Annotated in this window: 39 protein-coding genes and 2 pseudogenes (2 of these 41 running past the window's edge); 29 read left to right on the top strand and 12 right to left on the bottom strand. The window is 66.4% G+C overall.

The genetic code is table 11. The annotated features are described in order from the left end of the window. The 5 genes and pseudogenes from AB0H00_RS22150 to paaZ form a co-directional block, all read left to right on the top strand. Positions 1-716, top strand: the end of a protein-coding gene (locus AB0H00_RS22150; protein ID WP_357269039.1) for a benzoate-CoA ligase family protein. The gene continues 886 nt to the left of window position 1, outside the view; the window shows 716 of its 1,602 coding nt (coding positions 887-1,602); its start codon lies off the left edge, out of view; the stop codon is at positions 714-716. 4 nt (positions 717-720) lie between these two features. Next, positions 721-1,782, top strand: coding sequence for an NAD(P)/FAD-dependent oxidoreductase (locus AB0H00_RS22145; RefSeq protein ID WP_357269036.1), 1,062 nt, complete (start codon positions 721-723; stop codon positions 1,780-1,782). Between the two features lie 14 nt (positions 1,783-1,796). Continuing rightward, positions 1,797-2,138 carry a ferredoxin gene (fdxA, locus tag AB0H00_RS22140; protein ID WP_357269033.1) on the top strand — a complete coding sequence of 114 codons (342 nt, stop codon included), beginning with the start codon at positions 1,797-1,799 and terminating at the stop codon, positions 2,136-2,138. Then, on the top strand, positions 2,122-2,979 hold the full coding sequence (locus AB0H00_RS22135) for a 3-hydroxyacyl-CoA dehydrogenase family protein (protein ID WP_357269031.1): 858 nt from the start codon (positions 2,122-2,124) through the stop codon (positions 2,977-2,979). Before fdxA ends, AB0H00_RS22135 begins: the two co-directional genes overlap by 17 nt. 194 nt (positions 2,980-3,173) lie before the next feature. Beyond that, positions 3,174-4,724 (top strand): annotated as a pseudogene (gene paaZ / locus AB0H00_RS22130) (phenylacetic acid degradation bifunctional protein PaaZ); the annotation flags it as partial. 269 nt (positions 4,725-4,993) lie between these two features. Here the strand turns inward: paaZ and AB0H00_RS22125 are convergent. The 7 genes from AB0H00_RS22125 to AB0H00_RS22095 all read right to left on the bottom strand — a co-directional run bounded on the left by AB0H00_RS22125 (position 4,994) and on the right by AB0H00_RS22095 (position 16,162). Then, positions 4,994-6,460: an aldehyde dehydrogenase gene (locus AB0H00_RS22125; protein ID WP_357269028.1), complete on the bottom strand. Its 1,467-nt coding sequence runs from the start codon at positions 6,458-6,460 to the stop codon at positions 4,994-4,996. Between the two features lie 28 nt (positions 6,461-6,488). Next, a complete protein-coding gene (locus AB0H00_RS22120; RefSeq protein WP_357269026.1) occupies positions 6,489-7,589 on the bottom strand; it encodes an NAD(P)-dependent alcohol dehydrogenase in 1,101 nt (366 codons plus the stop codon). An 86-nt stretch (positions 7,590-7,675) separates the two neighbouring features. Then, a complete protein-coding gene (locus AB0H00_RS22115; protein WP_357269023.1) occupies positions 7,676-9,313 on the bottom strand; it encodes a helix-turn-helix domain-containing protein in 1,638 nt (545 codons plus the stop codon). A 317-nt stretch (positions 9,314-9,630) separates the two neighbouring features. Continuing rightward, entirely contained in the window at positions 9,631-11,340 is a 1,710-nt protein-coding gene (locus tag AB0H00_RS22110; protein ID WP_357269021.1) for an AMP-binding protein, read from the bottom strand. Continuing rightward, the gene (locus AB0H00_RS22105) at positions 11,337-13,544 is read right to left on the bottom strand and encodes an acetate--CoA ligase family protein (protein ID WP_357269018.1); all 2,208 of its coding nucleotides are present in this window, start codon (positions 13,542-13,544) and stop codon (positions 11,337-11,339) included. The genes AB0H00_RS22110 and AB0H00_RS22105 overlap by 4 nt, the downstream gene beginning before the upstream one ends. After that, the gene (locus AB0H00_RS22100) at positions 13,541-15,247 is read right to left on the bottom strand and encodes an FAD-dependent monooxygenase (protein ID WP_357269015.1); all 1,707 of its coding nucleotides are present in this window, start codon (positions 15,245-15,247) and stop codon (positions 13,541-13,543) included. Before AB0H00_RS22100 ends, AB0H00_RS22105 begins: the two co-directional genes overlap by 4 nt. A 99-nt stretch (positions 15,248-15,346) precedes the next feature. Beyond that, entirely contained in the window at positions 15,347-16,162 is an 816-nt protein-coding gene (locus tag AB0H00_RS22095) for a PaaX family transcriptional regulator C-terminal domain-containing protein (protein WP_357269013.1), read from the bottom strand. A 233-nt stretch (positions 16,163-16,395) separates the two neighbouring features. Between AB0H00_RS22095 and AB0H00_RS22090 the strand changes: the two genes are divergently transcribed. The 4 genes from AB0H00_RS22090 (at position 16,396) to AB0H00_RS22075 (ending at position 21,332) form a co-directional block, all read left to right on the top strand. After that, entirely contained in the window at positions 16,396-17,127 is a 732-nt protein-coding gene (locus tag AB0H00_RS22090) for an alpha/beta hydrolase (RefSeq protein WP_357269010.1), read from the top strand. 118 nt (positions 17,128-17,245) lie between these two features. Then, a complete protein-coding gene (locus AB0H00_RS22085) occupies positions 17,246-17,854 on the top strand; it encodes a TetR/AcrR family transcriptional regulator (RefSeq protein WP_357269007.1) in 609 nt (202 codons plus the stop codon). A gap of 66 nt (positions 17,855-17,920) precedes the next feature. Beyond that, positions 17,921-18,811, top strand: coding sequence for an alpha/beta fold hydrolase (locus tag AB0H00_RS22080; protein ID WP_357269004.1), 891 nt, complete (start codon positions 17,921-17,923; stop codon positions 18,809-18,811). A gap of 355 nt (positions 18,812-19,166) precedes the next feature. Beyond that, on the top strand, positions 19,167-21,332 hold the full coding sequence (locus AB0H00_RS22075) for an acyltransferase family protein (protein WP_357269001.1): 2,166 nt from the start codon (positions 19,167-19,169) through the stop codon (positions 21,330-21,332). A 157-nt stretch (positions 21,333-21,489) separates the two neighbouring features. On the opposite strand, the gene AB0H00_RS22070 is transcribed toward AB0H00_RS22075, so the two are convergent. Further along, the gene (locus AB0H00_RS22070) at positions 21,490-21,708 is read right to left on the bottom strand and encodes a hypothetical protein (RefSeq protein WP_357268998.1); all 219 of its coding nucleotides are present in this window, start codon (positions 21,706-21,708) and stop codon (positions 21,490-21,492) included. A 120-nt stretch (positions 21,709-21,828) separates the two neighbouring features. Here AB0H00_RS22070 and AB0H00_RS22065 point away from each other — a divergent pair, with 120 nt between their 5' ends. From AB0H00_RS22065 to AB0H00_RS22030, 8 genes are all read left to right on the top strand, one after another. Continuing rightward, positions 21,829-23,256 carry an amino acid permease gene (locus AB0H00_RS22065; protein ID WP_357269135.1) on the top strand — a complete coding sequence of 476 codons (1,428 nt, stop codon included), beginning with the start codon at positions 21,829-21,831 and terminating at the stop codon, positions 23,254-23,256. Positions 23,257-23,817: 561 nt separating this feature from the next. Then, entirely contained in the window at positions 23,818-30,387 is a 6,570-nt protein-coding gene (locus AB0H00_RS22060) for an acyltransferase domain-containing protein (RefSeq protein WP_357268996.1), read from the top strand. Continuing rightward, on the top strand, positions 30,380-35,677 hold the full coding sequence (locus AB0H00_RS22055) for a type I polyketide synthase (protein WP_357268993.1): 5,298 nt from the start codon (positions 30,380-30,382) through the stop codon (positions 35,675-35,677). Before AB0H00_RS22060 ends, AB0H00_RS22055 begins: the two co-directional genes overlap by 8 nt. After that, a complete protein-coding gene (locus AB0H00_RS22050) occupies positions 35,674-38,661 on the top strand; it encodes a beta-ketoacyl synthase N-terminal-like domain-containing protein (RefSeq protein WP_357268990.1) in 2,988 nt (995 codons plus the stop codon). Before AB0H00_RS22055 ends, AB0H00_RS22050 begins: the two co-directional genes overlap by 4 nt. Beyond that, a complete protein-coding gene (locus AB0H00_RS22045) occupies positions 38,658-39,323 on the top strand; it encodes a glutathione S-transferase N-terminal domain-containing protein (RefSeq protein ID WP_357268987.1) in 666 nt (221 codons plus the stop codon). Before AB0H00_RS22050 ends, AB0H00_RS22045 begins: the two co-directional genes overlap by 4 nt. Next, positions 39,320-40,528, top strand: coding sequence for a cytochrome P450 (locus AB0H00_RS22040; protein WP_357268984.1), 1,209 nt, complete (start codon positions 39,320-39,322; stop codon positions 40,526-40,528). The genes AB0H00_RS22045 and AB0H00_RS22040 overlap by 4 nt, the downstream gene beginning before the upstream one ends. A 138-nt stretch (positions 40,529-40,666) precedes the next feature. After that, entirely contained in the window at positions 40,667-41,308 is a 642-nt protein-coding gene (locus AB0H00_RS22035) for a hypothetical protein (protein ID WP_357268981.1), read from the top strand. Between the two features lie 355 nt (positions 41,309-41,663). Then, entirely contained in the window at positions 41,664-42,551 is an 888-nt protein-coding gene (locus tag AB0H00_RS22030) for a class I SAM-dependent methyltransferase (protein ID WP_357268978.1), read from the top strand. Positions 42,552-42,586: 35 nt separating this feature from the next. Here the strand turns inward: AB0H00_RS22030 and AB0H00_RS22025 are convergent, their stop codons facing one another. Both AB0H00_RS22025 and AB0H00_RS22020 read right to left on the bottom strand, forming a co-directional pair. Further along, positions 42,587-44,215 (bottom strand): MDR family MFS transporter, encoded by a 1,629-nt coding sequence (locus AB0H00_RS22025; protein ID WP_357268975.1) that lies wholly within the window; start codon positions 44,213-44,215, stop codon positions 42,587-42,589. Continuing rightward, positions 44,212-44,850, bottom strand: coding sequence for a helix-turn-helix domain-containing protein (locus AB0H00_RS22020; RefSeq protein WP_357268972.1), 639 nt, complete (start codon positions 44,848-44,850; stop codon positions 44,212-44,214). The genes AB0H00_RS22025 and AB0H00_RS22020 overlap by 4 nt, the downstream gene beginning before the upstream one ends. Before the next feature lie 182 nt (positions 44,851-45,032). Between AB0H00_RS22020 and AB0H00_RS22015 the strand changes: the two genes are divergently transcribed. From AB0H00_RS22015 to AB0H00_RS22005, 3 genes are all read left to right on the top strand, one after another. Beyond that, positions 45,033-46,469 carry a cytosine permease gene (locus AB0H00_RS22015; protein ID WP_357268969.1) on the top strand — a complete coding sequence of 479 codons (1,437 nt, stop codon included), beginning with the start codon at positions 45,033-45,035 and terminating at the stop codon, positions 46,467-46,469. Between the two features lie 719 nt (positions 46,470-47,188). After that, positions 47,189-48,136 carry an SGNH/GDSL hydrolase family protein gene (locus tag AB0H00_RS22010; RefSeq protein WP_357268966.1) on the top strand — a complete coding sequence of 316 codons (948 nt, stop codon included), beginning with the start codon at positions 47,189-47,191 and terminating at the stop codon, positions 48,134-48,136. Next, positions 48,133-49,422 carry an acyltransferase gene (locus tag AB0H00_RS22005; RefSeq protein ID WP_357268963.1) on the top strand — a complete coding sequence of 430 codons (1,290 nt, stop codon included), beginning with the start codon at positions 48,133-48,135 and terminating at the stop codon, positions 49,420-49,422. Before AB0H00_RS22010 ends, AB0H00_RS22005 begins: the two co-directional genes overlap by 4 nt. Positions 49,423-49,485: 63 nt before the next feature. Here AB0H00_RS22005 and AB0H00_RS22000 read toward each other — a convergent pair whose 3' ends face one another. Further along, a complete protein-coding gene (locus tag AB0H00_RS22000; RefSeq protein ID WP_357268960.1) occupies positions 49,486-49,803 on the bottom strand; it encodes a hypothetical protein in 318 nt (105 codons plus the stop codon). Between the two features lie 282 nt (positions 49,804-50,085). Here AB0H00_RS22000 and AB0H00_RS21995 point away from each other — a divergent pair, with 282 nt between their 5' ends. From AB0H00_RS21995 to AB0H00_RS21960, 8 genes and pseudogenes are all read left to right on the top strand, one after another. Then, positions 50,086-51,435 (top strand): Rieske 2Fe-2S domain-containing protein, encoded by a 1,350-nt coding sequence (locus AB0H00_RS21995; RefSeq protein WP_357268957.1) that lies wholly within the window; start codon positions 50,086-50,088, stop codon positions 51,433-51,435. After that, positions 51,425-52,957, top strand: coding sequence for a class I adenylate-forming enzyme family protein (locus AB0H00_RS21990; RefSeq protein WP_357268954.1), 1,533 nt, complete (start codon positions 51,425-51,427; stop codon positions 52,955-52,957). The genes AB0H00_RS21995 and AB0H00_RS21990 overlap by 11 nt, the downstream gene beginning before the upstream one ends. Further along, on the top strand, positions 52,957-53,481 hold the full coding sequence (locus AB0H00_RS21985; protein WP_357268952.1) for an aconitase family protein: 525 nt from the start codon (positions 52,957-52,959) through the stop codon (positions 53,479-53,481). Before AB0H00_RS21990 ends, AB0H00_RS21985 begins: the two co-directional genes overlap by 1 nt. Continuing rightward, positions 53,363-54,019 carry an aconitase family protein gene (locus tag AB0H00_RS21980; RefSeq protein ID WP_357269131.1) on the top strand — a complete coding sequence of 219 codons (657 nt, stop codon included), beginning with the start codon at positions 53,363-53,365 and terminating at the stop codon, positions 54,017-54,019. The genes AB0H00_RS21985 and AB0H00_RS21980 overlap by 119 nt, the downstream gene beginning before the upstream one ends. Further along, positions 54,019-54,621 carry a 3-isopropylmalate dehydratase small subunit gene (gene leuD, locus AB0H00_RS21975; protein WP_357268949.1) on the top strand — a complete coding sequence of 201 codons (603 nt, stop codon included), beginning with the start codon at positions 54,019-54,021 and terminating at the stop codon, positions 54,619-54,621. Before AB0H00_RS21980 ends, leuD begins: the two co-directional genes overlap by 1 nt. 22 nt (positions 54,622-54,643) lie before the next feature. Beyond that, positions 54,644-55,756, top strand: coding sequence for a hypothetical protein (locus AB0H00_RS21970; protein WP_357268946.1), 1,113 nt, complete (start codon positions 54,644-54,646; stop codon positions 55,754-55,756). After that, positions 55,753-55,938: pseudogene (locus AB0H00_RS21965) on the top strand (DUF3179 domain-containing (seleno)protein); the annotation flags it as partial. The gene AB0H00_RS21970 and the pseudogene AB0H00_RS21965, both read left to right, overlap by 4 nt. Positions 55,939-56,063: 125 nt before the next feature. After that, a complete protein-coding gene (locus AB0H00_RS21960; protein ID WP_357269128.1) occupies positions 56,064-56,819 on the top strand; it encodes a DUF3179 domain-containing (seleno)protein in 756 nt (251 codons plus the stop codon). 43 nt (positions 56,820-56,862) lie between these two features. Here AB0H00_RS21960 and aztA read toward each other — a convergent pair whose 3' ends face one another. After that, entirely contained in the window at positions 56,863-57,549 is a 687-nt protein-coding gene (gene aztA, locus AB0H00_RS21955) for a zinc ABC transporter ATP-binding protein AztA (RefSeq protein WP_357268943.1), read from the bottom strand. A gap of 48 nt (positions 57,550-57,597) precedes the next feature. Between aztA and aztB the strand changes: the two genes are divergently transcribed. Further along, a protein-coding gene (gene aztB / locus AB0H00_RS21950; protein ID WP_357269125.1) for a zinc ABC transporter permease AztB crosses the window boundary here: on the top strand, positions 57,598-57,671 show its 5' portion. Its footprint extends 1,918 nt past the window's final position; 74 of the gene's 1,992 nt are visible here — the first part of the coding sequence; its start codon is at positions 57,598-57,600; the stop codon falls past the right edge of the window.

Here is a 57,671-nt window from a genome sequence, read left to right as displayed (position 1 = left end):
GGCAAGGTGTTTCGGCAGGTGAAGCGCTACCTTCGGCACTGTTCGAACGGTTCCGCGACCGGTTCGGGGTGGAGGTGCTCGATGGCATCGGGTCGACCGAGGCGCTGCACATCTTCCTGTCCAACCGGCCGCGGCAGGTGCACCCCGGTTCGTCCGGGGTGCCGGTGCCCGGTTACCAGGTGCAGTTGCGTGACGATAACGGCGTCGTCCTCGATGCGGTGGGGGACTCGGGGACTCTTTTTCTCAAGGGCTCGTCCGTCGCGTCGGGCTATTGGTGCCGGGCCGAGACGACCCGGCAGGTATTCCAAGGCGAGTGGCTGTGCACCGGCGATGCCTACCTGCGCAACGACGACGGTACCTACAGCTGTCTTGGCCGTTCCGGGGACATGCTCAAGGCCGGCGGCATCTGGGTGTCGCCTGCCGAGGTCGAGGAGCGCTTGCTGCAGCATCCAGACATCGCAGAGGCGGTGGTGGTCGCCGCACCGGACAAGTCGGGCTTGGACAAGCCCGTGGCCTGCGTGGTAGCGCACGCCGGCCGCAGCGTGGACGCGGAGGAGCTGATCGCGTGGTGCCGGGACGGATTGGCGGCGTTCAAACGGCCGCGCGCGATGGTGGCGATGGTGGAACTGCCCAAGACCGCGACCGGCAAGATCCGCCGCAACGTGCTGCGCGAGCGGGTGGCCGGCGTGCTGACCGGATCTACTGAAGTGACTTAATACCATGGTGGGCAATGACTTTCGAGCAGGAGTGAAGAGAATGTCGGCAACCGCAGGGAATGCGACGGCCGTCGACGTGCTGATCGTCGGTGCCGGACCGGCCGGGCTGTTCGCCGCGTATTACGCGGGCTTCCGAGGACTGTCGGTGGCGGTGATCGATTCGCTGCCGGAACCAGGCGGCCAGATCAGCGCGATGTATCCGGAGAAGCAGATCTTCGACATCGCCGGATTCCCCGCGGTGCGCGGGCGGGAATTGGTGGAGCGCCTGCTCGAACAGGCGGCGTCGTTCGACCCCGTGTATCTGCTGGGGCAGCGCGCCGACCGCTTGGAACGCATTCCGGGCAAAAACGAGCGTGATTCTTTTGTCGTAACCACTTCAGAAGATATCGTGATCCAGGCGAAGTCGGTGATCATCACCGGCGGCATCGGAAATTTCACACCGCGGCCGCTGCCTACCGCCGCTGCCTTCCACGGTGCCGGGCTGGCCTATTTCGTGCGGCGGCTCGACGAATACGCCGACAGGGATGTCGTGATCGTCGGCGGCGGCGACAGCGCCTTCGACTGGGCCCGGGCGCTGGATCCGATCGCCAGGTCGGTCACGGTGGTGCATCGCCGCGACATATTCCGTGCCCACTCCGGCACGGTGGCTGCCGTCCAAGCGTCGGCGGTCGAGGTGATCACCAACGCACAGATCCAGCGTGTGGTCGGTGACGCCAATATCCATGCTGTCGAGATCGTCACCGACGACGGCGCTGTTCGGTCGGTGCCCTGCCAGCGGATCATTGCCGCGCTCGGTTTCACCGCAAACCTGGGGCCGTTGCTGCAGTGGGGTATCGAGATTCGCGACCGCCGCCACATCGTCGTCGACTCGACGATGCAGACGACGATGCCGGGTATCTTCGCCGCCGGCGATATCAACGATTACCCGGGCAAAGTCCGGCTGATCGCGGTCGGATTCGGTGAGGCCGCGACCGCGGTCAACAATGCCGCTCACTACATCGATCCCGAACAGCCGGTATTCCCAGGGCATTCCACCGACGTCGCGCCGGTCGCGGTCCCGGTCTGAGTAAGGAAACAGTCATGCCATACGTGATCGCCGAAGCGTGCATCGATGTGATGGACCGCTCCTGCATGGAGGAATGCCCGGTCGACTGCATCTACGAGGGCGAGCGCAAGCTCTACATCAACCCACTGGAGTGCATCGATTGCGGCAACTGTGAACCGGTGTGCCCGGTGCAGGCCATCAGTCAGGACCGGCGAGTGCCCGACGGCCAGCACCAGTTCGTTGCCGACGCCGAACGGTTCTTCACCGAGCCGCTGCCCGGGCGCGACGGTAGCCTGGGCGCCCCGGGCGGAGCGGTGAACATCGGGCCGATCGGCACCGACACCGAGTTCGTGGCCGGCTATGTCAAGCACGGCTGAGCGAATGCTGACGGTGGGCGTAGTGGGCGCCGGCACGATGGGGGTCGGCATCGCCTACGTTTTCGCGGCAACGGGCTCGGAGGTGACGGTTGTCGAGCCTGACCGGGAAAGAATTCGTCTCGCGCGGAAGACGATCCAGGAACAGGCTGCGATTGCCTATCAGCGTGGGAAACTCGATGGCGCCGCGGTGGCGTCGATCGCCGAGCGCGTGCGATGGGTGTCGGCGACCGACGACCTGCCCGCCGGACTCGAACTTGCGGTGGAGGCGGTGCCTGAGCGCGCCGATCTGAAGCGCGACGTGCTGGCTCGGATGGAAAGCCGGGAACCGATTGTGCTTGCCACCAACACCAGCGGTATCGGCATCGGTGAACTGGCGGCCGGGCTGCGCCGGCCAGAGGCGTTCGTGGGTCTGCACTTCTTCAATCCGGTCTGGTCGATGCCACTGGTGGAGATCGTGCGCGGGCGACAGACCGGCGATGTGGCCCTATCCCGAGCTCGGATCGCGGTCGCGCAGATCGGCAAAGAAAAGATCGTCGTCGCCGACACACCCGGCTTCGCGACCAGCCGCCTCGGTGTCGTGATCGGCTTGGAAGCCATGCGCATGCTCGAGGACGGTGTCGCCAGCGCTGAAGATATCGACCGCGCAATGGAACTCGGCTACCGACATCCGATGGGGCCGCTGCGGCTGAGCGACCTGGTCGGACTGGATGTCCGCCTCGACATCGCCACCCACCTGGTGAAGACCTACGGGTCCCGTTTCGAGCCGCCCGCGATCCTCGTCGACAAGGTGGCCGCCGGTGACCTGGGCCGCAAGACCGGCCGTGGTTTCTACACCTGGTGAGCGGGTCGGGTCACGGCGATCCGTGCGATCGGCGACGACGGCGTGGTCGCGGCGCCGGTCCGGCTGTGGTCGCTCGGCATGGACACGTCGTGGATCGACTACGCAGAGCGCACCTATCCCCAACTGTCCGGGCAATCGCCCACAACCGCAGCGGCTCGGCTGACGGCCACGGTTCGCAGGAAAGAGAAGCACTGATGACATCGTTACTGCAGAGCTACCTGCTGGGGAACTGGCAGGTCCCCACTGATGCCGGGCGTCCGCTCCACGACGCGGCGACCGGCACCGAGGTGGCTCGAATCTCGACCGAGACACCGGATTACGGCGCGGTGCTGGGCTACGCCCGTACAGTGGGTGGCCCCGCGCTGCGCACGCTGAACTTCGCCGAGCGTGCTCGGATCCTGAAGGACCTGGGAAAGCAGCTCAGCGAGCACACTGCGGAATTCTCTGCGTTGTCCACGCAAAGTGGTGCGACAAAACGTGATTCGCGTGTCGATGTAGACGGCGGCCTCGGGGTGCTGTTCGTCTACGGCAGCAAGGGTGCCCGGGAATTGCCGGAGTCGGGCCCGCTGCTGGATGGTGGCACCGAATGGATCGGGAAGACGCGATCCTTCGGTGTGCAACATTTCTACTCGCCGCTGACTGGAGCTGCGGTGCAGATCAACGCCTTCAACTTCCCGGTCTGGGGCATGCTGGAGAAATTCGCCCCCGCCTTCCTGGCCGGGGTGCCTAGCATCGTGAAACCAGCAAGCCAGACCGCCTATCTCACCGAGCTGGTGGTGCGCCGGATACTCGACTCCGGACTGCTGCCCGAAGGCGCGTTGCAACTGGTCTGCGCGCCCCCCGGTGACTTGGCCGACCATCTCACCGGCCAGGACCTGCTGTCGGTCACCGGTTCGGCGGCCACCGCCGCAGCCCTGCGCGCGCATCCGGCGATCACCCGTCACGCCGTCCGGTTCAACGCCGAGGCCGATTCGCTGAACTGCTCGGTCCTCGGACCCGACGCCACCCTCGGCACTGACGAATTCGACCTGTTCATTGAGCAACTCGTTACCGAAATGACGGTAAAAGCCGGGCAGAAGTGCACGGCGATCCGACGAGCGCTGGTGCCACGCGTGCTACTCGACGACGTCACCGAGGCCGTTGGCGCGCGATTGGCCGCTGTCCGGGTCGGCAACCCGGCGCGCGACGATGTTGACATGGGTGCCCTGGCCAGCCTCGCGCAACGCGAGGAAGTTCGCCATGCGCTGGCCGCTCTGACTAGAGAATGCAAACTGGTGCATGGCAATCCGGAGACATTCGACCTGACGGACGCCGATGCGGAACGCGGTGCATTCCTTCCGCCGATGCTGCTGCGCTGCACCGACCCGAACGCCCGCGCGCCACATGAGGTCGAGGCATTCGGCCCGATCAGTACCCTCGTTCCCTACGATTCCACCACGCACGCGATCGAATTGGCGGTACGCGGTGCGGGTAGCCTGGTCGGATCGGTGGTCAGCCACGACGGCGCGTTCGTCCGGGACATCGTGCGCGGCCTCGCGCCCTGGCACGGCAGACTGCTGGTACTCGACCGCGACGACGCCGCCGAATCCACCGGCCACGGCTCACCACTGCCGCACGCCGTGCACGGCGGGCCTGGCCGCGCCGGCGGCGGCGAAGAGCTCGGTGGCGTCCGGGCCGTACTGCATCACATGCAGCGAACCGCGATTCAGGGTTCGCCCGCTGTGCTGGATGGACTCACCGAGAAGGTGAAGCAATGAGTGAGCCACATTCCACCGGTGGCGATCTGGGTGTTCGCCGGTTTATCGGGGTGGTCGGAGTTCAGCGGTCTCGGCACCACCGCCGCTGACCGCATGCACAGCCGGTGGCCATCACACTGGTCGGGCGTCCGGGCAGGTTTCCGTGGGTGTCAAGGCTTCCGGTGGCAACGACACATGCAGCGAGGTTCGGGGCAAGTCGGGCTCCGTTGTACAAGCGGTTGGTCGCGGCATCGAACGCCGCGACCAACCGCTCGCGGCTACCTGTAGACGGTCTGAATCTGCAAGTAGCCGGCCAGTCCTTCCGGGCCGAGCTCGCGGCCGAGGCCGCTGGCCTTGACGCCGCCGAACGGCGCGGCCGGGTCGGGGATATAGCGGTTGACGCCGATGGTGCCGGTGCGGATCCGCTGGGCGACGGCGGCGCCGCGCTCGGGATCCGCGGTCCAGACCGTGCCGCCGAGGCCGAAGTCGGAGTCGTTGGCGATCCGGACTGCGTCATCGATGCCGTCGTAGGGGATGAGCGACAGCACAGGGCCGAAGATCTCCTCGCGAGCGATGGTGGCGCCGTTGTCGACATCGGCGAAGACAGTGGGTTCGACGAACCACCCCTGGTCCAGGTCCTTGGGGCGGGCGCCGCCGACGGTCAGGCGGGCGCCCTCGGAGCGTCCCTTCGCGATGTACGACTCGACGCGTTCTCGTTGTCGCGCGGTCGCCATGGGTCCGATCTGTGTGGTGGGATCCGAGGCGATGCCGACGGTCAGCGACCCCGCGAGCGCTGTGAATGCCTCGACTACCTCGTTATAGCGATTGCGTGGTGCCAGCACCCGGGTGCCGAGGAAACACGTCTGGCCGTTGTTCAACAGAGTCGAACCGAATAGCCCCGCACCAATTTTCGCCAGATTCAGTTCGGCGTCGTCGAGCACGATTGCCGCCGACTTGCCGCCGAGCTCCAACGTGACCGGACGCAACAGCCGACCGCACATCTCGGCGATCGAGCGGCCCGCCGCGGTCGATCCCGTGAAGGCGACCTTGTCCACGCCGGGGTGCGCGACCAAGTACGCTCCGACTTCGCGCCCGGCCGGCACGATATTGATCACCCCGTGCGGCACCTGCGCCTCATCGATCGCCTCGGCGAGCAGGTACGCATCCAGCACGGTCTCCGGTGAGGGTTTGATGACGAGCGTGCAGCCGGTGGCCATCGCGGGTGCGATCTTGAACATCGACAGCGCCTGCGGGAAATTCCACGGCACTATGGCGGCGACCACACCGACCGGATACCTGCGGACATCGATGGGGCCGCCGAACAGGCCCTCTCGGGTCTCGATGGTCGACAGCTCGCGCGCAAGCCCGGCGTAGTAGCGCAGAACAGCAGTGGGATAACCGATTTCGAGCTGCTGGGCTACCGCCACCGGCATACCGTTTTGAGCGCTGACCCGCTGCACGAACTGATCGGCGCGCTTATCGATCGCCTCCGCCAACCGCTCCATGGCCTCGGCGCGGCGGCGCGGCTCCCACTGCGCCCAGCCCGACGGGTCGTCGAAGGCTGCTCGAGCGGCGGCGACGGCACGGTCGATATCGGCCTCGGCACCCTCGGGCACGCGACCCAGCGGTTGCTCGGTGCTGGCATCGATCGGGGTGATCGTGTGGTCGGTGCTGGGCTGCACCCATTCGCCACCGATGTAGAAGGTGTCGTAGGTGGTGAAGGTGTTCTCGTTGACGACGGTCATGACTGTCTCCTGGAATCGTCGAAGAGGCTCAGGCGAACGTGAGGACCGGCTTGAGGGTGATCCCCTTTTCCGAGTCCTCGACGGCCTGGTTGATGTCGTCGAACGCATAGGTCTTGATCAGCTTGTCGATGGGGAACCGCCCCTGCTGGTAGAGCCGCACGAGTTTGGGGATGAAGATGCGCGGCACGCTGTCGCCTTCGACGATGCCGCGGATGCTGCGGCCGAACAGAAGACTGGACATGTCGATCGACGCCTCGGTGCCGAGCGCGGCCGCGCCGATCAGTCCGCAGGTTCCGCCCTGGTTCAGCGCATCCACCGCCCGCCGCAGCACGGCCGGAACCGCGGTGGTCTCGATGGAGTAGTCCACGCCCAGCCCGTCCGTGAGCTCTTGGATGGCCGCCACCGTGTCGTCGGCGGCGCCGTCGATGGTGTGGGTGGCCCCGAGGTCCTTGGCCAGCTCCAAGCGCTCGTGGTTGAGGTCGATGGCAATGATCGTGGTGCAGCCGGAGACGGCGGCGGCCATCACCGCACTGAGCCCGACCGAGCCGGCGCCGAAGATTGCCAGACTGCTGCCCGTCGGCGGCCGCAATGTGTTGAGTACGGCGCCGGCGCCGGTCTGGATGCCGCAGCCCAGCGGACCGAGCAGCTCCAGCGGCGCAGCCTGGTCGACCTTGACCACATTGCGTTCGGTGGCGACGGCGTAGGTGGCGAAGGCCGACTGCCCGAAGAACACGCCGTGCACATCGCCGCTCTCGCGATGCAAGGGAGTGCTGGAGTCGGCGCGGGTACCGGCGAAGTTGTAGGCGAAGAACTGGTCACAGTAGGCGGGCCGGCCGGCGACGCACATTCGGCAATCGCCACAGGAATTGAAGGTGAGCACGACATGGTCGCCGGGCGCGACATAGCTGACTCCGTCACCAACGGCAGCCACCACGCCGGAGCCCTCGTGGCCGAGCACGGCCGGCAACGGGACGGGGTACCACTGATCGCGGACGATGAGGTCGGTATGGCAGACGCCGGACCCGACCATTCGGACCAGGACTTCACCGGGTCGTGGATCATCGAGTTCCAGTGGTGTGAGCGTAAAAGGCGCGCCTTGGGTTTCGGTGAGGGCGGCGGTGATCTGCACGATCCGGCTCCTTTGCCGTGCGGGTGTGACGACTGTCACGTTAGGAGTTCGCGGTCGTGCTGGAGTGTTCAAATTCTGGACGCTTTTCAGGCGGTGAGATGTAGTGCGCGCAGCCGGTTGTACAGGGTGGTCCGGCTGATGCCGAGTCGTTCAGCGGCCCGCTGTTTGTTGCCGTTGCACGCGCGGAGGGCGGCAAGGATCGCGTCGTGTTCGGCGCGCTCGAGAGGAGTCATGGCGCGCAGTCGCGGGCTGACCTGATATCGGTGTGGCAGATCGAACGGGGTTATGTCCCCGGCCGAACGACGGCTGGCAACGCTGCGCACGACCGCCGACAGTTCCCAGAGGTTGCCCGGCCACTGGTGGCCGGCCAACGCCGCCAAGGTCGCCGGCGTAAAGCGCAGCCGGTCGCCGACGCCGAGCTGGTCGAGCATTACCCGGATGAGCCGCGGCAGCTGCTCGGTTCGCTCGGCGAGCACGGCCAGGTCACGATGTGTCGTGCACGCCGCGGCCAGTAGTGCTCCCTGTCCGGCGAGCTCGGCGAGCGGGGCGCCGGTGAGGACGACGCGCAGCCGGGGCTGATCCACCACTCGGCGCAACCGCACAGCGCAGATCTCCGGCAGCAGATGAATGTTCTCGACGAGCAGGGTCGGGCTGTGGCACGCGGCTCGTTCGAGACTGTCCAGCCACGTCGTCTCCTGGTGTGCGGCGTCGACTGCGTCGAGCACGACGACCTCGGTGCCGCCGAGCATCAACAGCGCCAAGGTGGTCCGGCCCGTGCCGGGAGCACCTCCGATGTAGACGGGCCGACCCGGCAGGCCCTCCGAACTGATGGTATCGGCCGTCGGTGTGGCCGGATGCCGGTCGGCGCTGCCGAATTCGAACAGTGTGCCGTCGAGTCCGGGTTCGATCTCACGCACCCGCACGGTCACGCACTGCCCCGACACCAGCTGGACAACATGGGATTCGGCGTGGCGACCGCCGGCCGCGGCAAGGTCCCGCAGGCGGAGGTGATCGAGCGGGTCGAGCAGTTCGGTGGCAGCGCGGTTGGCCAGGGTTACCTCGGTGCCGAGTACCAGCACCGGCCGGTGATGACCGCCGCAGGCCACCTGAAATGCGGCCAGCAGCCGCTGCTCGCCGCGGCGGCTCGCGGCCAGCAGGCGGTCCTCGATGTCGCGCGCGGTGCGGGTGATGAGCGGACCCAGCAGCGGTGAATCGTGTACCTCCAGGCAGGTGATGTCGATGACCCCTTCCAGCCGCCGGGTCACCGGGTGGCTAATCGGGTGTCCGTAGCAGCTGAAGGCCTTGAATGGCTCCAGGTAGTGTTCGTCACCGTGGACGGCGACACCGCGGTGCAGTTCGTGTGCGGTGGCGATGGAATTCGTGCCGGTGGTTTCCTCGAGGAAGACCCCACCCGTGACGACGCCGAGCCGGTCGAGCCGGTCACGGAGCGTGCGCGACCCTGTCGGCATGCCGACGATGCGCGATTCCCGGTCGGCGAACAGTACGCAGAAAGGTGTGTCGGCGAGTTGTTCGGCGAGTTTGGTCAGCACCGGTGCCGCGGCGGCGACCAGACGGCTCCGACGATCCACCGCATCGGAATCCACCCGCAGGTTGGGGGTGGCGGGGCTGAGTCCACTGAGCCGGGAGCGTTGCCAGGACAGAGCTATCTCGGGACGTAGCGGGTCGCGGCCCGAGTTCAGCGACATGGTGTCGTCGGGTTTCACGGAGATCCGAGGCGATGGCGAGCGCCCGCTGTTGTGACTGTGATCACGTACTTCAACCACCCAACTATTGCTACATAAAAATATCGTAACGTCCAGAATTTGTCACAAAATAAGGGTGAACCGCACGAAAGACGTGGATGAACATCCATGCAAAGCGTGCGGCCGGACCTGCCGGACGGCCCACAGCCAGCCCGGCGGCCCATCGAGGTAATCTTCGATGCGCACGGAGGCCTCGCCGCGGTCGGCAGCCCACCAGGCGGCCGCGGCGAGCGGTCCGGCGCCCCTCGCCGTGAGAGTCGAATTTTCGTGTATCGCCGCTATTGGTGTGGCTTCCTCGGTCGAGTCCCCGGTTCCGCGTGGTCCCAGGCGACGCGCTGGCGGATGTCGTCGCGGAGCGCTTTCTTGTCGATCTTGCCGACCTTCGTTGTGGGCATCGTTGCGATGACCTCGAGCCGTTCCGGAATCTTGAACCTGGCCACCCCGGCAGCGTCCATCACGGCGACGACATCGGCAAGATCTACCGAATGTCCTTGCGCTACAGTAAGATACAGGCACAGTCGCTCACCGAGGACGGGGTCGGGCATGGCGACGGCGGCCGCCATCTCGACGCCGTCGAGTTGGTATGCGAAGTTCTCGACTTCTTCGGCGGAGATCTTCTCCCCGCCGCGGTTGATCATGTCCTTGTCCCGGCCCTCGACGACCAGGTTGCCGTCCGGGCGGCGTCGGACGACATCCCCGCTGAGGTACCAGCCGTCGGTAGTGAATGCGCGCGCATTGTGCTCGGGCGCGCGGAAATAGCCGCGAGGAGTATAGGGGCCGCGGGTGAGCAGCGCGCCCGGAATGCCGTTGGGCGCCGGATTGCCGCTTTCGTCGACGATCCGGATCTCGTCGGCGTCGCTGACCGGCCGACCCTGGGTGGTCAGAATGATCTCCAGGTCGTCGTCGAGCCGGGTCATGTTGATCAACCCCTCGGCCATGCCGAACACCTGCTGCAGCCGTGCGCCGAGTACGGGTTCGACCCGGGCGGCAAGCTCGTCGGGCATACGTGAGCCGCCTACCTGCAACACGCGAAAGCTATTTCTGCGCAATATCTTTCGCTCACGCTGATACTCAATCCATCGCTGTGCGATCGCCGGCACGACGGCCGTGACGGTAACGCCCTCGGCGTCGATGGCGCGCAGCGCGCGCTCGGGGGACGGCGAAGGCAACATCACTGCGCGGCCACCGGCGACCAGTGTGCCCAGCACGCCGGGACAGGCCAGCGGGAAATTGTGGCTGCAGGGCAGTGCGCCGAGATAGACCGTGCTCGAATTCAATTCGGAAACCGCATTGCACCGCAGAATGTTGTAGGCGTAGTCGTCATTGGCGCGGACGATCAGCTTGGGCAATCCGGTGGTGCCGCCGGAGAGCAGCATGCAGGCGACATCGGCGCCCATGGGCTCGTAATCGGTAGCGGCGAACCGCACGGTCGTGTCGAAAGTAGCCCCAAGGCTCTTCTCGGAAGCATATTCGGTTGTGCCAGAGGACAATTCACCATGCACCAAGACGGAGCGGAGGCTGGGCACCTGGACCGCGACCTGCTGGGCGACCTGCCGCAGATCCGTGTCACGGTCGATGTCGGCCACCACGATCGCGACGGCGCCGGCCACCGCAGCCAGATGCGTGAGCTCGTGTTGCCGGTGCGCAGGCAGTGCCATCACCGGCACCACACCGATGCGCAGGCAGCCGAGTGTCAGCGCGACGAACTCCCAGCAGTTCGGCAGCTGCAACACGATCCGGTCACCCGGTGCGATGTGCAGATCGAGCAGCGCCTGCGCGCAGGATGCGGCCCGATCCCACAGCTGTCGGTAAGTCATCCGGGTCGGGCCATCCACGAGGGCCTCATCGTCCGGGCGGCGGGCGACCTGCTCCGCGATGTGGGAGGCCAGCGATCTGTCCTGCCAGTACCCTGCCCTTCGGTATCTCGCTGCGACGTCGTCGGGCCAGGGCACGACGCCGTCGATCGACACGGGAACTCGGGTGCTCACGGCAGCTCTCCTTCGAGCCGGTCCTGCGTGGCCACGACGACCGAGTCGAGCGCGATCAGGCCGGTCGCGGTCAGCCGCAGGGGATTGATTTCGATATCACCGATTTCCGGGTGGTCGGTCAGGTAGCGCGCGAGAGTGACCGCCATGCGGGCGAATTCACCCCGATCGAGGACCGGGCCGCCGCGCCAGCCGTCCAGCAGGGGCGCGCACTGCAGGTCGTCGAGCATGGCGGCCGCGCCCGCGAGGGTGACGCGGTGGCTGCGGATGGCGACATCCCCGATCGCCTCGGCCGCTGTGCCGCCCGAACCGGCAACCACGATGGGGCCGAACACCGGGTCGCGGCGGATGCCGAGGAACAGGTCGACACCGGGCTCGGCCATACTCTCCACCAAATAGGCGGGTGCGCTGATCGCGTGGAGAGCGTCGAGGGCCGCATCGAGCTCCGTGGTGGTGCGAATGTTCAGGTGTACCCCGCCGATCTCGGTCTTGTGCAGTACCGCGGGGTCGAGAATCTTCACCACCACCGGAAGCGGAAGGTCGGTCAGCGCGCGGTGGGCCGCGGCCCGGTCGGTACACACGCGCCGAGGTGGGGTGGCAATGTCCAGTGCGTCGAGCAGATCCTTGGCCGTCGCCTCGTCGGCGGGCAACGCGATAGCCGGGGCCGGCTTGTCTGTGTCCGCCGAGCCGGGCGGCCGATCCGGAGTCCCGGCCGGTTCCCGGCTGGTGGATTCGTCAATCGGGAGAACGACGGCCGGAGCGCGTTGCGGAACTGGCGTCTCACTGTTTCCGGAGTGCAGATACCGAGCCCGCGCATCTGCCACGAGTGCCCGGATCCCGATGGCGAGCGCGGACGGACTCGCCAGTACGGGAACGGCGAATGCCGCGGCCGCCGAGGCAGTTTCGGCGACAGCGGAGGCAGGGCCACCGATGCCGAGCACAACCGGAAGCCGCTCGTGGACCCCCGAGCGGAGCACCGCGTCGGCGAGATCGACAGCATCGGGCTCGGCGAGGGCATAGACCGCCAGGGCATCGATCCCGGGATCGGCAGCGGTGGCCGAGAGCACGGCATCGAATGTCGGTCCCGGTCGGCCGGTATCCACCGGATTCGACTGGTAGGTCATCGAGGGCAATAACCGCGCGAGGTGCTGCTGGGTGTGTGCAGCGAGCGTAGGTACGCGAACTGCGTCTGCTAGGAGCTGATCCAGTACCACCAAGCCGGGGCCCGCCTGCGCGGTGACCACGCCGATGCCCGGCTCGGCGGAGGCGGGCAGCCTGGTGCGGCTCAGCACCGCCAACGCGTCGACCAGCTGTTGCTCCGAATCCACCACAACGGCACCGGCTTCCGCGAGCAGGGCACGCGTCGTACGCCACGAGGTGGCGAGCGCGCCGGTGTGGGATTCGGAGAAGGCCGACACGTCGCTGCGTCCGACCACCATTGCCACCACCGGCTTGTCCGTAGTGACCATGTGCAGCGCGGACAGCAGCGCGCCGCCGTCGTCGACCGACTCGATATGCAGCGCGACAGCGGTGATCGACGGATCGGTGTGCAGATATTCGAGCACGTCGACATGAGTAACGTCTACGCAATTACCCAGTCCCACACCGAATCCCACGCCTACGCCGTGCTCGGACAGCAGGAACGACAACGCATGATTCATCCCGCCGCTGGTCGCGACGACGGCGACCGATCCTGGGGCGATGTGCCGCACGGTCGGCACGAAGCTGACCGTCGCCTCGCCGGGCCGGAAGAATCCCGAGGTGTTCGGTCCCAGTAGCCGAATACCTGTCGCGGCAATGATCGTCGCCAACTCTTCCTGCAAGCCGACGCCCTCGCCGCCGACCTCGCCGAATCCGCCCGAGCAGATCACGGCAGCGCCGACACCACAATCCGCTGCCTGGCGCAATGCGTCGGGAGTGGCCGCGGCGGGAACGCACAGCACAGCCAAATCCAGTGGACCGCTATGAAATTCGGTGGCCGCCCGCAGGGAGGGATGCATGCCCTCACCCTCGATTCTCGGGTTGATCCCATAGGCGGCTCGGATGCCGGTACCGCCCGATGCGACGGCTTCGAGCATCACCGACCCGAGTTTGCCTGGCACCGCTGAGGCACCGATCACTGCGACCGAGGCCGGACGGAAGAGTCGGTCGAGCCGCGGCCGTGCCACGGACGAGCCATCGGTGGGGAAGGTCCGTGTGCTGGTCATCGTGCCGCCTCGACATCGGCCAGAACCCGGGGGACAGGCTGCGGATCCGGTTCGAACGCCACCGCATCGGCGCGCCCGGACAGAATCAGCGTGGCCGCACAATCCTGCTCGTCGACGGCCCGGCGCGTACGGACGGCGGCGGGCGCATCGACGACGATCGCCGGGATGTGCCGGTTCAAGCGCACATGCTCCGAGCACAGGACTCGTGACAGCGGGGTGCCGCCGCGCACGACAACCGCGTCGGGCCGTGACGCGCACAGCCGGTCCAACTCGGCGCGAACGTCGGCAGGCAGCGAGCTGGCTTCGATGTCCGGCGCGATGACGAGGGGCACCGTGCTGTCACCGCCTGCCGCCCCACGCACCGCGGACAGTGCTGTGTTGCCGTCTCCGAGTCGTATTCGGTCGTCTCCGCACTCGGTCAACCGAAGCATCCGGGAGCCGAACATGGTCGACCCCAGCCGCAGGGGCGTGTCGAGCGGGGCCGCGCCGAATTCGGCGTACCACGCCTGCTCGGTGGCGGCGATGAACTCGCCGTCGCGCACCCGGATCTTCTCCGCCGAGATGGACCGGCTGAAGAAGTGGAATCCGAACTGCCACGGCTCGAAGGCGCGGTAGTACTCGCCGAAGTGGTCCCACCACGACAGGCTCGGCATCGACGAGTCCTGGATCTTTCCCACCTGCGGACTGCGGATCTCCTGGAATCGCGTGAGCGCGGCTTCCAGATCGGCGGGCTGCTCAGCCACGGTACCGGCCAGCACGGCGGCATCCTCCATGGCCATCTTGGTGCCCGAACCGACCGAGAAGTGCGCGGTGTGTACGGCGTCACCGAGCAGTACCACCGGGGTGCCGTAGGTGCCGCGGGTATGCCAGCGGTCGGTCCGGCGGGTGCGGAAGTTGGCCCAGCGCGAGTTGTTGGCCACCAGTGCCTGTCCGTCGATCTGGTCGGCGAACAGCCGCTCGAGGTAGCGCTGGGTCACCTCATCCGAAACTCCTGGCGGGGCGGACATGTCGAATCTTTCGAGACCCGCACGTCGCCAGGTGGTTTCGTCGGTCTCGACGATGAAGGTGCTCAGACCCGAGCCGATCGGGTATCCGTGCACGGCGAAATTGCCGTGCTCGGACTGTTCGTGCAGAAAGGTCAGCCCTCGGAACTGGTAAGTAGTACCGAACCAGATGAACTTGACGGCCGCCTGCTCGACCGAATGTCCGAGTTCATTCAGGAATCTTTGCCGCACAGCGGAGTTGGTGCCATCGGCCGCCACTATCAGGTGGTATGCACCCCGGGCGTCGAGCTCATCGACATCCGCCTCGGTCGAGAAGTGCAGCCGCGCGCCCAGCTCTGTCGCCCGCTGTCGCAGAGCACCGAGCAGTACGCGACGGTGTATGGCCGACATCCCGTTGCCGCCGGCCGCGACCGTGGCGTCCTTCAGGTGGACCTCGATGCTGTCCCAGTGCCGCCCGTGGGTGGCCAACGCATCCCGCAGCACCGTGTCGACCGCGTCGACGTTATCCAGTGTCGCGTCGGAGAACACGACCCCGAAACCGAACACATCGGATTCGCTGTTCCGTTCGAACACGTCGATGACGGAGCCCGGCACGGCGCGCGCGAGCGCGATGGCGGCGAATAGACCACCGGGGCCACCGCCTATACACGCGACGCGCAGGGGCGGCGGGGGAGCGGGGCGCTGCTCTGGGAGTGACATCGGGGTCGCCTTCTCTGACTGTGGCGCGGATCGCACATGCGAAGCTAGCGTGCATTATGTAACATAATTAAACTATTAGTCAAAATTTATGTTACATATCTAGGTGACGTCGGTCGGCGAGGTGGCGGCGGCTATCGACGCGACGAACGACTCGGCTTCGACGTGCAGGACGTCGTGGCACTCGGTGAACACCTCGTGTGCGGCCCGCCCGCGCCAGCCGGTGGGCAGCAGCATCTCCGGCAGATCTGGATCGCGGAACGGGTAGCGCCGGTAGTGCTGCACCAGCATCATGTGCTCGATCAGCGCGGTGCTGCCGGTCAGGCCGCGCCGGTAGCGGGCCAGGCGTGGGCGGAACTCTTCGATGAACGTTTGATAGTCGGCGCCGAGCTCGCCGAGATCCCAGCAGCGCTGGGCGATCAGGCGGTCGCTCGGCAAGCCTGCGGTCCTACTGCGCAGGAACTGAATCCGCACGTCGTCCTCGCCGTCCAGCGCCTCGCGCAACTGTTTTTCCCGGTCGTGCGGCGAGAACCAGACCGTGCCGCCGTAGGTGCCGAAGCCCCACCAGCTCAGCGACTTCTCGATCCGCTTGCGCTGCTCGCGCACCAGGCCGGACTCGTCGACCAACGCTTGAGTCCAGGTGCGGTCCCACTCGTCGCAGTTTCGCTGGAAGATGCGGCTGCGGCCGTCGTCGAGTAGCTGCCAGCTCTTGTCGTTGAGCAGGTAGGACACCTCACGACCAGACTTCGTGGAATCGAACCAGCCTTCCTTGCGCAGGCGGGTCATGACCACCCGCACCGTCGCCGATTCGACGCCGAAAACGCCCATCAGCTCGGTGAGGGCGCCGAGCTTGGCGGCGCCTCCTGTGTAACGGAAGAACTCGCCGTATAGGTCGAACACCAGTGCGCGTGGTCGCATCGCACTCCCTTCGGGCCGCGATCAATCGCCGGAATGTGTTTCACTTGAATTGACATTTCATAGATGTATGTTACATAGTGACAGGGCTCACAGATCGCCGATTCCGAAAACGTCGCCCTCCGGGTGTCCGTCGTCCGCGCGAGATCGAGAGAACCGAGTCGTAGGAAAGTCTGCCCGCACTTGCGGCGGCGTCTCGCTTTCCCGACTGTCGCCACTTGTAGAAGGAGACAACGATGTCGCGTACGTTCGTCCTCGTCCACGGCGCCTGCCATGCCGGATGGAGCTGGCGGCCGGTGGCCGAGCACCTACGGGCGCACGGCCACGTCGTGTACACGCCGACACTGCCGGGCCTCAACGCCGGCGACCAGCGCGCGGATGTGCACCTCGCCGACGCCGTCGATTACCTCGTCGACTACGTCGAGCGCGCCGAGCTGCGCAATGCGGTCCTGGTCGGGCACAGTTGGGGCGGATTCCCGGTGTCCGGGGCGGCAGCGCGGCTTGCCACCCGCATCTCCCGCCTCGTGTACTGGAGCGCATTCGTTCCGCACAGCGGCGAGACACTGATCGACCTGTGCCCGCCCGCCTACGGCGAGATGTTCCGCGCGTCGGCCGCAGGGTCGCCGGACAACTCGGTGATGTTCCCGTTCGAGGTCTTCTGTGCGGCATTCATGCAGGACGCCTCGCCCGAGACTCAGAACGTGGTGTACCCACTACTCGAGCGCCAGCCGTTCCACACCATGAACGAAGCGCTCGACCTCGACGAATGGGAACGGCTACGACTGCCGTCCTCGTATGTACTCTCCAAGGACGACCTCGCCCTGCCGCCTGGCGAGTTCGCTTGGGCGCCAAGATTTCCCGAGCGCCTTCCAGGAGCTCCGGTGATCTACACCCCGGGCAGCCACGAGTCGCAGCTGACTCGACCCGAATCGCTCGCGGAGGCGCTGATCCAGGCTTCGGACGGCTAGCGGCACGGGCACGTCATGGCAATGACCGTGCGCAGCGGCGAACGATAGTCGAGACGGTCGCCACGCCATCGGGCTCGTGCTCGTTCGCCGGTGTTATCGGCCGTCGTACGGTGGTCGGATGCCTGAGGGTCACGACTTGCCGAGTGTGGGGCGGCCGCGGAACCGCACGGTGGACAGGGCGCTGCTCGACGCCGCCGCGCGGCTGATCGCACAGTGTGGTTACGGTGCGCTCACCCTGCAGGCGGTGGCGGATGAGGCGGCTACCAGCCGACCGGCGCTGTACCGGCGTTACGCGGACCGGGCCGAGCTGGTGGTCGCGGTGTTGATCGACCGCTACGGGCTGCATCCCGGCTCGGCGGATCTGGGCGGTATCGAGGCCGAATTATTCGCGATCCAGCGCCACCAGATGGAATTGTTCACCGACGAGGTCCTGGGCAACGCATTGCCCGGCCTGCTCGACGACCTGTCGCGCAACGAGGCGCTTGCCGCCAGTTTCTCCGAGCGATTCCTGCGGCCCCGCCGCAGGTCCACCGCCTCCATCCTGGATCGGGCGGTGGCAAGGGGCGAGATAGCGCCGGGAACGGATCCGGAATGGATCTGCGATCTCATCACGGGACCGATGCTGATGCGTGCGCTGTTTCCCGCCGTCGGACCGATCGATGAGTGTTTGGTGCGGCTGACGGTGCGATCCGCGCTGGACGCTGTTGGGTTCTCGGGACGTGATTGACGCCACTCGGGTATGTCATTACCCTTCGAATAATTACGTTCCATATCGTAACGAAAGGGGCCGGTCTTGCGCGCCGACGTGGAGTTTGTCAGCCAGGGTGTGACATTGCGGGGATGGCTGTACCGCCCGACCGATACCGCGGCCGACGCGCCGCTGGTTGTGATGACCCACGGTTTCGCGGGGGTGAAGGAGTGGGTCGCCCCCTTTGCCGAGGTGCTGGCCGATGCCGGTCTGGCGTGCTTGGTCTACGACCATCCCGGATTCGGAACCTCCGACGGCGAGCCCCGTTTCGAGGTGGATCCGGTGGCGCAGATCGACGGCTATCGCGATGCGATCACCTTCGCGCAGCAGCTCGACGGCGTGGATGCGGAACGGATCGGGGTGTGGGGGACAAGCTACGCGGGCGCCCATGTGCTCGTGGTGGCGGCCACCGACCGCCGGGTGCGCGCGGTGGTGTCGCAGGTGCCCCTGACCCAGGGCTGGGCGACTTTCACCCGGTTGGTTCCGTCGGTGCAATTGCCTCACGTGCGCGAGGCGATCGCCGAGGATCGGAAACAGCGCTTCGCCGGTGCGCCGCATGCCACGATCAAGGCGGCGTCCGACGATCCGCTGGAAATGGTCGCCATGCCCGGTGCCGAGGTCTACCGGTGGCTCATGGACAACGGGCCTCGAGTTCCCACCTGGCGTAACGAGGTGACTGTCTCCAGTATCGATAAGTTCCAGTCCTATGCTCCCGAGGCCTTCATCCACCGGGTTTCACCCACCCCGCTGCTGATGATCGTTGCCGATAACGACACGCTCACACCGGCCGATCTGGCGTTGCAAAGCTACGCCGAGGCATTGGAACCCAAGCAGCTCGAGCTCCTCGAGGGTGGGCATTTCTCGGTATACGAGGAACGGTTCGGCCAGGCATCGACCGCCGCGCGCGATTTCCTCGTCCGCCACCTGCGTAAGTGACCCCAGCCGACCTGAGATGATCGGCCGCTGCGCCGGGCCACCGATACTTGGGAGTATCGAAAGGCCGCGCGGACCAGGCTGACACCGAGTCACTGTGTCGTTGTTAAATTAATCTTGTGGCTTGTGATACATCTTGAAATGGCGAGTTCTCTTGCAGGAAACCGGAATGTATGGAAATAGACGTTTGTGAGGAGTTACCTCGTCTGGCCGCTGGCTGATCAACATTCGTGGGTGACTCGATGACCCGCGGACAAACGATCCGATCATGCCGGGCTGCATGAAACATCGAGGCCAGCAGCCCGGCGAGCGGCGAGTCGTCGCGACATAGCCGACGAGACCGATAACAATGCTGCCCATGACGGCCACGGTCGGAAGCGGATTGCGAAATCGGCGGGCAGATCGGGTTCACCACGCGTCGCCACAGCCGGGATTCAGGCCCGATATCGAGGGATTTCGAGCGGTGGCCGTACTGGCTGTCGTGCTTTTCCATGCCGGGGTGCCGGGAATCACGGGCGGATTCGTCGGTGTGGACATCTTTTTTGTCATTTCCGGCTTTCTCATCACCGGAATACTCTGCCGCGAAGCAGCGAGCACCGGCACTGTCGGGCTGGCCCGGTTCTACGGCGCCCGCGCCCGTCGGCTGCTGCCCGCGGCAGGCATCGTGCTGGCCGCCACCGCGATCGCCTCGGCGATGCTGCTGTCGCCGCTGGAAGCCCGCCGAGTTCTCGGCGACGGGATCGCCAGCGCACTGTATGCCGGGAACTGTCGACTCGCCCTGCGCGGCACCGACTACCTTGCCGCCGACACGCCTCCCTCGCCATTTCAGCACTTCTGGTCGCTCGGCGTGGAGGAGCAGTTCTATCTGGTGTGGCCCGCGCTCATCATCGCCACGGCCTGGCTCATGCGGCGGAGCCGAACCGGTTCGGCCTCCCCGCTCCCGTACCTGTTCATCCTCGCGGTCGTCGCCGCGCTCTCTTTCGCGACCTCGCTGATCTGGACCGGCGCGCTGCAGCCCTGGGCATTCTTCTCACTGCCCGCACGGGCTTGGGAGCTGGCAGCGGGCGGCGTGGTGGCGCTCTCGGCCGTCGTGTGGTCCCGGCTGCCGACATCGGTGGCTGCCGCCGCCGGGTGGGTCGGGTTGAGCTTGATCGGCGTGGCCTGCGCTCACCTGAGCGGGACAACTCGGTATCCCGGCGCGGCGGCGCTGGTGCCCGTCCTGGGAGCCGCCCTGGTGATCGTATCCGGTTGTGCTGAACCACGATTCGGCGTCGGTCGCGTCCTGGCTGTGCCCGAGATGCGGGCGATCGGCACCGTGTCCTATTCCTGGTACCTCTGGCACTGGCCGGTGTTGGTGTTGGCACCGCAGGTGCTCGGCCGCCCGCTTGGTCTGGTCGGCTCGCTGGGCGCGGTCGCCATGGCCGGCGGACTCGCCATGCTCACCCACTGGTTGGTCGAGAATCCGGTCCGCTTCGCCCCCCGATTGCGACGTTCGGCCACCCTCAGCCTCGCTTGTGGCGGCGCGAGTACCGCAGTCTCCATCGGTGTGGCGCTGGCGCTGCTCGTGCTCGTGCCCGCCCCGGTCGGCCGTGGCATGGCGGCGCCGACCCTAACGCTCACAGCACCCGAGACACCGGCCGTTCCCGCCACCGCCCCGCACGACGAGGCGGTCGGGCAGCTGGTCGCACAAGCGCAGTCCGTGATCGCTGCCTCGGCGGAAATCCAGGCTGTCCCCTCGAATCTCACCCCTTCGCTCGCCAACGCGGCCGGCGACAAGGCGGAGGTATTCGTCAACGGCTGCGTACGGTCCTGGCATGAGGTGGGCAGCGGCGAGTGCGCCTCCGGCGATACGGGATCCGCTACCACAGTGGCCTTGGTCGGCGACTCACATGCCGCGATGTGGACTCCGGCGTTCGAGCAGATCGCCGTGCCGCGGCACTGGCGGCTGGAAACCATGGCAAAGGTCACCTGCCCACTGCTCGACCTGCCCATCACCAGTCCCTATCTGGGCCGGGAGTACACCGAATGCGATCAATGGCGTGGCCAGATCCTGGCCAGGCTCCGGGACGAACGCCCGCGGCTGATCGTGGTGAGCATGTCCCGGCGCTATGGTGGCGACTTCGGCTTCGTCTCCTATGACCAGGCATGGATCGATGGCCTGAACCGCATGGTTGCCCAGATGAGGGACTTCGGCTCGGCCGTCCTTGTTCTCGGGGGGATCCCCGATCCACACTCCACCGTGCCGGTGTGCCTGTCGGAACATATCGACGAGGCCGCCGCATGCACCCCCGCGCGGCCGGTCGCTGTGAACGACGCTGGTATCGCGGCCGAGCAGGCGGCGGCCACCGCCAGCGGCGGGCAGTACGCAGACCTGACCCCGCTCTTCTGCACCACCGCGCGCTGCCCCCCGATCGTCGGCAACAACCTGGTGTACCGCGATGACAATCACCTCACAGTCAGCTACGCCCGAACCCTCGGACCGGTCATCGGCGCGTTTGTCGACCGCGCGCTTGCCCATAGCTGAGCTGCGCCGACCGGCCCCCGGGGCCGGTCGACCACTCAGGCGCTGCGTGGTGCATAGATGATGACGGCGACGCCGATCAGGCAGATGATGACGGCGACGCAGCCGCACCCTCAGCCCGTGCATGCGGTCGCCGAGTCGGTGCCGGTGCATCGGTGCGTTAGGCGCGGGTGCGCGACCAGATCAGTCCGGCGAGCAATTCCAACCACGACAGGCTCGGCAGCGTGATCCCGCGGCCGAGGATGCCGGCTGCGATCAGCAGGGGGCCAGGCAGCACCTGACGCAGATAAGCGCGTCCAGCCGAGGCCGAGGGCTTTTCGGTGACTCGAGTGGCGAATCCCCCGGCGTTTTCCCTGTCCGACTGCCCACAGATCGGCAATCTTTACAGTATTGATCGAGCCATTAAATGGCGGTACATTGTCTGGCGATATAGTTCATCGCTCGAGAGGTCTCGGCCGTGGCAATCGATCGACCTCTTTCGGATGCTTCCGCGGACGCGATGTACGCCGAGGACGCCGGTTATCACAAGTCGCTGCGCCCGCGTCAGCTGCAGATGATCGCGATCGGTGGCGCCATCGGCACCGGGCTGTTCCTGGGCGCGGGTGGGCGTTTGGCCAGTGCGGGCCCAGGATTGTTCATCGTGTACGCCATCTGTGGCGTGTTCGTATTCTTCATCCTGCGGGCGCTCGGCGAGCTGGTGTTGCATCGCCCCTCCTCGGGATCGTTCGTCTCCTACGCCCGTGAGTTCTACGGCGAGAAGCTGGCATTCGTGGTCGGGTGGATGTACTTCTTCCACTGGTGCATGAGCGGGATCGTGGACATCACCGCCATCGCCACCTATGTCCATTACTGGGGAGCTTTCGAGGTGATTCCGCAGTGGCTGATCGCCCTGGTAGCCCTCGCGCTGGTGGTGAGCGTCAACCTCATCTCCGTGAAGTGGTTCGGCGAGCTCGAGTTCTGGGCCGCGCTGATCAAAGTGGTCGCGCTGGTCACCTTCCTGATCGTCGGCACGGTCTTCCTGGCCGGTCGGTCCACACTGCAGGGTATGCCGACCGGTGTCGGTGTGCTCGTCGAGCACGGCGGCCTCTTCCCGGTCGGTCTGCTACCGCTGGTGACAGTGACGACAGGTGTCGTCTTCGCCTATTCCGCAGTGGAATTGGTCGGCACGGCCGCCGGTGAGGCGGAGAATCCGGAGAAGATCATGCCGCGCGCGATCAACTCCGTGATCGCCCGGATCGCGCTGTTCTACGTCGGATCGCTGGTGCTGCTCGGTCTGCTGCTGCCGTACACGGCGTTCAAGGCGGGGGAGAGTCCCTTCGTCACGTTCTTCTCGAAACTCGGGATCGGTGGGGCCGATTCGATCATGAATATGGTCGTATTGACCGCAGCCTTCTCGAGCCTGAACGCCGGACTGTACTCGACCGGTCGCATTCTGCGCTCGATGTCGATGAACGGCAGCGCACCAGCGGCGGCGTCGCGAATGTCGAAGGGCGGTGTACCGTATGTCGGCATTCTCGCCACCGGGACGATCGCGCTGATCGGCGTCGGATTGAACGCGGTGGTGCCGGAGAAGGCATACGAGATCGTGCTGAACATGTCGGCGCTCGGCACCATTGCGTCGTGGATGGCAATCGTGATGTGCCAGTTGCAGTTGTGGCATCGGTCGCGCCTCGGGCTTGTCGAGCGCCCGTCTTTCCGGTTGGTCGGCGCGCCTTATACAAGCGTGGCGACATTGCTGTTTCTCGTCGGCGTTGTCGTATTGATGGCATTCAGCGACGATGACGTGCAGCGCGGCGCCGTGATCGCGGCCGTGGTCATCATGATTCCAACGCTCGTCGTCGGCTGGCTCCTGGCGCGCAAGAACGTAGCGAGCATCGCTCGGCGTCGTGCGGGTATCACGGTCGGTTCCCCTGACCTGACCGCCTAGGTCTGGTCCTACCTGCTCGAACTCTTCGCCCACTCCGACCGGGGCCTGGTCACCCTCACGCGCGAGGCCTGAAATCCCACGCATCCAAAGCATCTCGCCAGTCAACGCACCGTCGATGCCAGGTGGCAGTGCACCGTCCTGCGCTGGTTGGAGACTCCGGGGCTCCACCGGATCCCGGACGGTCCAAAGCAACCGATCTTGCGGTAACGGAGCACTTGCCCGAATCCTACGCAGGTGAGGGTAATCGCTCACACCGCAACCGAGGCGATGACCTGCAGGCGGCGTGGTTCGCGGCACTGCTCGAGCTGGGGGCTGCTGCCGCTCACGCCGATGAGAACACCTCAATGATCATGAACTACCAAGGTTTTGACTGCTGGCAGCGATTGCAGGGTCACAGATCGAGTCGGCGCAGGCACCGCAGGCGACAGGCCTGAACCCAAACCGACCAGACGGATTGCCCCCTTTACATGGCGAATTCGGCGGGGATACTATTCGGTCCGATTCGGGCGAGCCGCCGGCGACGCGCCAAGATCTAGTTGGTTGCTGGAGGTAACCCTATCCATGCTGGCATGGTCTATGGAGGCTGTGCGGGACTGGCTCATCGCCAGAATCGCCGCACTGAGCGGGCTGGATCCCGCTGCGATCGACGGCCGCGAGCCGTTCACCCGCTATGGGCTCGATTCACTGACGTTGACGGTGCTCGCCGAGGAATTGAGTGAGGCAGGCGACCATCCGGTGCCGCCGATCCTGTTATGGGCGCATCCGACGCCGACCGCATTGGCAGGCCGACTCACCGGAGCCGGATCCACACCCTCGGCGCAGCACGAATCGCCGGATCCGGAGCAGCCCATCGCGATCGTCGGTCTGTCCTGCCGGTTCCCCGGCGCTCCCGACGCGGCGGCATTCTGGCGATTACTCAGCTCGGGCGCGGACGCGCTCACCGAACCGCCGGACGGCCGATGGGCTGGAGAGGGTCCTCCGCGCGGCGGATTCCTCGACCGGATCGACGAGTTCGACCCGGAGTTCTTCGGTATCTCTCCCCGGGAGGCTCCGCACGTCGACCCGCAGCAACGGCTCATGCTCGAACTGATGCAGGAAGCCCTCGAGGACGCGGGCATCCCGCCGCACAGTCTCGGAGGCAGCCGGACCGGCGCGTTCGTCGGTGCGATGTGGAGTGAGTACGGTGCAGGAATTCGGGCGGACCCGGACCTGGTCACCCAGCACACGTTGGCCGGAGGCGACCCGAGCATTATTCCCGCCCGGCTGTCCTACACATTGGGTGCGCGCGGGCCGAGTCTTCAGGTGAACACCGCTTGCTCATCGTCCCTGGTCGCGGTACACCTTGCGGCGCAGAGCCTGCGCGGCGGCGAGTGCGATCTCGCGCTCGCCGGTGGCGTCAGCCTGATGCTGGCGCCGGACACGGTGCATGCGCTGGTCCGGCTCGGTGCGCTGGCACCGGACGGGCGGTCCAAAGCATTCGACGCGCGTGCCGATGGATACGGCCGCGGCGAAGGCGCCGGGATGGTCGTGCTGAAGCCGCTCGACCGGGCACTCGCCGACGGTGATCCGATTCATGGCGTGCTCAAGGGCAGCGCGGTGAACCACGACGGGTTCAGTAATGGCCTGACCGCGCCGAGCCCGCTGGCCCAAGAGTCCTTGCTGCGCACCGCCTATCGCCGAGCGGGGGTTGCGCCGGCCGACGTCGGGTACGTCGAGGCACACGGGACGGGAACGGCGCTCGGTGATCCGATCGAGGCAAGCGCGCTGGGTACTGTGCTCGGCGCGGGCCGGGCTGGTGACCAGTTGCTGCCGATCGGTTCGGTCAAGAGCGCGATCGGGCATCTCGAAGCGGCGGCCGGGATCGCCGGACTGATCAAGGTGCTGCTGGCGATGCGGCATCGCACCGTGCCACCATGCGGCCAGTTCGAGGAAGCCAACCCACATATCCCGTTCGACGAATGGGGTCTACGGGTGCCGTCGCGGTCGGAGGAGTGGCGAGGTGACGCGGGAGGTCGCCTCATCGCCGGGGTGAGCGCGTTCGGGTTCGGCGGCACGAACTGCCATGTGGTCCTCGAGAGCGGCGAGGACGCTCCGGTCCACCTGCTGCCTCTTGCCGCGGACACCGAAGACGGCCTCCGTGCCACGGTGCGGGAGCTGGCGACCACTCTGGACCGGCCCCCGATCGCCCGCTTGTGCGCCGCCGCATCGGCGAAGGCGGACGGCTCGCACCGGCTCGCATTGTCCATTCGCGACCACGACGAACTCGCCGCGGGCGCGGCGAGATTCCTCAGCGGCCACGCAGGCGCCGGGATCAGCACCGGAAAGGTCGACGGCGCCCGGCCGACAATCACGTTTCTGTTCGGCGGTCAGGGCGCGCAGTGGGCCGGGATGGGTGCGCGGTTGCTGCGCGAGCCGGCGTTTCGGTCGGTAATCATGCGGTGTGAGACCGCGCTGCGCCAGCACGTCGACTGGTCCCTTACCCGGCTGCTGACCTCCCCCGACGAGAGCTGGATCGAGCGCACCGAGCTGGCCCAGCCTGCGATCTTCGCGATGCAGGTCGCTTTGACCGGCCTGTGGCGATCATGGGGGGTCGAGCCGGATGCCGTCGCCGGGATGAGCATGGGTGAAGTCGCCGCCGCGCACGTCGCGGGGGCGATCAGCCTCGACGACGCCACATTGATCATGTGCAGGCGTAGCGCGATCGCCGCCGGACTCTCCGGCCACGGCGGCATGGCCGTTCTCGACCTGTCCACCGAAGCCACGAATGAGCTGCTGTCCCGGCACGGCGGCGACGTATGGGTCGCGGGCAGTGCGAGCCCCGGAAGCACGGTGATCTCCGGCGATCGAGCAACTATCCAGGTGATACGGGACCAACTCGCCGCGCGATCGGTCGCGTCGGCGCGGATCAGGGTCGACTACGCCTCGCACAGTCCCTATGTCGACCCGGTGCTGCCCGATTTGCGGGCCGCGCTCGCCGATTTGCGGCCCGGCGAGACCCGAATACCGTTCTACTCCTCGGTCACCGGGGCGCGGATGGACGGCGCGCTGCTCGATGCCGAGCACTGGGTGCGCACCGAACGAGAACCATGGCGATTCGACACCGCGATGGGACACCTGCTCGCCGGGGGCTGCCAGATTTTCGTCGACGCCGACCCCCATCCGATTCTCACGTCGGTGGTCGAACAGCACGGCGGCACGGCGCTGCCGACATTGCGCCGGGGTGACCGTGACCGCTCCACCTTGATCGACTCATTGGGCACGCTGTACACCCTGGGTGCCGCCGAGCCGCCGACACCGGTCCAGGGCCGGACGGAGTTGCTGGTGCTTTCCGCCCGCTCACGCGATTCCCTGCTGGCATCGGCGACCACAATGGCGCGCGAGTTCAGCAGCGGCAACGACATCGCGGTGCGCGACCTGTGTTACACGGCCGCGGTGCGGCGGGACCACCACGAACACCGGCTCGCGGTGACCGGTTCGACTCCGAAGGAGCTGGCCGATTCGTTGCGTGCGACGGTTGCGGGCAGTATGCCCAGCAACACGTGGATGGGCAGCGTGGCCCATGACGAGTCGCGAGGGATCGTGTTCGTATGCTCCGGCCAGGGTTCGCAATGGGCCGGAATGGGCCGGAACCTGTTGCGTGCCGAACCGGTGTTTCGCGCCGCCGTCGAGGAATGCGAAAGATTGTTACGGCCGCTGACCGAGTGGTCGCTGACGGCCGAGCTGACCGCGCCGGCGGAACGTAGTCGCCTCGATGAGACCTCGGTCGCGCAACCGGCCCTGTTCGCGATCCAGGTGGGAATCGCGCGGCTGTGGCAGGAATGGGGACTCGCGCCGGACGCGCTGATCGGCCACAGCGTCGGCGAAGTCACCGCCGCGTACCTGGCCGGGTCGCTGTCCATCGCCGAAGCGGTCGAGGTGGTGTATCACCGGGGCCGGTTGATGCAGGCCGCGGCCGGGGCAGGCGCGATGGCCTCCGTGGAACTGCCCGCCGAGCAGGTACGCGACCTGCTGAGCGGGTACCAGGGAGAGCTCACGATCGGCGCCGTCAACGACCCCGATTCGGCCGTCGTGTCCGGCGACGCCGCCGCACTGGCCGACTTGCTCGGACGGCTGCGCCACGACGGGGTCCCCTGCCGAGAGCTCCGGGTCGGTTACGCGTTCCACAGTGCGCGGATGGACGCGGCCGGGCACGAATTGTCTCAGGCGCTCGGCACGCTCGCTCCGGGGCCGAGCCGGTTGCCCGTCTACAGCACAGTTTCCGGAAAGCTCGTTGATGATCAGCCATTCTCCGCTGACTACTGGGTGCGAAACGTGCGGGAGACCGTGCGGTTCGCGGACGCGATGAACGGCGCGATCTCCGACGGGTACCGGATTTTCGTGGAGATCGGGCCGCATCCGGTTCTGCTGGAGAACGTCCAGCGATGCCTTGCCGCCCGCCGGGTCGATGGTCACGCCATCGCTTCGCTGCGCAGGGGCGAAGACGAACGGTCCGCGCTGCGCCGCGCGGCCGGCGCACTGTACGTCGGTGGCTGCTTGCCGGACTTCGACCGGCTATTCGATACCGGTCGGGTCGTTTCGCTGCCCGCTTACCCGTGGCAGCGAAAGCGATACTGGCTCGCGGCCGACCGGCGCACCGCGCTCTCCGGCGGCGACGGAGGCCATCCGCTGCTCGGCGCGGGCTTGATCTCGGCGGTGGAGCGCGGAACCCGGTACTGGCAACGCGCGCTGGACCCCGCGCGGCTGCCGTATCTCGCCGACCTCACGGTGCGCGGGAGCACCGTACTCTCGGCGGCCACCTTCGCCGAAATGGCACTGGCTTCGGGCGCCGAGGCGTACGGAACCAGCGACATCGCTGTTACCGACCTGGCGTTCGAGCGAATGCTGGAACTTTCCGGCGCAGTGGTGCCCGCGACCCAGGCAGTGATCAGCACGCGGGATGAACTCTTCCAGGTATTCAGCCGCCACGGTCCGGACTGGGTACGGCACGCGCTGGCCACCGTAGGCCCGGACACCGGCGAGCCGGATGTGCGCGAGGAACCCGCGGCGATCAGGCACCGCTGCACCGCATACCGGGATGGGACGCAGCACTACCATGCGCTGGCCGGGGCGGGGCTGGACATCGGTCCGCACCTTCGGCTGGTCTCGGAGCTGTGGTTCGGCCATGACGAAGTGCTGGCCCTGGTCGTGCCGCCGGAGCCGGCACACCATCGAGGTGCCGACTACCGCATCCACCCCTCGGTGCTGGACGCCGGTCTGCAGGCGCTGATCGCCCTGTGCAACGGTTCGTCCGGCAGCAACGTGGTGACCGGGATCGGTCGGTTGCGAGTGCATCGGACGCCGACGGGGCCGGTATGGGCCCACGGCCGATCGGCGGGACCGGGCTTCGACCTCTACCTGCTGGACGACGCCGGCCGAGTACTGGTGGAAGCCGAGGACGTGCGCTTGCGGCCGCTCCACTATCCCGACCCGGTCGCGGACTGTTTGTATACCGTCGAATGGCACGAACGAGCACACCGAGAACCGGTGCGAGACCGTGTTGAGCCGTGGATCGTGTTCGTGGGCGACGATTGCCTCGGCGCCGAACTCGCGGACGAACTGCGAGCTCGAGCCAAACAGTGCGATCTGGTGACTGCGCGGACAGCGGACCTGACTGGAATAGCGTCTCTGCGGGCGGTTCTGGCCGGACCGGCGCCGGCCGGGGTGGTGCACATCGGAAGTCTCGGCAGCGCGAGCGCGCGGGTGCTGGCCGACGCGCTGGCCGGAATGGGATGGCGCGATCAGCCACGGCTGTGGCTGGTGACCCGTGGCGCACAGGCGGTCGGCGAGCACACCTCTGCGGTGGGTGTCGACCAGGCCGCGTTGTGGGGACTCGGCAGGGAGATCGGGCTCGACCATCCGGAGCTGTGCGTCACGCGGGTGGACCTTGCCGCTCGGCCGACATCGGATGAGGTGGCCACGGTGGTGTCGGAATTGCTCAGCGATGATCGGGAGACCGATATCGCCCTGCGTCCCGGTGGCCGGTTCGTGGCCAGGCTGGTTCGCGTGCCGGATGTCGGTGAGCGGGCGGCGACGTTGCGGGCCGACGGCTCCTATGTGATCGACTGCGAGGACGCGGCACTCGCGGAGTCGTTCGCCGGGTGGCTGACCGACCGCGGTGCGCGCAACATCGTGATCTTGGACCGGACCGGTGCTATCGGGCCGATCAGCTGTCCCGGCGCACGGATCTCGATCTTCGACACCTGCGTTACCGACGACCGCGAGATGATCAGGCTGATCGCCGAGATCGAGGCCGCCGCCGGTCCCTTGTGCGGCCTCATCCACGCGGAGGGTGACGACAGCGCGTGGCGGTGGCATCAGCAGACGCTCGATCGCAGGCTTGATCTTTTCGTGCTCTGCTCTTCGGTCGCCTCGTTGTTCGGATGCCTGGGTGACCCGATGGGAAGCGCGCGGCTGGACGCGATCGCACACCATCGCCGCGCCCTCGGCTTGCGGGCACTGAGCCTGCATCTCGCGCAGGACGGCATGGCGGCACACGGCATCACCGATGCGTCCCCGGCGGGTCTCGCGCGGGCATTGGACCACGGCGTGCGCGCGGACTTCGTGCAGCTCGCGGTCATGAAGCTGAATCTCCGGCACTGGTTCGAGTCGTTCCCCGGCACGGCGGGGACACCGCTGTTCGACGAGATCGAATCCGGCGCCTCGGACATCGCCACCGCATTCGCCGGCAGGCTGGCTGCGACCAGCGCCCCGGAACGGTCGGGGTTGATCGAAGAGCATCTGATCGAGCAGGTTTCGCTGACGTTGCACCGAGATCCCGCGAGCCTGAGCCGGAAGGCGACGTTCCAGGACATGGGCATGGACTCGTTGATGGCGGTGGAGCTACGCAACCGGCTGGAATCCACGCTCGGCGTTCGGTTGTCCGTCGCGCTGGTCTTCACCTACTCCACCATCGCCGCGCTCGCCGAATTCATCGCGGACGAATCAGCGGTGGCCGAACCTCCGGCTGCGGAATCGGAACCGGACGATTGGTCTTCCGTCGCAGCGGACATCGATCTGCTCTCCGACGAGGAAGCAGAGGCCATGCTGCTGGACAGTATCCGGCTCGTCGAACAGGAACAACACGATGACTGAGCAGGTGTCGCCGGTGAAGCAGGCCCTGGCGGCAATGCGTACCCTGCAGACAAGGCTGGACCGGGAGCTGCTGGCGAAGACCGAGCCGATCGCCATCATCGGCATGGGGTGCCGGGTGCCGGGCGACGGCACCAGCCCTGAGAAATTCTGGCGGCTACTCGATGACGGCGTCGACGCGATCACCGAAGTGCCCCCGGACCGGTGGGCGGGCGAGGACGCCGGAGCTCCGACACGCTGGGGCGGTTTTCTGTCCGATGTGGACAAATTCGACGCGGCTTTCTTCGGTATCGCGCCTCGGGAAGCCGAGGCGATGGACCCCCAGCAGCGCCTGCTGCTGGAGGTGGCCTGGGAGGCGCTGGAACGGGCCGGGCATGCTCGGCCCGACCGGCTGACCGGCTCGAGGACAGGTGTGTTCGCCGGCGTTGTCGTCACCGACTACGACCGGCTCAGCGTCGGAAGACGGGACATCTATACCGTAACCGGCAACGGGCACTCGTTCCCCGCGGGACGGCTGTCCTACGTGCTCGGACTTCAGGGGCCGAGCATGGTCGTGGACACTGCGTGCTCGTCGTCGCTGGTCGCCGTGCATCTCGCGGTCCAAAGCCTGCGATCCGGAGAGAGCACGATGGCGCTGGCCGGCGGGGTCAACCTGATACTGGCCAGAGACATGACCGACATGTTGGCCAGTTCCCGGGCGCTGTCCGAAGACGGGCGATGCAAGACTTTCGACGCGCTGGCCAACGGCTATGTCCGAGGTGAGGGCTGCGGGATGCTGGTCCTCAGACGGCTCTCCGATGCGGTGGCAGACGGCGATCCGGTGCTCGCGGTGATCCGTGGTTCCGCAGTGAACTCCGACGGCCGTTCCTCCGGGCTGACCGCGCCCAATGTCTCCGCGCAGAAGGCATTGCTCCGTCAGTCCTTGCGCAGCGCTCGCGCCGACGCGGCGGACATCGGCTATGTCGAGACGCACGGCACCGGAACGCCGCTCGGTGATCCTATCGAGGTGGACGCGCTCGTCGACGTGCTCGGCGAGCTGCGGGACGACGGTTCGCGCTGCGTGCTCGGCGCGCTGAAGACCAACATCGGGCATCTCGAGGCGGCTGCCGGGGTCATCGGGCTGATCAAGGTCGTGCTCGCGCTGCGGCACGAGCGTATCCCGGCGAACCTGCACCTGCGCACCGTCAACCCCAGGATCGACCTCACCGGAACCGCCCTGGTATTGCCGAAGAATCCGGTCCCGTGGCCGAAACAGGACGGCGCGACTCGGATGGCGGGCGTCAGCTCGTTCGGAATCAGCGGCACCAACGCGCACGTCATCGTCGGCGATCCGCCGGAGCACGCCGAGTCTCCGAGGACCGAACCAGGACCGGCGCTGGTGCCGATCTCCGCTCGCCATGCGGACGCGCTGACCGATCTGGTCGCCGCCTTCCGGGCCGGCCTCGCCGAGCGGCAGGCCGAGGCCGCCGATATCGCCTACACCGCGGCTGTCCGCAGGCACCATCACGAGTACCGCGCCGCCCTGGTCCTGTCCGGCGACGGGCCGCCGCGACTGGTGCCGGGCACCGAACCGGACGAGCGGCCGCGAGTGGTGTTCGTGTTCCCCGGGCAGGGCTCGCAATGGCTCGGCATGGGACGCGCACTGCTCGCCGGTGAGCCCGCGTTCCGCGCGGCTGTCGATGCGTGCGACGACGCGATCCAAAATGAGACCGGTTGGTCTGTTATCGAAGAATTGACCGCCGAGCCGTCCAGGTCTCGGCTGGACCGGGTCGACATAGTGCAGCCGGTGCTGTTCGCGATGGAGGTCGCCTTGGCGGCTCTGTGGCGGTCGAAGGGCATCGAGCCGGACGCGGTCATCGGACACAGCATGGGCGAGGTGGCCGCCGCGCATGTGGCCGGCGCGCTCACGCTGGCCGACGCGACACGGATCATCTGCCGCCGCAGCCGGTTGCTGCGCGGACTGGCCGGGCGCGGCGCGATGGCGTTGGTGGACCTGCCGATGGAGCGGGCGCACACGGTGCTGTCCGGATTCGCCGATCGGGTGTCGATCGCGGCGAGCAACAGCGCACGCTCGACCGTGCTCTCCGGTGACCCGGCCGCGTTGGACGAGCTCCTGGCCGAGCTGGCCGGTGCGGGGGTGTTCTGTCGTCGGATCAAGGTCGAGGTCGCCGCGCACAGCCCGCAAGTCGACGCCATCACCGATGAGCTGAGTCGCCAGCTCGGTACGCTGACACCGGAGGCCACCACGGTGCCGATGTGGTCTACCGTGCTCGGAAAGGTCTGCGCCGCGGCGGAGCTGGATACCACGTACTGGATACGCAACCTTCGTGAGCCCGTGCTGTTCTCAGAGGCGATTCGTGACTGCATGGCGCTGGGGCGCACGGTATTCGTCGAGCTGAGCCCGCACCCGATCCTGCTGCCCTCGATCGAAGAGGACGGGGGAACGGTCATTCCGTCCGGGCGGCGCGAACACGATGAGCGAGCGGTGTTCCTCGAATCGCTTGCCGCGTTGTATGTCCGGGGTTGCCAGGTGGACTGGCCCGCGCTGCACCCGAAGGGCGGGCGCTGCGTGCCGCTGCCTGCTTACCCGTGGCAGCGCCAGCGGTACTGGGTGCACCGAACTCCGGGTCCTCGCACCGACCATGGGCATCCATTGCTTGGTGCGCCCGTCAGCCCCGCGACCTCACCCGGCACACGGATCTGGGAACGCGAACTGGATCTGCCGTATCTCGCCGACCATACGGTGGACGGCGCGGTGGTGTTCCCGGCGTCGGGCTACGTGGAGATGGCGCTCGGTGCGTCCGGTCGATCGTCGGTGCTGGAGGACCTCGCATTCGACCGGATGGTGATTCTCGGGAAGGACGGTTCCGGACACGTCCAGTTCATCGAGGACTCCGGCCGTTTTCAGGTGTATGGCCGAGCGACGAGGGACGAGCCGTGGGTTCCGTGCGCGCACGGAACGGTCCGTCATGGCGACGACGGGCCACCGCCGGCCGAGTCGCCGTCGTCGGTGCGGGACCGGTGCCGCACCGAGGTCGCCGTGGCGGAGCACTACGAACGGTATGCCAGTCGAACCATCGGCTACGGCCCGGCTTTCCGAGGTGTGCAACGGATCTGGGCCGGTGACGGTGAGGGCGTTGCCTTGGTCGAGCTGGCCGGGTCGTCCTCGGGGTACGTCTGCCACCCGGCGCTGCTGGACGCATGCTTCCAGGTACTCGGGGCTGTGCTGCTCGACCGGCGCGCGACCGGCGGGGTCATTCCGGTGCGGATCGACCGGCTGCGCGTGCACCGGCCACCCGGTGGCCGCGTGTGGGTACACGCGCGCGCGGGGTCGACCGAGGACAGTGGGGATCTGCTGGTGCTCGATGAGGACGGCGCGGTGCTGGTCGAGGTCGAGGGGCTGACGGTGGCAAGGCCTGCCGAAGCAGAACCGTACCGGGACTGGCTCTACCAGGTGGCATGGCGCCCGGTGCAACGGCTCGTGGCACCGGATCCCGGTGAAAGGGCTCCCGGGACATGGCTGGTGCTCACCGATTCCACCGGTGTCGGCACGGCGCTGGCCACGCTGCTGCAACAGCGTGGCCAGACCTGCGTACTGGTCGACAAGGAGGATATCGACATCGGCGACGACGACGCGTGGAGCGCGCTACTCGACGACGTCGCCGCCGGCGGACGAGCCTGCATCGGGGTGGTACACCTGTGGAGCCTGGACACCACCATTACCGAACACGTCACCGCCGACACGCTGACCGCCGATCAGCAGATCACCGGACTCAGCACGGTGCGTCTGGTCCGCGCGCTCGCTCGCCTCCGCCTGCGGGACCAGCCCCGGCTGTGGCTGGTCACCAGGGCAGCGCAGCAGGTAGGCCGCGAACCGGTCGAGGTGTCTCAAGCACCGTTGTGGGGACTGGCAAGGACACTGAGTGTCGAGCATCCCGAACTGGAGTGCACGCGGGTCGACCTCCAATCAAGGTGGGCGCCGAGCCGTTCCGCTGAAGAACTCCTCCCCGAGCTGGTCGGGGCGGACGGCGAAGACGAGATCGCGTTACGCGAGGAAGGGCGGAACCTGGCGAGGCTGGTACGGGCTTCGTTCGAGACCGGGAACGCCGAGCCGACCCTGCCCCAGGGGACGTACCTCATCAGCGGCGGTCTCGGCGGTCTCGGCATCGGCCTGGCACGCTGGCTGGCCGCGCGCGGGGTGCGGCACCTCGTGCTGGCCGGACGGCACGATCCGGCGCCGCACGTGCAGGCCAGGATCGCCGAGCTCAGAGGGGACGGCGTCGAGGTTGTGGTCGCCCGGGCGGACGTGGCCCGGCGCCAGGACGTCGCCCGAGTCCTCACGGACATCGACGAGCGGATGCCGCCACTGCGTGGAGTGCTGCACGCGGCCATGGTGCTCGACGATCGGACCATTCTGGAACTGGACGCCGAACGGTACGAGCGCGTGCTGGCACCCAAGATGCGGGGCGCGTGGAATCTGCATGAGCTGACCGGCGACCGGAAGTTGGAGTTTTTCGTCATGTACTCGTCGGCCTCGGCCTTGCTCGGCTCGCCGGGACAGGCCAACTACGCGGCCGCCAACGCATTTCTCGGCGCGCTCGCGCGACATCGGAAACACGGTGGCCGAACGGCATTGTGCGTGGACTGGGGGCTGTACTCGCAGGAAGGCATCATGGCAGGACGGAACGCGGAAGGGGAGCGGCTCGCGCACCGAGGGGTCGGCACCCTGACGCCCGAGCAAGGCATGGAAATTCTCGGTCGGCTGCTGAGCGGCAGTACCAGCCAGGTCGCGGCGGCCAATCTCGATCTCCGACAGTGGCTGGCGTTCTACCCGGCCTCGGCAGGTGCGTCGCTGTTCGGCGAACTCCGGGACGACGGCCGCGAGAGCGACAGAAGGCCATCGGCTCCCTGGTTCGCAGACCGGCTGCGTGCGGCCACCCCTGCTGAACGCCCGAGCTTGATCGACGCCCTCGTGACTGAGCAACTAGGCCAGATCCTGCACCTCGACGCCGCTCTTATCGACCGGAAGGCGCCGCTGGCCGCCACGGGAGTCGACTCGCTGATGGCGCTCGAACTCCGGAACAGGCTGGAGTCGGCGCTAGGCATCCGGCTGTCCGCGACGTTGCTGTACGCCGCACCGACGGTGCGAGCACTGACCGAACAGCTACTCGGCGTACTCGATATGGCCCAGCCGCAGGCGGCCACCGACGAGTTCGACGACCTCGCCATAGACGACCTTCTGGCGCGGATCGACGGTTCGATCGACCGGCTCGAAAACGGGGAGCTGCCATGACCCTCGTCGACGAGGAAGGCTACCGCTCACGTCTTGTCAAAGCCGCTTCCGCGCTGCGCAGTCTGGAGGCCGAGGTCGCGCGGTTGACGCGGCAGCACACCGAACCCATCGCGGTGATCGGTATGGGTTGCCGCTTTCCCGGTGGGGTCGACGATCCGGAATCATTCTGGACACTGCTTTCCGACGGCGTCGACGCGGTGTCCGAGCGGCCAGCCCCCGCTACCGAGGATGCCACGCGGACAGGTGCCTTTCTGTCCGATGTGGACGGTTTCGACGCGGCGTTCTTCGGGATCTCGCCGCGGGAGGCCGCCGCGCTGGATCCGCAACACCGGCTGCTGCTCGAAGTCGCATGGGAGGCGCTGGAAGACGCCGGAGTGGTGACCGAGCGGCTGGCCGGCAGCAGAACCGGCGTGTTCGTCGGTATGAGCAGCAACGACTACCTGCTGCTCAGCGCCCGATCCGGCGCCATGGGTGGGTACACGGGCACTGGAACGGCGCACAGTTTCGGCGCGGGCCGGTTGTCGTACCTGCTCGGGCTGCGCGGGCCGAGTCTGTCGGTGGATACCGCGTGCTCGTCGTCGCTGGTCGCGGTGCACCTGGCGATCCGGAGTCTGCGAACAGGGGAGAGCTCGCTCGCGCTGGCCGGCGGAGTGAACCTCGTTCTCGACGACTCGGTCACCGAGATGGTCGCCGATCTGCAAGCGCTGTCACCGGACGGCCGGTGCCGCACGTTCGACGCGCGCGCGAACGGGTTCGTCCGGGGCGAGGGTTGCGGAATCGTTGTGCTGAAGAAGCTGTCGGACGCGCTGGCCGACGGTGATCGGGTGCTCGCGGTGCTGCGGGGCTCTTCGATGAACTCGGATGGTCGCTCGGCCGGACTGACCGCGCCGAACCCATTGGCGCAGCAGGACATGCTGCGCCAGGCGTTCGCCGATGCGCGCGTGCGCCCCGGCGACATCGGATACGTGGAGACCCACGGCACCGGCACCGCGCTCGGCGACCCCGTGGAGATCGAGGCCTTGACCGAGGTTTTCGGCGAGCCGGACCCGGACAGCGGCGGTTGTGTGCTCGGCGCGGTCAAGACCAACATCGGGCATCTCGAGGCCGCCGCCGGTGTCGCCGGACTGATCAAGGCGGTGCTGGTCTTGCGGTACGGGAAAATTCCCCGCAACCTGCACTTCAACACACTGAATCCGAGGATTTCCCTGACCGGAACTCCCTTCGTGATACCGAAGACGGCCGTCGCGTGGCCCGCAGGCGAGCGGCCACGGATCGCCGGCGTCAGCTCGTTCGGCATGAGCGGCACCAACGCGCATGTCGTCGTCGCCGAAGCGCCCACGGCCGAGCAGGTGCCACCGCGCGCCGGACCGATCCTTCTTCCGCTGTCGGCACGAAGCCGGGCAGCACTGATCGACCTGGCTTCGGCACACGCGAGTGTCCTCGAGGGGGACAGCGATCCGCACGACATCGCCTACACCGCGGGCGCCCGGCGTGATCATCATGAGCGGCGGATCGCGGTGGTCGGCGAGTCCGCAACCGAGCTGGCCGAGAAGTTGCACGCCCTGGCTCGGGATGGTGTCACCGCGGCACGAGCCGACACACCGCCCGCGCTCACCTATGTCTTCTCCGGACAGGGCGCGCAGTGGATCGGCATGGGACGGCAATTGCAATCCAGCGAGCCGGTCTTCGCCGCCACACTCGGTAGATGCGATGAGCTCATCGCGCAGAACGCGTCGTTCTCGCTGCTCGCCGAACTGGCCGCGCCGCCGGACAGGTCGAGGTTACAGCGCACCGAGATCGCCCAGCCCGCGCTGTTCGCCATTCAGATCGCTCTGGCCTCCCTGCTGTCCTCATGGGGCGTTCGACCGGACGCGGTCATCGGGCACAGCGTCGGGGAAATCGCCGCCGCGCAGGTCGCGGGCGCGCTGAGTCTCGCGGACGCCATCAGGATCGTGGTGTCCAGGGGCCGCATCATGGCACGCGCCGACGGTTCGGGGGCGATGGTCTCGGTCGCGCTCAGCCAGGATGAGATCGCGGCCTTGATGTCGACAACGGACACTTCGGTCGCGGTGGCGGCTGTCAACGATGACAGATCCGTCGTGCTCTCCGGCGCGGTGGACGAGCTGCGCACGCTGCTCGACCCGCTCCAGCGACGAGGCGTTCGCTGCCGCAGGCTACCGGTCGACTACGCGTTCCACTCGCCGTCGATGGCGCCGCTGGCCGTCGAACTCGCGGAGGAACTCGGCACGGTCGAGGCCAGCCGGACCTTGTGCCCGCTGTACAGCACGGTCCGCGGCGACCGGATCGGCGGACATGAATTGACCGCGGCCTATTGGGCGGACAACGTCCGGCATCCGGTCCGGTTCGCCGAAGCCGTGCACGCCGCGGCCAGAGATGGGCAACAGGCTTTCCTCGAGATAGCACCGCATCCGGTGCTCTCCGGCCATGTGGCGAACTGTCTCGGCAGGGGAGCGGCGATACCGACGCTGCGCAGGGAGCGGCCGGAACTGCGGGGCCTGCTCGGCTCGGTCGCCGAACTCTATACCGCGGGGTATCCGGTGGACTTCGCCGGCCTTTACCGGGATCGCCGCCCGGTGGTGTCGTTGCCGCGCTATCCGTGGCAGCGCAGACGTTACTGGCTCGACACCCCAGAACCGCCAGGGGAACAGGCGGCCGTGGAGCCGGTGCGCTGGGTCGATGAGCTGATCGGATTGCCGGACGGCGAGAAGGAGGCCGCGATCGAGTCAGCCGTGCGCACGGACACGGCTGCCGTGCTCCAGTCTTCGCCTTCGGATGTGCCGGTCGACGGCATGTTCATGGAACTGGGCATGGATTCGCTGATGACCGTACAACTGCGGCACGAACTGGCCGCCCGAACGGGTCTCGCGCTGCCGGCGACCCTCGCCTTCGACCATCCGACCCCACGGGCGATCACCCGGTACTTGCTGAAGGCGCTCGCCGAGCATGTAGAAAATGGATCATGATGAAGGTATACGGGACGGCCACCAGCGCGTGTACGCACAAGGTGCTGATGGTGCTCGCGGAGAAAGACCACCAAGCCGAACTGATCGAGGTGAGTGTCCTCAAAGGACACGACAAATCCCCCGAACACCGGGAACGCCAGCCCTTCGGGGAGATTCCGGTACTCGAGGACGACGGGTTCCTGCTGTACGAATCGCGGGCGATCATCCGCTATCTCGATCAGCGGCTGCTTGGCCCCGCGCTGACGCCGGATAACCTCCAGCTGCGCGGGCTGATGGAACAGTGGATCAGCATCGAGCAAAGCTATGTCAGCGGCCCGGTGTGGGAGCTGGTCCGCGGCGGCCCGGTCTACGAGATCATCCGGGAAAGTCCCGCCGCGCCGCTTTTGCCACCGCCACCGGACCAGGACGCGATCGTCGCTGCCCGCGCTGCGCTGGCCACACCGTTCGACGTCGCGGACGCCACGCTGGCCAGGCAGGAGTTCCTCGCCGGCCCTGAGTTCTCTCTCGCCGAGGTCACCTGGCTGCCCTACTTGCAGTATCTGGTCGCCTCCAACGGCGCTGACTTGATCGATGCGCGGCCGAACCTGGCGCGGTGGTGGCGGGAGATCAGCGGAAGGCCCACCTGGCTCCGAGTCGGCAAGGTGCTGGAGCGGCCGGAATGAACCGGTTCGATCTCTGGGGTGAGCAGATGCGCGTCGATCCGTTGCCGACGCTGGCGCTGATGCGTGCCGAGGCACCGATCGTCCGGCTGTTCAATCCGCACCAGGGGGCGCCCGAGTGGCGCGTGACCCGCTACGCCGACGTCGCCGAACTGCTCCGCGACCCCCGTTTCACCAAGGACAAGCGGAAACTGTCCGATCAGGCGCGCTCCCGGTACTTCCGGGTCACCGAATTCGACCGGCTGGACAAACACATGCTCTACGCCGATCCGCCGGAGCACACCAGAATGCGCGCATTGGTGGCCAAGGCATTCACGCCCCGCCGGATCTCACAGCTGCGCCCCCGCATCGCCGAAGCGACGGCGAAGCTGCTGGACCTGGCCGAGCGCCAGGACTCGGTGGACCTGCTCGACGCCTTGGCCTTCCGGCTGCCGATCACCGTGCTGGTCGAGCTGATCGGGGTTCCGATCGAAGACCAGGAGCGCTTCCGGGAGTGGACCAGAATTCTGATCGCTCCGCCGTCGGAAGGAGACTTCGACGCTTTGCGCCGCATGGCGATCGAGTTCCAGCAGTACCTGGAGGAATTCCTCGCGCTGCGCCGCAGGCGGCCCCGCGACGATCTCACCAGTGCGTTGATCGAAGCGGAGACGCATGGCGACCGGCTGTCGTCGGTGGAACTGATGAGCATGGTGTTCCTGCTCATCGCGGCAGGTTTCGAGACGACTGGGAACCTCATCGGCAATGGGGTGTGGGCGCTGCTGCGGCATCCCGCGGAACTGCGTCGGCTGCGCGCCACGCCGGAACTCATCGAACCGGCCATCGAAGAGGTGTTGCGATACTGCCCGCCGGTGGCGAACAGCACCGGGGCCTTTCCCCTGACCGATGTCGAGTTCCGGGGAACGGTCATCCCGGCCGAGGAACTGGTCGTCGCTTCGCTGCTGTCTGCACATCATGATCACACGCAGTTTCCCGAACCGGACCGGTTCGACATCACCAGGACACCGAATCGGCACCTGGGTTTCGGTCTCGGCCTGCACTTCTGTCTCGGTGCGTCACTGGCAAGACTCGAGGCGACGACGGCGATCAGCATCCTGGTGCAGCGCTTTCCGGAGCTGCGATTCGCGGCCGATCCGGACACGTTGCGGTGGAAGAACGGCGTATTCGTCAATGGTCTGGAATGCCTTCCCGTCACCTGGGAGGCGCGGTGAGGCACAATCGCGCAGCGCTCATCGGGCCGATGGGGTGCGGGAACTCCCGCAAGACACTGGAGGCGCGGTGAGGCACAATCGCGCAGCGCTCATCGGGCCGATGGGGTGCGGGAACTCCCGCAAGACACAGGAGGTGCGATGACGATCCGGGTGCGGCAGGCGGCGCTGGACGATCTGGACGAGATCATGGCCGTCGAGCAGGACTGGGAGGAATCTCAGCGGGCCAGCCGAGACCAGATGATGGCTCGCCTGCGCGCGTTCCCCGAGGGGTTCTGGATTTTCGAGCAGCACGACGAGGTTGTCGGCACCTTGATGGGCTTCCCCATGCGGTACACGGCGGACAGGATTTCCGAGCTCAGCGATTGGGACTCTGTGACCGGCAACGGCTATTACCCAGAGATCGACCTGGACACGGCGAACGCCATCTACCTTGCTTCCGGCTCACTGAAGCGCACTGCGCGCGGCGGCACCGCATACGCGGTGATGATGGAGACCCCCGTCGAGCTGGCCGAGCGATTCGCGCTGAACTATGTCCTCACCGGAGCAAAGATTCCCGGTTACGACGCCTACTGCCGCCGGTTCGGCGAGATCGACGCGCGCGACTACGCGTTTCGCAGGCTCGGTGGCTGCCTTGTCGATCCGTTCCTGGAAATGTACCGGGGGCACGACTATCTGGTGCCCGACCGGAAGCACATTGTCCCCAACTACTATCCGGATCCGCCGAGCAGGGATTACGGCGCGATCGTGGTGCGGCGTGTACGGGGAACGCCTGGGCGATGATCGTCATCGAGCCGCCAGGGAAGGCCACCGGCATGGGCCCGGACTCCGGCTGAGTCGGGATGCCCATCGGGATGCCCAGCAGGTGAGGCCGGGCGCCGACCCGGCTCAGCCATGGATGTCTACGGTGTGGGCGCCGGGACTGTTCTGCGGGAGCGAGATACCGCGTTGCTGCAAGGATGCGGCCCATCATGTCGAGGACCTGGTTGTCGTAGAATCACGAGTAGATGGGTGATTCCGGGTTGGTGCGAACGAGTAGCTCGGTGCGAGGCCGTCGAGTTGTGCGGCCCTCTTCGCCGTCCTGCTGGTTGGTTGTCACGTCCACGTATGTCGACAAAGATCGGTAGGTGTTTCGGCTATGCGAACTGAGGGAGACGTGTGGGACATCGTCAGTAGCGTGGGGCTGACGGCGTTGGGGGTCGCGACGTTTCGGGCGTTGGAGGCGGCCGGTCCCGATCCGTTGATCGAGGACGATTACGCGCCGCTGTTCGTCGAGGCTGCGGGCGAGCCGCATTTCACCGGTTTGTTGGCCGACCCTTCCGCGCTGGACGGTACGCCGCTGGTTCCCGGTTTCATGGGTTTTCGGACCAAGTTCTTCGATGAGTTCTTCTTGTCGGCCGTCGCGAACGGGGTGCGGCAGGCGGTGATCGTGGCAGCGGGGTTGGATGCGCGGGCGTATCGCCTCGACTGGCCGGCGGGTACCACGGTATTCGAGATCGACCAGCCGAAGGTGTTGGAGTTCAAAGAGAAAGTGCTCGTCGAACACGTTGCGCAACCGAAGGCCGATCGGCGGGCGGTGGCGGTGGACCTGCGAGAGGACTGGCCCGCTGCTCTCCGGGCGGCGGGCTTCGATTCCGACAAGCCCGCCGTGTGGTCGGCAGAAGGGCTGCTGCCGTATCTTCCCGGTGCGGCGCAGGACGCATTGTTCGAGCAGATCGTCGAACTCTCCGCACTCGGCAGCCACCTCGGGGTGGAGAGTTTCATGACCGGAACCGATGTCAAACGCTTCGCGACCATCGAGTCGAAGTATTTTGACAAATCCCTGTTCGGTGATATCGACCTGGCCGAGCTGTTCTACGACGACGAGCGGGCCGATCCGGCGCAATGGCTGACCGAAAATGGCTGGACTGTCCGGGCATTCAGTCCAGCCGAGCTGGCCACAGCCTACGGTCGATCGGCTCCGGAACTCCCCGACGAGCTTACCGACCTGTGGCAGCAGCCGAGGTATCTGACCGCGGTGCGCTAGCCAGGCCAGCGCCCCACCGTCCTGCTCAGAGGGCTTCAGTCGGCGCCTGCGCCTCGGGGCTCGGCCACGAGTTCCGGTTCTGGATCCGACTGCTGCGCGTCATCCGCCATCACCGCCTCGCCGCGAGCGACCATACCCGCCTCGTCGGAGAGCTTCATGTGCGGAATGAACAGCGCGAGCACGAATGCGATCACCACGCCCGGAATCAGGTACCAGAAACCGGGGACAAGGGCGTCGACGTACGACCCGACAATCGCATCGTGCAGGCCCTGGGGCAGGTTCTTGACCACCGATGGCACCAGTGCAGTCGGGTCGATTTTCGCCTGGACTGCCTCCGGACCGTGCGTCCGGAACACATCGGTGAGGCCTTCGGTCAACCGGTTGGTGAAAATCGAACCGAAAATAGCGACACCAAGTGCGCCGCCCATCTCACGGAAGTAGTTATTGGCGCTGGTCGCGGTGCCGATCTGGTTGGGTGAGACCGCGTTCTGCACGACGAGCACGATGATCTGCATCATCAGACCGAGGCCCGCGCCCATCACGAAGAGCATCGCCGAAACCACCCACATCGGGGTATCGGCGTCCAGCCGGGTGAGCCACAGCATGTCCACGAACATGAGCGCCGCGCCGAGCGGCGGATAGACCTTGTAGCGACCGGTCTTGGTAACCATCGTCATCGAAGTGATCAGAGTGATCATCAGACCGATCATCATCGGTATCAACAGCAAGCCTGATACGGAAGCCGAAGCACCAGTAGCCATTTGGAGATAGGTCGGAATGAAGGCGAGCGCGGCGAACATCACAAGGCCGACCAGGAATCCGATCGCCGAGGTCAACACGAACGTCCGATTGCGGAACAACCACAGCGGCAGCATCGGCTCCTCGGCTCGGGCCTGCACCATCACGAACGCGGCCACGATCACCACGAACGCGGCGATCATCGTCACCATCACCGTCGAACCCCAGGTGTACTGCTTGCCGCCCCAGTCGGTGATCAGGATCAGCAGCGTGGTCGCGGCCGACATCAGGACGACACCGAGGTAGTCGGGTCGGGTCCTGGGGCGGTGGCTGGGAATACTCAGGTAGCGGAAGGCGATGAACAGTGCGGCGATACCGATCGGCACATTGATCCAGAAGCACCAGCGCCAGCCGAGGTGATCGGCGAAGAAGCCGCCGAGCAGCGGGCCCGCGACCGAAGTGATGCCGAAGATGGCGCCCATCGGGGCCATATACTTGCCGCGATCCTTCGCGGGCACCACATCGGCAATGATGGCCTGCGCCAGGATCATCAGGCCGCCGCCACCCACGCCCTGCAGGCCGCGGAAGGTGATGAACTCCCAGAAACCCGTCGACGCGGCAGCGCCGACGGATGCGACGGTGAAGATGGTGATCGCGAACAGGAACGGCCAGCGCCTGCCGAACAAGTCACCGAATTTTCCGTAGATCGGCATCATGATGGTGGTCGCCAGCAGATATGACGTCGCGGTCCAGGCCATATGGGAAATGCCACCGAGATCGCCGACGATGGTCGGCATGGCGGTGCCGACGATCGTCTGATCGAGGCTGGCCAGAAACATGCCCGCGATCAGCGCGGCGAAGATGAGCCCGATTCTCCGCTGGGTCAAGACAATAGGGGCGGGCGGCGATTCGGCGGTCGTGGTCATTCGGCACGTCTCCTTTTCCTGGCCGCCGGCTCGAACAGCCGGGCGGCCATTGCACAGTGGTCGCGCATCGCCGCGGCTAGCGATACGGTCGGATCACCCGCTGAGGACATCGCCGCCCTCGTGGTGATGGTTGTCATGACTCCCGCTGCGAGCGAGGTGAATTCGGGCGATGCCTCGCTACCCAGCCGTGCCGAGAGCAGTTCGCCCAAGGTGGCCTCCAACCGGACACCGGAGGCGACGAAGGCCGCGAGCACCCTCGGTTCGGTTTTGATGATCTCGATGACCAAGGAAATGCCCTCGCGTACTTCGCTTTCTGGTTCGAATCCCGCGGCGAACAGCCAGGTGAGATCGTCCATGAGCACACCGGTCGGCCCGCCGGCGGTGAACAGCTCTCGCAATTCTGGTGTGCCGATCTCGCCGACCGGACCCACCACCGCGTCCATCTTCGTCTCGTAGTAGTTGAAAAACGTGCGCGGCGAGACACCGACGGCTCGCGCGATGTCCTCGACGGTCGTGGCATCGAGCCCCCGCTCGATCGTCAGCCGCCGCGCGGCCATGCAGAGATCGAGTTCGGTCCGCAGCTTCTTCTGCTCGCGCAACCCGATCGTTGGCTCGGCACGCTTCGATGGGGACATGCCCGAAAATTTAGCACAAACTGCAAGATTTCATAAACTGCAAGTTGTTGAGTAGGCCGGAGTGGCCCCGGCATCGCGCGCCGACCGTTCCTTGACGCCTTCCCGGGTGGCGGCCGCAGAGATGTTGCACCTCTAATCAAGCCCCTATTGAATGAGCCGTTGATTGACGGTACATTCGCGCGATGAGCGAAGCCGGTGCTGCCGACTCCGATTCGTGGTTGCGGCGAGTAGGTGGTGAAGTCGAGACGGTCGGCGTGGCGCCGGTACCCGACAACCAACGCACTGCCACACCGGGAAAGTTGTTCATTGTCTGGGCCATGACGTCCGGCTCCGCGATAACGCCACTGATCGGCGCGATTCTGTACCCCTACGGGCTCTGGTACATGATCGGCGCGATCGTGGTGAGTTGGCTGATCTTCCTGATTCCCTGTGGCCTGTTCTCCGAGATGGGCCGTGAGCTGCCGCTCACGGCTTTGGTGGTCGCTCGCCGCACCTACGGATGGTCGGCGACCTTTCTGCTCTCGGCGCTGTTCTCCTTCGTCAACATCGTCTTTTTCGGCCTGAACACGGCCACTGGCGCCCTCATCATCGCGGCGTTGTGTCACACCTCTGCGACACCGTGGTACTGGATCGTCGGTGGTATCTGCATCGTGCTCGTTCTGTTCGGGTTCAAGTGGCTCGAGTACTTCTACCGCTACACGGCGCTGCTGTTCATCGTCTGCTACGCCGCGCTGACCGTCTATCTGGCGACGCACTACTCACTGCACGTTCCGCGCCAGACCACCCCGATGGCATGGGGCACGGCGGTTTCCGCTGTCGCCGGGTTCTCGATTCTGTCCTGGACTTATAAGACGTCGACGATTTCGCGCTTCTGTTTGCCTGCTGAGCGCACAGCTGGGCGGACCTGGTACTTCCTGATGCCGAGCCTTGGGATCATGATGCCCATCGTGATCATGGGCGTGATGGGCGCCTACTCGCAGGAGGCGATCGGCGACTGGAACATCGCCGTCCTCGGCGCGCAGATCACCGGTTGGGGCGCGGTGGCGGCGATCGGCGCGGCGCTTGCCGTACTGCATACCAACGCCATGAATCTCTATCCCTCGACCGTCGACCTGCTCGTAACCCTCAACACCGTGCGCAAACCGCGCAGCTGGGAACAGCCCGTCGTCACGGTCATCCTCGGCGTTCTAGGTGTTCTGCTCGCCCAGGCCGGCATCCTGACGCACGCCGAGGTGTTCGTCACCGGCGCAGGTGAGTTGCTCGGCCCGTTCGCTTTCGTCATGATCGTCGACTGGCTGTGGGGCTTGGTCGACAAACGCGACGTCGACAGCTACTTCCGCCCTGCGAGTGGCTTCGCCGACCGATGGCGCATCCCGGCGCTCGCCTGCTTCCTCGCAGGCTTTACGGTGAATTTCTGGGGGAAGGATTTCCTACCCGAAGGCTTCTACCACACGGTGCCGCTGAGCCTGCTCGGATCCCTCGTCGCAGGTGTCGCGTACGGAGCCGTTCTCGGGACGCGCCGCGGTAGCTCGGGCAGGCGACATCCCGGCTCCAAGGCACTCGCCGACCGGAGCCCCGAAGAACAGTCGATGCGGAGGTCTAGGCCTGTCTCCCAATAAGTTCGGTCCTCCGCACGACCTGCCCCGAGAACCGGGGTGTTGATCCCGGCCTCGGCTTCGGGAATGGTCTATACCGTGACTCGCACGCTCCCGACCGCGCCTGGTGATGCCGGCGCTGGGAATGGTAATGCGACGATTCTGATAGAAACACGGCGAGGGGCTGCTCTTCGGCGTTGGCCAGTGCCGGCGAGAGGCTTTGTCGCCGACGGCCTGTTCGGATACAGCGATCAATCCTGCTGCCGCTGGGACGCCGATTTCGACGCTGGTTCCTGGTACGGTCTCGATGCCGACTCAGCTGGTTCAGTGTAGCTATCGACGAGGACATTTCGAAGATAAGGATATTTGTGAGTCGATCCTCTGTTGTGCTGTCTGTCTTCTCTCTTGTTCTGATTGGATTGCCGAGTGTGACCGCGTGTGGTGACTCGGATGGCGGAGAACCTGCGACGACTTCGACGACGGTTGTCGCGCCGTCCGTGACGAGTATTGCGCCGCAGTCGAGTTCGGTGCCGGTTCCGTCGGCGGTGAACCCGCCGACCACCGTGACCAGCGTGGTCGAGCCGCCGAGTCAGGAACCCGCTCCACCCGCGGTCCAGGAACAGCCCAGGCAGCCAGCGCCTCCGGCGAAGCCAGAACCTCCGGCGAAGCCGGCGCCAACGCTTCCGGACCCGGGTTTCGAGCCGCATCCCGGTTACTGATCCGCGAAGGCTGTGTGTGATTCCATGAAGTTCGGCACAAACGTTCGTGCTTCGTCGCGGACGATCAGACTGTTTCACATAACTCTTTCGGTATTCACCCTTGCGGTGCTCGGCGGCAGCGCCACGGTTGCTTCGGCCGAGCCCGCGAAATCACCGGCCGCCGGTAAGGCGCTGGTGGCCCTGGGGGATTCCTACACCGCGAACGGCATTCGGCTCGATGGTGACGAGAAGGAGTGCCGGCACGGACCGGCGGCATGGCCGATTCAGCTGAGTCAATTGATGGGGGTGGCCGGGACATCGGATTTCGTGGATGTCTCGTGCCCGGGTGCTTCTATCCAGAGCCAAACCGCCTACAACCTGCTCCACGAAGCCCGCCTGGCTGACGCCGCGGGTGGGTTCGGTCCGCGCACCCAGGTGGTGGCGATCCAGATGGGGATGAACGACACCTGGGGCACGAGCAAGACCATGATGTGGACCGCGATGGGTCCATGCATCTTCAACCTGCGCGACGGTTGCGGTCTCGAAGCCGCCGAGCAGGGCCGCAGCCCCGACTACCGGGCCGTGACCGGGAAAGAGTACGCCGACCGCATCCGCGCAGTCGTCGAATACATTCGCTACTACGCACCGCAGGCACGGATGGTCCTCGTCGGCTACCCGGAACTGGTCCCCCCGGGTTCGGAGGTGTTGTGCGCCAACGTTCTCGGCGTGGGTGCCATCATCCAGAACCGGGGCGCCGCCGTGGTGGAGTACATGGACCGGCTCGATCGCGCGCAGCGGGAGGCGGCCGCTATCCTGGGTGTCGACTTCTTCGATTCCCGGGCGGTCACCACCGGACACGGTCTGTGCTCGGATCAGCCGTGGGTGAACGGGTTGTTCGATCCGCGTGCCGACTTCGTCGGCATGCCCTTCCACGCCAGCGCGCAGGGTGACACGGCCGTCGCTGTCGGGCTGCATCGCTGGATCACGCGGTGACCGCCACCGCGGACGGAGCAGCTCCAGCCTCCTCGACGATGCCGCGGCCTTCGGTTCCCGCTACCCAGGATTCGTTGGGTCCGAACCCGTCAGGGCGGGGTCTGCCCGGTCTCACCGGGGCGCGGTGGTGGGCAGCGGCGACGGTGTTCATTCTCCATGCGCTGGTGTTCTTGCCTACCTACCCGTTCCAGAAGTCGCAGCTGTTCCGCCGGATCCATCAGGACTTCGTGCCGATGCAGTTCGGCGCCACGGCGGTCACGTTCTTCTTCGTGCTGTCGGGATTCATCATCTACTGGTCGTTTCGGCCCGGCACCTCCACCGTGGCCTTCCTTCGGCGGCGCGCACTCAAGATCTACCCCACCCACCTTGTTGCCGCCGCGGCATTCATCCTGGTTGCTGCTGTGCCGCTGAGCCGCACCGTCGCCTGGGTGCCGAACCTGCTGTTGATCCACACCTGGGTACCGAAATGGACGACCGTCGGTGGGCTCAACGTTCCGTCGTGGTCGTTGGCGGCGGAAGTCCTGTTCTACCTGAGCTTCCCGCTGGTCCTGCCGCTGGTGCGGCGCATACACACCGACCGGTTACTGCCCTGGATCACCGGTCTGCTGGTGTTTATCATCCTGCTGAACACCGCCTACTACCTCGGCCTCGACGGCCCCACCAGCACCACCAACGCATTCGCGCCTCGCCTCGTCCCGGGTGAGGTATCCCCGCCAACCGAACTGCATGCCTCCCCCGCGTGGTTCAGGCAGGCTGATATCCCGATCGTTCAGTCGTACTGGTTCAGCTACAATTTTCCGCTTTCGCGGCTGCCCGAGTTCTTCGCCGGGATGCTGGTAGCGCGAATGGTGATCGAAGGGCGGTGGCGCACCACCCGGTTGACGCTGCCGGTGGTCGCGCTGGCACTCGCCTACGCGGCGACCTGGGTAGTGCCCGTGACCTACAAGATGTCGGCCCTGGTGGTGGGACCGATATGCGCCCTGGTCGCGACGATCGCCGCGCGGGATCTGCAAGGGGTCTCCGGGCTCATCGCCTCCCGCCCCCTGGTGTGGCTCGGCAATATCTCCTTCGCGTTCTACGCGATCCAACTGCCCATCATGGTTCTGGTCACCCGCCTGGTCATCGGCGGACGACAGTTCGGATTCCTCGGCTGGCTGGGCTGCACGACACTCTGCTTCGCGCTCTCAGTACTGGCCGCCGCCGCGATCTACCACTGGGTCGACCTACCGGTGATGCGCCGCTTCGCCCACCGGCGACCCCGGAAATCACCTCACCTGACCACGTAAAACAACGGTTTGCTCTCAGACAAAGTGGCGGATCGGGTGGTTCGGTCCTGCGGCCCAGGCGGGTCATCGACGCACCTGCTTCGGGATGTGGTCGGCGGCGGTGCGGTACTCCTCGTCGGTGACGCGCGCGGCCCACGTCACGGCGTCGCCTTCCCACAGCGCGAGGTGGGTCATGAACGACTCGGGCCCCGCGCCGTGCCAGTGCTCTTCGCCGGGCGGGGTCCACACGGTGTCGCCGGGCCGCATTACGATCACCTCGCCATCGCGGGTGACGACCAGACTCGTTTGCGCGTAGCCCGCGGTCACGAAACGTCCGCGCCACTCCGGAAGGCCATCCCTGGCTGTTCGGAAGTAATTGAGTAGCAACCGGATTCGCCGCACCGCAATACCGCAGGATGATCGTCGACCGCGTGATCCGCCCTGGGCAATGCGACGGTACGGGAACCGAGTTCGTCGGCGAGCCGGGCAGAATCCAGGTACAGCAGGGCGTCCTCGACCGCCGAGTGCGATCGCAACGGTGGCATCCCGTTCGTCGACCGCGCGGCGCAGCCGCTGTTCGAGTCGAAGTTGTGCGAATCAGCCTGCGCGACGCATTGATTGGGCCGTTATCCAATGGTACGTGACCTAAGTCACATGCAGCTCGGGAAAAGTCGAGGGTGCCCGATGTTGAAATCGTCCGACAACGAACGCTTGGTGCGGGTGAGTAGCGGAACCCCGATGGGCGAATTGATGCGTCGTTACTGGCATCCGATCGCGCCCGTCGCGGAACTGGACTCGAGCCCGCTGCGCACGAAAGAGGTGCGCCTACTCGGCGAAGATCTGGTGCTGTTTCGAGATCGCAGTGGGCGACTGGGGCTGATCGATCGCTACTGTTCGCACCGCCGAGTGAACCTCGCGCTCGGCATGGTCGAGCAGGACGGCATCCGATGCCCATACCACGGCTGGAAGTTCGCCACCGATGGTTCGTGTATCGATCAGCCCTTCGAGATGACCATGCAGGGCAACGATCATTTCGCCCGTAGCTGTGGCATACCCGGGTTTCCGGTTCAGGAACTGGCGGGGCTGGTGTGGGCATATCTCGGCGCCGGTTCCGCACCGCTGCTGCCGCGGTGGGCGCCGCTGGTGTGGGAGGAGGCCGTGCGCGACATTTCCATTGCCGAGTTACCGTGTAATTGGCTTCAGTGCCAAGAGAATTCGCTCGATCCGGTGCACACCGAGTGGCTACATACCAACTATCCGAACTATTTGCGCCAGGTCACGAACATGGGGGATGAGACCCGGTTCGAAGGGCTCGGCCCGACAGCGGGCAAGCGGCATCGCCGAATCCGCTTCTACGACTTCGAATACGGCATGGCAAAGGCGCGAATGGTGGAGGGCGACACCGGAACAGAGGAGGACTGGACCGTCGGCCATCCGGTGATCTTTCCGCATATCCTCGTCACCGGATGCCAGTTCGCCTACACGATGCAATTCCGGGTGCCGATCGACGACACGCACACCAATCACATCTCGCTCTACGTCTTTCCGACAGCGCCCGGAACCAAAGCTCCTCGGCAGCGGCAGATACCGTTTCGCTATGTACCGCTGAAGGACGAATTCGGGGACTGGATTTTGAATTTCAGCTTCAACCAGGACTACATGGCCTGGGTGGAGCAGGGTGCCATCGCTGAGCGCGATCGGGAGAAGCTGGGCGTCTCCGACACCGGCATCATCAAGTACCGGAAGCTGCTGTTACGCGAACTGCGCAAGCTGGAGCAGGGCGACGAGCCGATGAACGTTTTTCGGGATCCCGTGGCCAACGTCTGTGTCGACTTCCCTCGCGAGCGCATCAAACACGGCATGGTGACCCGCCCGATCTACAAGCCCGGACCGGGCGAGGTCAGCGGAATCGCGGGCGAATACGGCTGGAGTTCCGACACCGAGCTCATCGAGCAAGCCCTCGCCACCTGGGACACGATTCCCGAACACGCCCGTCCGGCCCGCACGAAGGAGACCGGGCCGCATGTTCGGTGAACGACTCGCGACCGCTCTCGCCGCCTGGCCGGACCACCGCCCCGCCGTCGTCGACGAGGAACACACGCCCCCGCGGGTGATGACGTTCGGTGAGCTGCGGGTGGCGGTCCGCCGATACCGCAGGCAACTCGCCGCGCTCGGCGTCGGCCCCGGGCATCTGGTGCCGCTGCTCACCCGGCAGACCCCGGAATCCGTCGCGGTGGCCTGTGCACTGCTACTACAAGGTGGGGCGTTCTGCTTTCTCAGCGAACGGTTTTCGCCCGGCGATCGGCGCTGGCTCATCGAGCGGATGGATCCCATCGGAGTGCTCGTCGACGAGTTCGGCACCGGGCTGCTGTCGGACGACGACCGGGCCGCGTTCCCCCCGATTCGAGTGCGGCCCGGCGGCCTCGATCCATCGGCGGACGAGGTTCGTGCCGGTTCGGCCGGTTTTCCCGGCATCGCGGAGGCACACTTCTCCTCGGGGTCGACCGGGCGGCCGAAAGCCGTCCTCGGCACCCGCCGAGGGTTGGAGCACTTCGCCGACGTGCAGATCGTCGGGAGCGGCATCACGGCGAACGACCGGCTGTTGTGCAACGTCGGTTTCGGCAGCAATCTCGGGCTCGTCCAGATCTTCAGCACGCTGTTCACCGGCGCGGCACTGCATTTGAGCCGAGCCAGGGGCAAAGAACTCGGCGACGTGATCAGGCGGTCGGGGATCACCGGCCTGGGCGGTGCCACGCCGATGTGGACGGCCGCTCTGGCGAGCGGCGCCGTCGACGAGCCGCTGTTCGGCGACGTGCCGACGCTGCGCTACATCTTCACCGGTGGACTGCACATGCCGCGCTCACGTCTGCGACAACTGTTCGCCCGTCTCGGCCCCGGTGTACGCGTATTCGAGATCTACGGACAGGCCGAGGTGCGGCAGATGACGCACTTTCCGATCAACGCACCGGAGCACCGGCACCGGATCGACAGTGTCGGACGGGCCGTCGAGGGCTCCACACTGTTCATCGCGCGCGATGAACAGGCGCTGGCACCGGTCGGTACCGTGGGCGAAATCGCCCATATCGGGCCCGGGATCATGCACGGCTATCTCGGCCAGCCGGAACTGACGGCGACCCAACTGTGTACCCACGGCGCCTTCCCCGGACAGACGGTGGTGTACACCGGCGACTTCGGCTACCAGGACGAAGACGGCTACGTCTACATCAAGAGCCGTGGCTCCCGGGTGATCACGCTCGAGGACGGGACCCGGGTATGGCCCACCGATGTCGAGAGTGCGCTCGCCGCGCACCCCGAGGTTGTCGATGCCGTCGCGGTGGGCGTGCGCGTGGACGGGCGCACCGCGGTCGCCGTCGCGGTGCTGGCTCGCGATGGCATCGATGCGGCCGAGCTAGGTACGGAACTGATGCACGCGCTGCCCACATCCGCGGTCCCCGCGCACATCGCGATCTGGCCGGAACTACCCGTCACGCCGAACGGGAAACCCGCTGTGGCACAGATCGCGACGATGCTGGCGGCCGAGATCGACGGTGCGTAATGGATACAACGACGCGAAAAGCGCCGGCGAACGTCATCGACAAGATCTGGGCGCAGCATGTCGTGGCAGACCTCGGCGGTGGCGCCTGCGTCCTCCATATCGATCGTCTCATGCTGCACGACCGCGGTGGCGGGCTGGTGTTGCGCAAGCTGAGCGATGCGGGCACACCCGTGGCGCGACCGGAGTCGGTGTTCGCGACAGTCGATCATGTCGTGGAGACGAAACCCGGCCGCACCGATCGGACATCGGTGCCGCGAGGCGCGACGTTCATCGGTGAACTGCGCGCGGGAGCGCGCCGACACGCGCTGCGCCTGTTCGACGTGAACGACCCCGGTCAGGGCATCGTCCGTCGAATTCGGCGCCCGCACCGCGATTGTCGCCCCGGACGACACCACCTTCGAGTTCCTGTCCGGCACACCGCATGCCCCGACGGGCGCCGCCTGGGACCAAGCACTGAGCCAGTGGCGCGCCCTGTCCTCGGATCCCGGCGCACCCTACGCTGCGACACTGTCGGTCGCCTGTGATTCTGTTGCTCCGCAAATAACTTGGGGGACAAGCCCGGCGCAAGTCGTCTCTGTTCACGGCCGCGTCCCCGCGCCCGAAGGAGTACGGGCCGACGACATCGACCGTGCGCTGCGCTATATGGGGCTCTCCCCTGGGCAGCCGGTTCTCGGCATACCGATCGACGTGGCGTTCATCGGATCCTGCACGAACAGTCGCCTGTCGGATCTGCGTGCGGCGTCGGCGGTGCTGCACGGCCGGATCGTCGCCCCAGGTGTGCAAGCGATCTGCGTGCCCGGTTCACAGGAGGTGAAGCGCCGAGCCGAACTCGAGGGTCTTGCCGAGGTGTTCGTCGCCGCAGGCTTCGCCTGGCGCGAGCCGGGGTGCTCGATGTGCTTTTACGCCGGAGGGGAAGGATTCGGCGGCCGCCGCGTGATCACGACCACGAACCGGAACTTCGAGCATCGTCAGGGGCCTGCGACGCGCTCCCACTTGGCAAGCCCGGCTACCGTCGCCGCCTCGGCCGTGGCGGGGGCGATCACCGACCCGAGAGCGCTCTGATGGCCGGCTCGACCCGCACCGGGGTGGTTGCTCCCCTGCTGATCGATAACGTGAGCACCGATCTCATCATCCGTTCCCGCGACATTCCGCCTCGTGCGGGCGACGACTGCGGCCAGCACCTGTTCGCCTGCTGGCGGGGCCGGTCCGATGCACCGTTCGTGTTGGACCGCCCGGAATTCCGCGCGGCGAGCCTACTGCTCACGGGGGCGAACTTCGGCTGCGGCAGTTCCCGTGAGGCCGCGGTCTGGGCGCTGCGGGACGCCGGCATCGAAGCGATCATCGCGCCGAGCTTCGGATCCATCTTCGCCGCCAATTGCGTGCAGAACCAGATCGTGCCCGTGGTGGTACCGAGCAGCTGGATCGGCGATATCGCGGCCATGATCACCGCCCGCACGACCATCGCACTCACCATCGACATCGTGCGGTCCACGGTCGTGCTCCCGGACGGGCGCTCGGTGCGGTTCGAGCTGACGACCGTGCAGCGCATGCTGCTGAGTACCGGCCGCACGGCCATCGACCTGATCCGTGCCCACAGCAGGGCCATCGCCGACTTCCAGTCTCGCGACCAGCACCGTCGACCGTGGATCTACCAGGATCGATAACCATCATCGGAGAGGACGTCCCATGGGCGCACATGACCGGCCGAAACAGGCCGCATCCCGTGGCAGGCTTGTGATCTGGGAGGAGTGCGCGCGCGACGGAGCGCAGGCGAAGACGATCATGAGCGGGTCCGAACGCGCGCTCATCGCCCGTGAGACCGGTGGCATCTTCGGTTCCGAAGGGCCGAGCCAGGTGATCTTCGCCGCGGGTTTCCCTGCGATCGGCCCCGAAGAGGTGCAGGCCATGCGGGTGCTCGCCGAGAGCGTCGACAACTGCTCGCTCGCCTCACACGGCCGAGCCACGCGACACGATATCGACCTCGGCCGTACCGCGCTGCGCGACGCCGCACATCCCAGGATCACTTTCTGGATCCCGGCGTCCGATGAGCTGGCGCACGCGCTGGGCATGGCTTCACGGGCGCAGGCACTCCAGCGCGGACTCGACTGCCTCGCCTACGCTCTCGACACTTGTGGCGGTATCCCGATCGACGTGGCGCTCTCAGGCGCGGACGCCAACGATCCCCAGTACGTCGCGGACGCGGTGGTGGGGGTCCATCTGCACAACGATCTCGGCTTTGCGCTGGCCAACATCATGGAATCGGTGGCGCAGGGCGTCCGTGTGGTCGCGTCCTCCTGGATGGGCTTGGGCGAGCGGAATGGGCTCGCGGCGACCGAACAGGTGGTCGTCGCACTTTCCGGCGTCGTCTGTTCGGTGAAGAGCGCGGTGGGGGAACCCGTCGACCTGTGGGAGCAGCCTCCCGATCTGCACCGGGTCGTACCGATCGCAGCGAATGTCAGCCGGATCACCGGGGTGCCGCTGAAGGTCACCGACCCCATCTGCGGCACCGGCGTGAATTCGATCTCCACCGGCACACCATTCCTGGATCGAGGTGTGTTCCGTCCCTTTGATCCGATGGCCGTGCTCGGAGTCGAACCGCGGATCGAGATCACTCAGCTTGCCAGCAAAAGGGTCCTGCAGGCGGTGGTCGCGCAACACGGCATCGCCCTCACCGACGGTGAACTCGACGCGGCGTTGCGCTGGGTCAAGTCCGTTGCCTATGAGCGGAATGAGCCGATCATCGACAAGGTAGAGCTGTTCGCCTTCCTCGGCAGGAATGAAGGCGGCGGTTCCCGATGAGCCGCGCCGATGGCTTCTCCCCGGCGCGGAAGCGGCCGTGGTTCCTGCCGCTGAACAACCCGCCGGTCGTCGATGCGAACCGCGCGGATCACATGCGTGGCGACGATCCGGTGGTCGGTGTGCTCGTCGGTGCGCAGGCGCGCGCCTATCCGTGGTGGATCCTCGCCAACCACCACTTGGTCAACGATACGTTTCTGCTGTCCGAGGAGCCTGAAGGCTACCTGTGGACAGAGGCGATGACCGGCACCGGCGAACCGGGATATCCGTGGTTTCCCACAACCCCTGTGGTTCTGAGCCTGTGCGAGGCATGCAGTGCGACATCGGCGTTCGTTCCGATCCCGACAGCGACGGTGCTCAGCCACTGGTATTCAGCCTGGTGGAGCGGACGGCCAACAGTCCGTACCGGGCGCTTGGGACCTTCACCATCGCGGATGTCGAAACGCACAGCCGCTGGCATCCGTTCACCGGCCGCGCGCACAGCGGACCGCTCGCGGGCGCGCAGCTGCGCAGGCTCCCGGCCTTCATCGACCACTGGGGTTCGTGGTCGCGCGATTTTCCGGCGACGACCGTTGCGTTGGCCGGTGACGAGATGCGAACCCGCCCGCATGTGGCCGACCTGCCCGGCGTACTCGATCCCGACGCCGCCCACACCAGCCTGGGGGAGGTGCGCCTGCACAGTCCCGCACTCATCGATCACCGACTGCCGCCGGCTGAGCTGGTCTTGGGCGCCGGTGACGCGGCCACGGGCGCCGCGGTCGCGATACCCGTGGCGGCACTGCGCTCCCACGGCGGCGTCCTGCAGACCGAGCTCGCCGGGCGACCGCTGCTGTTCACCCTGGCGGGTGACTTCCGCGGGCTGGTCTTCGAACGTGAGCTGGACGATGCTGCCGTCGAGTTCCGTCCCGGCAGCCTCGTCGACCATCTCGGCGGCACCTGGGATCACCTCGGCACCTGTCACAGCGGTCCGCGTCGGGGTCGTCAGCTGTCCCATGCCCCGGACGGCTATCTTTCGAAATGGTCGGAATGGAGCCTCGCCCACCCCGGCGCCGACATCATCGGATGACGCACCCGGTGGAACCGCAGGGCTGGCTCCACCGGTGCTCGCGTCAGAGCGGTCGCCGATCGGACAATGCCGTTGCCGGGGGCCCCTCGGCCCGGACCTGCCCGTCGCGCAGAACGAGGCAGTGGTCGGCCCGCCGTGCTTCCTCGTGATCGTGGGTAGCGTGGACGACGGTGACACCCTGGTCGCCGAGCTCGGTGAGGACGCGCGAAATCTCTTGGTGCGACTCCGAATCCAGGCCGGCGGCAGGTTCGTCGAGCAGGAGCACGTCGGATTCCTGCGCCAGCGCCTGGGCGAGCAACACACGCTGGCGCTGACCGCCGGAGAGGGTGTCGAGGCGGCGCGGCGCGAGATCGCCGACGGCCATGCGTTCCAGACAGCGATGCACGATGGTGTGGTCCTCGCTGGACAGCCGCCGCCACGGGCCGCGATGTGCCCACCGGCCCATCGAGACCGTATCGCGGACCGTCAACGGCAGCGTCGCGGGAATCGTGGTGTGCTGCATGACGAATGCGGGACGGTGCGCGCTCGTGCGGTGTACGGAGCCCTGCTCCGGCCGCACGACGCCCGCCAGCACGCCCAGCAGCGTCGACTTTCCCGATCCGTTGGGCCCGACCAGCGCTGTGATCCGTCCGCGCGGGATCGACGCGGTCACCTCGTAGAGGACCGGCCGTCCGTGGTATCCGGCGTGGAGCCGCTCGACGCGGATCGCGTGCCCCGTAGTGTGTCGCATATCACCTCGATTGAAACGATAATCATTATCACTATAGGGTGCTGCGCTATGGACTGGCTGTTCGCCCCGTACGAGGTGGCTTTCGTGCAACGAGCGATGTGGGGCGGGCTGCTGGTGTCCTG

The sequence above is a fragment of the Nocardia sp. NPDC023852 genome (genome assembly GCF_040639505.1).
Lineage (GTDB): Bacteria > Actinomycetota > Actinomycetes > Mycobacteriales > Mycobacteriaceae > Nocardia.
Note: the sequence above shows the minus strand (reverse complement) of the source record. Positions and strands in the feature narration are given on the sequence as shown.

Bases quoted from the DNA above. Each gene is read 5' to 3' on its own strand.
- AB0H00_RS22145 (WP_357269036.1), top strand. From the start codon at position 721: ATGGTGGGCAATGACTTTCGAGCAGGAGTGAAGAGAATGTCGGCAACC.
- fdxA (WP_357269033.1), top strand. From the start codon at position 1,797: ATGCCATACGTGATCGCCGAAGCGTGCATCGATGTGATGGACCGCTCC.
- AB0H00_RS22135 (WP_357269031.1), top strand. From the start codon at position 2,122: ATGTCAAGCACGGCTGAGCGAATGCTGACGGTGGGCGTAGTGGGCGCC.
- AB0H00_RS22125 (WP_357269028.1), bottom strand. From the start codon at position 6,460: ATGACCGTCGTCAACGAGAACACCTTCACCACCTACGACACCTTCTAC.
- AB0H00_RS22105 (WP_357269018.1), bottom strand. From the start codon at position 13,544: ATGACCAGCACACGGACCTTCCCCACCGATGGCTCGTCCGTGGCACGG.
- AB0H00_RS22100 (WP_357269015.1), bottom strand. From the start codon at position 15,247: ATGTCACTCCCAGAGCAGCGCCCCGCTCCCCCGCCGCCCCTGCGCGTC.
- AB0H00_RS22095 (WP_357269013.1), bottom strand. From the start codon at position 16,162: ATGCGACCACGCGCACTGGTGTTCGACCTATACGGCGAGTTCTTCCGT.
- AB0H00_RS22090 (WP_357269010.1), top strand. From the start codon at position 16,396: ATGTCGCGTACGTTCGTCCTCGTCCACGGCGCCTGCCATGCCGGATGG.
- AB0H00_RS22085 (WP_357269007.1), top strand. From the start codon at position 17,246: ATGCCTGAGGGTCACGACTTGCCGAGTGTGGGGCGGCCGCGGAACCGC.
- AB0H00_RS22075 (WP_357269001.1), top strand. From the start codon at position 19,167: ATGACGGCCACGGTCGGAAGCGGATTGCGAAATCGGCGGGCAGATCGG.
- AB0H00_RS22065 (WP_357269135.1), top strand. From the start codon at position 21,829: ATGTACGCCGAGGACGCCGGTTATCACAAGTCGCTGCGCCCGCGTCAG.
- AB0H00_RS22060 (WP_357268996.1), top strand. From the start codon at position 23,818: ATGCTGGCATGGTCTATGGAGGCTGTGCGGGACTGGCTCATCGCCAGA.
- AB0H00_RS22055 (WP_357268993.1), top strand. From the start codon at position 30,380: ATGACTGAGCAGGTGTCGCCGGTGAAGCAGGCCCTGGCGGCAATGCGT.
- AB0H00_RS22050 (WP_357268990.1), top strand. From the start codon at position 35,674: ATGACCCTCGTCGACGAGGAAGGCTACCGCTCACGTCTTGTCAAAGCC.
- AB0H00_RS22045 (WP_357268987.1), top strand. From the start codon at position 38,658: ATGATGAAGGTATACGGGACGGCCACCAGCGCGTGTACGCACAAGGTG.
- AB0H00_RS22040 (WP_357268984.1), top strand. From the start codon at position 39,320: ATGAACCGGTTCGATCTCTGGGGTGAGCAGATGCGCGTCGATCCGTTG.
- AB0H00_RS22035 (WP_357268981.1), top strand. From the start codon at position 40,667: ATGACGATCCGGGTGCGGCAGGCGGCGCTGGACGATCTGGACGAGATC.
- AB0H00_RS22030 (WP_357268978.1), top strand. From the start codon at position 41,664: ATGCGAACTGAGGGAGACGTGTGGGACATCGTCAGTAGCGTGGGGCTG.
- AB0H00_RS22025 (WP_357268975.1), bottom strand. From the start codon at position 44,215: ATGACCACGACCGCCGAATCGCCGCCCGCCCCTATTGTCTTGACCCAG.
- AB0H00_RS22020 (WP_357268972.1), bottom strand. From the start codon at position 44,850: ATGTCCCCATCGAAGCGTGCCGAGCCAACGATCGGGTTGCGCGAGCAG.
- AB0H00_RS22015 (WP_357268969.1), top strand. From the start codon at position 45,033: ATGAGCGAAGCCGGTGCTGCCGACTCCGATTCGTGGTTGCGGCGAGTA.
- AB0H00_RS22010 (WP_357268966.1), top strand. From the start codon at position 47,189: ATGAAGTTCGGCACAAACGTTCGTGCTTCGTCGCGGACGATCAGACTG.
- AB0H00_RS21995 (WP_357268957.1), top strand. From the start codon at position 50,086: ATGTTGAAATCGTCCGACAACGAACGCTTGGTGCGGGTGAGTAGCGGA.
- AB0H00_RS21990 (WP_357268954.1), top strand. From the start codon at position 51,425: ATGTTCGGTGAACGACTCGCGACCGCTCTCGCCGCCTGGCCGGACCAC.
- AB0H00_RS21985 (WP_357268952.1), top strand. From the start codon at position 52,957: ATGGATACAACGACGCGAAAAGCGCCGGCGAACGTCATCGACAAGATC.
- leuD (WP_357268949.1), top strand. From the start codon at position 54,019: ATGGCCGGCTCGACCCGCACCGGGGTGGTTGCTCCCCTGCTGATCGAT.
- AB0H00_RS21970 (WP_357268946.1), top strand. From the start codon at position 54,644: ATGGGCGCACATGACCGGCCGAAACAGGCCGCATCCCGTGGCAGGCTT.
- AB0H00_RS21960 (WP_357269128.1), top strand. From the start codon at position 56,064: ATGCAGTGCGACATCGGCGTTCGTTCCGATCCCGACAGCGACGGTGCT.
- aztA (WP_357268943.1), bottom strand. From the start codon at position 57,549: ATGCGACACACTACGGGGCACGCGATCCGCGTCGAGCGGCTCCACGCC.